We start from the raw sequence: 57,671 nt of genomic DNA on the forward strand, positions 1-57,671 counted from the left end.
TTTTATAAGACTACGCAATATTGAATTGGGCTATAGCTTACCATCAAAAATTCTTGATCATCTCGCTATCCGTAATTTTAGAATATTTCTGCGTGGTAATAACCTGCTAACAGTGAGTGATTTTAAGCTTTGGGATCCAGAGCTTGGGGTTAATAATGGTATGCGCTATCCGATCATGAAATCTGTTTCTATGGGATTGGAATTGAATTTTAAATAGAAATAACCTATACAATGAAGACTATAAAATATAATGTTACCCGTATATTACTACTTGTTGCGCTGGGTTCCACAGTGACCTCTTGTTCGAAATATTTGGACAAGAGCCCTGATGATCAGCTTACTTTAGATATGATTTTTAAAGACAAAACCAGAACAGAGGACTGGCTGGCAGGAATATACAGCAATGTACCAGATCCATATTGGGGAAATACGCGAACACTTGGCTGGGATCCACTTTCGGATGATATGGCACCGTCTACGGGCTGGGAGCAATTTGGCTGGTCAGTTATAGGGATGCAGACCGGCAATTGGAATCCCAGTACCTCATGGGATCCTAATTATTGGGTAGAACTTCCCAAACGTATTCGTTCAGCTTATATTTTTCTGGACAATGTAAAACCAAACCCTGCGCAGTTGGTGACCGAGGAGGAGGTAAATCTTATGAAAGCTGAGGCTCGCTTTATGATCGCTTATTATTATACACTTCTGCTGGAAACCTATGGTGCTATACCGTTCCATCTTGGATTGACCGATCCGAATGCATCGGCCGAAGAATTGATGATTGGACAGACACCATTTGATCAGGTCGTGCAATGGGCAGAAAAGGAGCTATTGGATTTGTCTGCTATTTTACCCGTTAAATATAGTGCCGCTCAGAAATATGGTCGGGCGACGTCTATTATGTGCTTGGCAGTCAGAGCTCGTCTTCTACTATTTGCTGCAAGCCCATTAGTCAATGGTAATACCGCATACACCGGTTTTGTAAATAATAAGGGAGAAACCATATTCAATGGGAACTATAGTGTAGATAAATGGAAAACTGCGGCAGCGGCCTCAAAATTACTATTGGAAAAAGCTGAATCAGCTGGTCATAAATTATATATTGAATATAATGCTGATGGGTCTATAGATCCGTTTCTCTCGTATCAAAATATGTTGTTTAGACGACCTCAAGATGGGAATGATGAGATTCTTTTTGCTCGCCCTGATTGCAATATCTGGGAATATGATAGGCACGCACAACCAAGAGGTACTGGAGGAAACGGAGGACTGGGAATTACACAATCTTTAGTGGATGCCTTTTTCATGGAGAATGGCCGGAGGATTGATGACCCGTTATCTGGATATCAGGAAAAAGGATTCTCAAAGACGGCAGAAGTGCGAAATACACGCTGGACAGAATCTCAGGGAAATGGAAAGGTGACTTTGGAAGGTACCTATAATATGTATACCCATCGTGAACCACGATTTTATATTTCGGTTTTGTATAATGGTGCTTGGTATAGAAGAGAAAATCGGACAACCGAATTTTATAGTGGTAACTGGGATGGGGGACCTACACATGACGCCCCGCAAAATGGGTATCTTGTACGTAAGAAAGTCCATCCAGATCACGACCCCCGCAATGGAACAAATCCCTATAGACCAGGAATACTTTATCGGCTTGGCGAAGTGTATCTGAACTACGCCGAAGCACTAAATGAGTCCGACGCTAATCATCCTGATATATTAAAGTATGTCAATTTGATAAGGGTACGCGCAGGTGTACCACAATATGGTGTGGGAAAAGATGCTTTACCTGTGCCATCTTCGCAGGAGGGGATGCGCAAAGCAATCCGAGACGAGCGTCGGGTAGAACTAAATAATGAGGGTATCCGGTATCGTGATGTGCGACGCTGGAAAATTGGTGAAGCTGTGTTAAATGGGAATTTCTATGGAATGAATTTTTCTGGTACAGAAAAGGATGACAATGAATCTAACCCCAAAGCATTTTTCAAACGCTCAGTTTATCAAAAGCGTATATTTACAGCAAAGAATTACTGGTTTCCAATTCCACAAACGGAGATAGATAAGAATCCAAATTTGGTCCAAAATCCGGGCTGGAAATAAGTATTAAAAACCAATCCAGTTTCAATACTTATTGAATATGCTGCTTAGTTTTTTTGCTACGCGGCATATTCTTTTATAAAGAATATGTTGAATTTCTATTTCAGGTTCTAATTTAAAATTTTACCCCTCTTTATTTGTGATTTTACCCCTTGTGGTTGATAAGTTATTTATAATTTAATGTTATTAATCAAATTATAAAATTCGTATTCGTCGGAATTAGAATATGTCTGTAAAAATTATAACAAATTATAAAACTAAAAACAACATTATGAGAAAATTTATGATGGTGATTTCTATTGGAGTCATTGGGCTACTGAGCTGCCAAAAGTCTGTTCAACTAGATTCTCCGACATCCCTAAAAACAAAAGCGAAGGCGAATCTGGCAAGTGTGGGCAATACTTACTACATAGATCCCAGCGGAAACGATGATAGCACAGGAATGAGCACAACTACAGCATGGAGAACGTTGGCCAAAATTAATACATCGGTTTTTGGCCCCGGCGACCGTATCTTATTCAAGAGCGGTGGCGTATGGAATGACACTTTGCATATGAAAAATTCGGGAACGGCTGAAGCTCCCATTATCATAGATAAATATGGCGGTGATGTTCGTCCGATTATCAACGGCGGTGGAAAGAGGAATGGATCAAATGCGCTATACCTTAATAAAGTATCTTATTTTGAAGTAAATAACCTCGAACTGACGAATACAATCCCAAGCGGGACAAGTTATGCTGCCACGGGAATCCGCGTGATTGGAGGTAGTTCTGCAGGAACAGCAATCAGCAATGTCTCCATTAGAAATTGTTATGTTCATGACGTCAATGGTGCTATCGATGGACAGACCAATTATAACAAAAGCTCTGGCGGGATTATCTTAGACGGTAAAATATACGGGGCTTTGGTACAAAGTTGTCATGTCGCCAACTGTTCCGTTGAAGGGATAAGGACCACTGGCGATAGGGCTATGGCAGCAAGATCAAAAGATATTATTATCGATAACAATTTGATTGAATATATCTACGGCGACGGTATCGTTATGTCTGGCGTGACGGGAGGAAGTAAAATTACACACAATACGGTCTATAAGGCATGTATGAACACAGGCTCTGAAAATTATGCGGGTATTTGGACAATTGGCAGTTTGAATACGCTGGTGGCTTATAATGAGGTTTACGGTATGACAGGCGGAGGGGCCAACGATGGAGTCGCGTTCGATGCCGATGGTTATGATACCAATTCAGTAACCGATGGAGATATCTTCGAATACAATTATTCGCATGATAATAACGGCGGATTTATGCTTTTTATGAACCAGTCTAAGAATATTAAAGTCCGCTACAACGTTTCTGTCAACGATATCGGTACAACAAGGTTAAAGAAGCTCTTTTTGATCGAAAAAACAACATACGATTCCCGTGAGATTTATAATAATGTATTCTACATCAAAAATCCAACCGCCAGCCTGTTTAACGTCATGAATGGCGTGAGTTCAGGAAAGCCTTATGCAACATTTTCAAATAATATTTTTTACACAACCTCGACCATTAGTAGTCTGTCTACTCAGGCCGATAACGGACTGAAGTTTAACAATAATTGTTTATTTCCGTCAAGTACATTTACGTCATTGAACTGGGGAACTACCGTGCGGAATAACAATTTCTATGAAGATCCGGTATTTGTCAATCCAATTGGTGGAAACGGCCTTGACGCTGCAAAAGGTTATGATGTCGGTTCCGGTTCGGCTGCCCTTAATGCTGGTATATTTATAAGTAACAATGGGGGTGTGGATTTCGCTGGAAATGCGTTGCCATTGGGTAATCCAGACGTTGGAGCGTTTCAGCATGCTGTTGTAGCCAATGCCGGAAGTTCTCTTGCCGATGCCTATGTCCGTAACGGTATCTATGCGAGTACAAATTATGGAACTACAGCTGATCTTGTCATCAAATCCGACGCTACATCTTACGCGCGTAAAGCATACGCTAAATTTGATATTGCGATGATTACTACACCTAAAGTGAGTTCGGCAAAATTAAAAATGTATGTTGCAGGAGTGAATACAGCACCACAACGGACTATTAATATTTATACAACCTCCACGACATCTTGGTTGGAAAATAGCATTAATTGGAACAATGCACCAATGGATACTGTACTTGTCGGTAAGATTTCTGTTTCAGGGATAGGTTTACAGACCGTCGACGTCACTTCGGCCATTAACAGATTGCTTACCGGTACTGATCGTAAAGTATCCTTTCTATTTTTAAATACAGCTGTGGCTTCTTCTACAAATGATATGTCTTTTAGTAGCAGGGAAGCAACCGCCAATAAGCCAACGTTGGAACTGCTTTATTAACGGGTACTTATTTCAGGGGTAATTCTCTTGTATTTAGAATAACTGGATTAAAAAGCCGCAAGGAATACCAATTCTTTGCGGCTTTTGACTGGGAGAGCGTAAAAGTCTGAAACTAATTCCTAATTGAAAGTTGTCGCTCGTGCGTCATACTATAGCCAGTTTTTAAAGTTAAATGGACATACGGTGCTCACAAAAATTATTATTTCGTAAATTCATACTATGAAGTATCCGATACACTATTTGGATAGCTTCCTCATACTAATAAAAGGAATGCATGAAAAGCACGAAACGAAGTAAAGGTTTTCTCTTCAAACAATATGAAGAGCCGTTTCAAACGCCTTTTGATAAATTATTTGACATTTTCAAAGAACTGATTACCCATACCTCTGGTGATTTTGATGAAGCCATTGACTGGCTTAGGCAATTGGATAAAGAGTTTAAACTGACGACTCCAGCCTATACGATAGACGATTTCATTGCGGATCTGAAAGATAAAGGTTATATCAGAGAAAAAGTGGAGTTTGGTGGTGAAGGCGGCGTAGATATTACCTCAAAGCTGGAGAAAGCCTTACGTCAGCATGCCTTGGACCAGATTTTTGGGAAAATGAGGAAAGGGAAATCAGGCAATCATAAAACCAATCACCAGGGACGGAGTGACGAAAATATGGGCGATTTCAGAAACTATCAGTACGGAGATGGCTTGGAGAAAATAGTTTTGACAGAGAGCTTGAAAAACGCACAGATCAATCATGGGATAGGCGAGTTTGCCTTATCAGAAAATGATCTCGTCGTAGAAGATACACAGTTTAAGTCGCAGATGAGTACAGTGTTGATGATCGATATCAGCCACAGTATGATTTTATACGGCGAGGATCGAATCACTCCTGCAAAAAAAGTAGCGATGGCTTTATCAGAACTTATTTTGACCCGATATCCGAAAGATTCACTTGACGTCATTGTTTTCGGAAACGATGCATGGCCTATCGCGATAAAAGACTTGCCTTATTTGCAAGTTGGACCATTTCATACCAATACGGTCGCAGGCTTAAAGCTAGCGATGGACTTGCTAAGGCGAAAACGGCATGCGAATAAGCAAATATTTATGATAACCGATGGAAAACCGAGCTGTTTAAATATGCCAGACGGTACCTATTATAAAAATCCTATAGGTTTGGATCCTTTTATCACTAGCAAGTGCTATAGTATGGCTGCGCAAGCCCGAAAGCTGGGAATACCAATTACAACCTTTATGATTGCTTCAGATCCTTATCTACAGCAATTTGTCGACGAGTTTACAGCTTCAAACCAAGGGAAGGCCTATTACACTGGACTTGGGGATCTAGGTGAAATGATTTTTGAGGATTACGAAGAAAATCGAAAAAAAAGAATACGATAAGAATATATGGATTACACGAAGATTACAACATTTGGTGCATTAAAAACTTCGGGTTATAAACCTAAAACAATAAAAGAAGAATTGCGTCAAAATCTGATTACAAAAATAAAGGCGGGTGAAACCGTGTTTAATGGAGTATATGGTTATGAAGATACCGTTATTCCAGAACTTGAGAGAGCAATTCTTTCCAAACACAACATTAATTTCTTGGGCCTTCGCGGTCAGGCGAAAACACGTCTAGCTAGGCTCATGGTCAACTTATTGGATGAATATGTGCCTGTGGTTCAAGGTTCAGAGATTAATGATGATCCGTTTAACCCCATATCGCGTTATGCGCTAGAACTTCTGCAGGAGAAAGGCGATGAAACACCGATAAGCTGGCTTGGTAGAGGTGATCGTTTTGCGGAGAAACTGGCTACGCCAGATGTGACGGTCGCTGATTTGATTGGTGATGTAGATCCCATCAAAGCCGCAAACTTAAAACTGAGCTATGCAGACGATCGCGTGATTCACTTTGGTATGATTCCTCGGGCAAACCGTTCTATATTTGTCATTAATGAGCTGCCTGATCTTCAAGCTAGAATCCAGGTAGCTCTCTTCAATATATTGCAGGAGGGAGATATTCAGATCCGTGGTTTTAAGTTACGCTTACCGTTAGATGTACAATTTATATTTACTGCAAATCCGGAGGATTATACCAATAGAGGAAGTATTGTGACGCCACTGAAAGATCGCATAGGATCGCAGATACTCACACATTACCCTGCATCGGTTGAGATAGCAAAGGCAATTACAGCGCAGGAGGCGAACTTGGAAGCGGCCCAGAAGGAGCAGATATACGTTCCTGAGCTGGCTAGGGAACTGATTGAGCAGATAAGCTTTGAAGCACGAAATAGTGAATATGTTGATGAAAAGAGTGGCGTAAGTGCGCGTATGAGCATTACAGCATTTCAGAACTTATTAAGCACCGCTGAATTGCGCATGCTCAGAAGTGGGGCGCAAGCAACTACAGTACGGCTGAGTGATTTTATGGGTATTGTGCCTGCGATAACCGGTAAAGTTGAGCTCGTTTATGAAGGCGAACAGGAGGGAGCGGGTATCGTCGCATTGCAGCTGATAGAAAACGCGATTAAAAACCTTTTTCCGATTTTATTCCCAAAAATTGAGAAACTGGAAAGAGAAAACGAACGTTATCCCTACGACGATATTGTTCGTTGGTTTTCAGAATCAGAGGGGATCGAATTATCTGATGAACTCAACGATTCAACGTATGAGCAGGTTTTGGATCAAGTGAAACCTATACACGCTTTAATTCAGCAATACCAGCCGGAAACGAAGCCCGAAGATCTCCATTTTCTGACCGAATTTGTATTATGGGGACTTACGCTCAACAATAAATTAAGTAAACATAGGTTGGGGATTGGCCTTCAGTTTCAAGATAACTTTCAGGGATATCTGAGAAATAATCTGTAACAGGCAACTAGTAACATGGTGGGTAAGTTTACAGCGCAAACTTACCCACCTGGTTTTTAATTAGGTCTCACAAGGAAAAAGGGTGGATAACTATCTTTTCATTAAAATTAAGTCAATCGATAGGCCAATAATAACGACGACGACAGTAAATGACAGATACCCTAAAATATAAACTGCGAGCGCTTTTAAATAACTGGGTATTTTGTAGGGATCGAAAAATTGTCCAATAGCCCAGACGCTATATAACATAGCGACGATGCTAGCTTGCACCATAACGCTTGTATGCGTTACACCTTCTACTAATGCAAAAATAGTATAGATCAACATCGTCATTCCTAAAATAAAACACAGCAGGATGACAATTTCAAAAAGATTAAAACCGTATTTATTAAAAAATAGTTTAGCCCAGAAAGCGATAAACAATCCTATCATGATATTAGCGTAACCATAGTGGTCTTGGATCCAGAGATATATCGAACCCGTGGTAGAATGCTGGGATTCGTAATAACTCACATATTTGTCGTTTACATGAAAAAAATGGCTTACTATAGAGTATATCAGTGAGGTGATGATGATAAAAATAATGGGTTTTACCAGGCGGCTTCGGTTTTCGGCAATATATTTTTTTACATTTTTTCCTGGTGTGGTAATAAGTTCACGAATCGTATATAAGATTCCGCGTTCGAAATGAAGGACATGTTCAACTTCGTGGACGATATAATGCGCATCAATTCTTTTAAGGACCGCTGGCTGCCCACATTTCGGACAGAAATTCAGTGTTATATCAGTCCCACAGTTTTTGCAATTTGTCATGTTTATACTATGCTATAGGTAATAAATTTGTTAATATTTGAGGATTCTATCCTTATCATGTTATGTAGATCGTTGGCTCTTGCTTCTTATAGATTAGAATTTGTCCAAAAATATTATAGATTATGTCAATCAATGCTACACCTAAGTGTAGTTTTATACAAACCTCCTTCTCCCGTGAAGAAAATAGAATTAATGAGCTTTAGTGTAACCACCCCGTTCGCAGAATCTTTTGTTTATTTTGTTCAACCATTTAAATAAAACTATTATATTTGCAAAATACTTGAGTAATCAAGTATTTTGCAAATAATAATATGACCGCAATTAATACGATTTTGAACATTATAAAAGTTCAATCTGTCATCACCAAAAAGTTTGATGGGTTGAGCTTGCATGGACTAAGTCTGACAGACTTTATGATCCTACATATTTTAAGTCAGACTTCCGGGAACCGGTTACGGCGAATTGATCTGGCTGAAAGTACCGGTTTAACGGCCTCAGGGATTACACGGATTATTTCACCCATGGAAAAGATGGGGCTAGTTGTAAAAGAGCACAATGATAGAGATGCCCGGGTCAGTTATGTGAAGCTTACGGCGGCTGGTGATCGAATTTTTAAAGAGGCTACTGTTACAGCTGAGCACATCGCCAATAAGCTATTGGACGGAATGGCCGTAACAGATCTCCTTATTTTTGCTGCGCAATTGAAATCATTGGGTGGTGATTTATAATTTTAATTTAAAAGCACATGAACAAAATAGATAAAAAACAATTGAAAGCCGAATTCTTGGAAAGTAAACCATTGATGGGAGTTTTAACAATTTACAACAGGGCCGAAAATAAAATACATATCGCTGATAGCATGAATTTAACGGCTCTTTCTAACAGAATCAGATTTATGTTAAACATGGGGCAATTTGACAACAAAAACTTGCAGGCGGATTGGAACCGATTGGGTGAGGGAAATTTCCTGTTTGAAAATACAGTTATTATTCCATTTGAAAACGACAAAATCATTGATTATAAAAAAGTCGTACTTCACGCCGCAACTGAGTTGAAGAGTAAAGTGAGTGAAACAACAAGTATCTATTGATATGACAAGAAAGACGTATTTGTATCCCGGTTATGAAGCAGGAAGGAATCTGGCATTGAAAAATATCCAAGGCCCTATTGTAAACCTCAATTTAATTCAGTTGAGGAAAATCGCGGACTATACTAATTTTCCGGAGATTGCACCAATCAAAGAAATTTCGGGATACGATGCTTTTATGAATTATATAAAGCTAGCCAAGCCTTTTGTGGAAGAAAGCGGCGGTGAGCTACTTTTTGTTGGGCATGGTGACCGGTTTCTGATAGGGCCCGATCAGGAACAGTGGGATATCTGTATGCTGATTAAACAGAAAAGTGTGTCCGATTTTTTTTCATTTGAACAAAATTCAGCTTATATGAAGATTATAGGGCATCGGATTGCAGCTATCTCGGATTCAAGACTTTTACCCTTGGAAAATGTCCCGTTTTAAACGATACTTGTCATAAAAAATGCCGCCTATTTGAATAATAAATGTATATTTGACATTAATAAAAGTAAGCCTCGTATCGTATTCTTCTACAGCTTCGTGGAAAAGTGTTTTTGAGCAAATTTAAATTCGTGTTGAATATCCTTTCGAGATCAAGATAATTTGGAATTTGTGCATTAAACAATCCATGGTTAAGTTTTAATAAAGAAGGTTTGCTTGACAAATGAACATTTAGAAAAACCTAAAAATTGATCAAACATGAAACTAAAACAAATGGGGGTATTGAGTATTGCATTAATGAGTTTTACCAATGTCATAGCGCAAAAAATATACCATGCAGATAAGGCGGCGGGTTATCTTTTTGCTTATTTTGAGGGTTCGGGGGATAAAAATACACAAGAGCAATTGCGATTTGCAGTGAGTCAGGATGCGCAAAACTGGGTTGCATTAAATAACAATAAACCTATTTTGTCATCCGCAGATATATCCCAAACGGGAGGGATTCGTGATCCGCACATCCTTAGGGGAGAGGACAAAAAGTCATTTTATATGGTCGCAACTGATATGTTTACCGCCAAGAATGGTTGGGGAAGTAATCCTGGTATTATTCTGATGCGATCTGATAACCTGACGGATTGGAAACACAATACTGTTGATCTGGCAAAATTATACCCTAAAAAATTTAAAAACGTAAAATGGGTATGGGCACCACAGACGATCTATGATCCAGTTGCGAAAAAATACCTTGTGTATTTTACGGTGAAATCATATGAGAACGATAAGCTTGATTTTTATGCAGCCTATGCGAATAAAGATTTTAGCGGATTTGAAAGGGAACCTACCTTATTGTTTAGTCCAAAATTTGGCGGTATTGATGGCGACATCGTCTATAAAGATGGCTTATACCATTTTTTCTTTAAGGGCAATACAAAAGATGGTGCGGGCAAAGAAGTGAAAAATGGGATTCAGCAGGCGACAAGTAAATCCCTAAAAGGACCATGGAAAGAAGACTTCCGGTATCTCGATGCCTATGCAGACACTTCTGTTGTTGTCGAAGGATCGAGTCTTTTTAAGCTGAACGGAACAGACGATTATATCTTGATGTATGATCTGTATGCGAATGGAAGATATGAATTCCAGCGCACAGATGATCTCTTTAATTTCTCCTCGAAACCTGAGGCTTTGCGTAAAAATTTTAACCCGCGACATGGAAGTGTGATTTCAATTAGCAAGGAAGAGTCTCGTCTTCTGAATAGTAAATGGGGTGGTGTACCCGGTGAATTACTATCTCCAGAGGATGTGGATGACAGGTATCGTTTTACCGCAAAGGGAAATCCGATTATTAAGCATCATTTTACGGCTGATCCAGCAGCAATGGTCAAGGGGGATACACTTTGGTTGTATGCAGGCCATGATTTTGCAGGTGGTCAGCAAGGCTATAAGATGAAAGACTGGATTGTTTATTCTACAACGGATTTAAAAAATTGGACGGAATATCCAGTGTCTTTGAGAATAAGTAATTTTACCTGGGCAAAAAGCGGCGATGCATTTGCGGGACACGTTACCGAACGTAATGGAAAATATTACTGGTACATCAGCTCTAATTGGTCCGGAATAGGTGTTGCTGTCGCAGATAGACCCGAAGGTCCCTTTAGAGATGCATTGGGGAAACCGTTATTGACCAATAAGGACTGTTTTGCTTCTTCCCATTCTTGGGCCTGTATCGACCCGGCTGTTTTTATTGATGACGATGGCCAAGCCTGGATTTTCTGGGGTAACCGTGAGTGCTACTACGCAAAGCTCAAGGAAAATATGGTTGAGATTGATGGCGAAGTAAAGCAATTGAATTTTGAAGGATTGGCTTTTACGGAAGCACCGTGGGTTCACAAGCACAATGGAAAATATTATTTGAGTTATGCCACGGAATTTCCGGAGAAGATCGCTTATGCCATGGCCGATAAGATCGACGGTCCTTATGTGTATAAAGGGATTCTGAATGAAATAGCAGGCAATAGCAATACGAACCATCAAGCAATTGTCCCTTTTAAAAAACAATGGTATTTCATTTACCATAATGGGGGGATTAACCCAGATGGAGGCAGTTTTAGCCGTTCGATTTGCATAGATACCCTAAATTACCGTGCAGACGGTACAATCCATAAAATTGAAATGACAACGGAAGGAACTACCGGGGACTAAAGTATGAAAAAGACGGCGAGCAAGCTAAAGTTGCTGCCGGAGAAGGTTGGGTGGAGACCGATTTAATAGATTAAAAATGTGGAACGACAGCATCGTTCCACAAAATGTTTTTCAGTGTAGTATTGTAGGATTCTTTTTACAGTATTCTTATCGAATCAATTCAGAAATTTAAAATGATGAGATAGGCATCTCCATTCATTTCAGCAATTACTTCTTTTGAGTCAAGTTTACTTATGAGGCAAATGTAACTTAGAATAGCAGTAGAAAGAATATGAAAAAGATACTTTTTTATGTGAAAATGGGAATATTTGGTTTTTTGCAAAAAAATACCCCCTCTTTCATAATATTTTAGGCTCAAGCCCGGAATATCGAAAAATTTATCCAGGAAAAAATTTACCATTGTCGAATTAATAGATCTGAGTATGGCCAAAAACAATGAACTTCAGGTCGCGATAAAGCGTATTGTTATCTATTTTGAACGATAAAGTATGAGCTCAAATTGGTACAATATGATACATTGTATCAATTTTGCGCCGATTTGTTCCACCATGCTTAATTGTCATAAAAATTCTGTTGATTAGGCCTTTGTTTGTTATAGCTTTGGATTAGATCTTGTGTTTAACTTCATCAAGAATTGCCCTGTAGAAAATTACTGCGATGAAAGCCGATCAATCTCCTGTTGATTCCTTCGGATGGACGTTAATACTAATTTTTAAGTTATAGCAGATCAACTATAAATTCGTTCTATTCCATATAGCCACATGAAAAGACAACATCGCTCCGTTTTTCTAAAATCTATTGTTTTAAGCAGCACAGCCTTTTTGGTTCTAGGTGTTCTTTTTTCCTGTTCGAGTAATCGAGGATTTTCGGGTAAGCAGGAGTCGATATATCGCCATGAACTTGATCGTTTAAAGGAAGTGGCAAAAAATAACCTAACAGACAATATAAAGGAGTTCAATGCTTACGAGCACCGGCCAAAATCGGACGGTGCTTTTGACGAATCCAACAACAAAGAATTCTTGGTCAATAACATTCCGTATTTTGAGAGTTCCAACGATACCCTAAGTCGCGTGTATAATTATCGTTGGTGGATGATCAGCAAGCATCTTCGGGATTATTACGATCCACATGATTCAAAGAAATATTGGGTTATAACAGAATTTTTCGGGTATCCCGCCTGGGGATCCTTGAGTGGAGCGATTACCTGCCCAACAGCGCATCAGTTTTACGATGTACGTTGGCTTCGTGATCCAAAATACCTTCGATCTTATGCCGAATATTTTATGCTTGGATCAGCTTCCAAAATAAATCAACGGGAAAACGGTAATTTTTTGACCCATTTGAGCAGGCCCGAAAGTGTTCATTTTTCCAGCTGGATGGTCGATGGTATTGAATCATTTTTAAAAATTCATCCCGATCAGGCCTGGACGCAAAAGATGCTTCCCGCAATGGAGACCCATCAGCACCTTTTGGATAGCCTATTCACTGTAAAAAATCCAAATGCGAAGACCGACGGCATGTACAAAATTCTGGATCTGTACGATGGTATGGAATTCAGCCTTTCGGCGGTACTTGGCTTAATTGAAAGTAAAGGACCTTATGCTATTTATACCGATAGTACATGGAGAGATCTCTATTTAGGTTGGGGGACGACAGACAAGGCGGCAAATACGACTGCAGCGAGGGACTTTCCATTAGCCTTTACCAAAGGTTATCCTGATTTTTATTTGGTGCGCCCATCCGTTGGAAGTTATTCCTTTGGAAATACCAACGCATTGTACAATCTCTATAGACTGGAACAGCAACAACATCCTTCGATTACGAATAAGGTGAAAGCAGATTACTATAAGGTCAGAAGCCAGGAAATACAGCAGAAATTTCTCAGGACACTTTGGAATTCAGATGATGGTTTTTTTAATACCTTGACTGCCGGTGACAACGCCTATGGTGTACGGGATTACGAAGCGCGGGTGCGGGAATCCGTTGGTTATACCCCCTGGTATTTCAAGATGATACCGCCTGAGGACAATAAAAAGTATGAAGTAGCTTGGGCGATGTTTACTTCTGAAAAAGGTTTCAATAACCACAAAGGAATGACCACGGCCGAAAGGCAACACCCCTATTACAATGAGCAGGCTTATGCCTGGAACGGCAGAGGATGGCCTTTTCAAAACTCGGTCGTCTATAAAGCATACAGCAACTATTTAAGAAATTATAAGAATCAAATCACTGCGCAGGACAAAGAGACACTGTACGAACAAATTATGAAGCTTACCCGACTTCACGGTTATACCCACCCAAATATCGGTGAATGGTATATACCAAGTGATGGCGAGCAATTTGGTGGACAGAATGATTATTTTCATTCAACCTATCCAGACATGATCATAGCAGATCTCATTGGCTTTAAGGCTACCCATCACAACAGCTTTCAGCTTCAGCCGCTGATACCTGCGGGCAAAATGGATTATTTTTACCTCGGAAACTTAGACTATCACGGGAAAACTATCGACATTGTCTGGAAAGAAGACTGGGATCAAAACAAACCAGGAAAACAGCCTATGTTATGCATTTGGGTAGATCATGTTTTAAAGGCAAGCTGCAAGAATCTTGGTGTCAAAATAGACGTAAATTTAGACTAATATCAACAGGTGTTTAACCAATTTAAAATAAATCGATTGGATGAATCTATTTTAACGGAAATTTAGAAAATAAGACTCTATTGCACAACCGTCATTTTAATTATACGGAACTCAATCGTTAAATTTGAGAAATTGAGCGGCACAATGGTAAATGATTACAAAAAATATGAGCTATTTGGAAGACCGATGATGCAAAAAATTGCTTTGAAGGCACCATTTACATTTGAATTTCCAGTAGCGGAACAGGCTTGCTTCCTCTATGTGCTGGAAGGGGAGATGCAATACCAAGCAAATGACGAAGAGCTAACTATTGTGAAGCATTATTCCTTATTGCTGAATTGTATTAATTCTGGAAAGCGAATCCACGATGTGAATCCAACGCAAGATTGTCAGCTGTTAATTGTCACTTTTTATCCAGATACCTTGAAGAAAGTTTACGATAGAGAGTTACCCTCGTTGCTGCTTGAACCCGAAAATATCATTTCAAACCAATCAAAAGAAAAAATTGACAATGATTTCCTGATCCAGAAATATGTGGAAGGCTTGCTGTTCTATTTTGAAAATCCCTCATTGATCAATGAGGATATACTGGTGCTCAAATTAAAAGAAATTATATTGCTCCTGTCCCAAACGAGAAACGCGTCGGTCATACGGGTGATATTATCACAGCTTTTTTCTTCAAGTACCTATTCGTTTAAACAGATCATTGAAGCCAATCTCTTTTCCCAATTGACCATTGAGCAGCTTGCGGAACAGAATAATCTGAGTGTTTCTTCATTTAAAAGAGAGTTTGCCAAATTATATCATGATACACCTGCCAGCTACATCAAAAATAAGAAGCTCGAAAAGGCGGCAGAGCTCCTTTTGGTTTCCAATCAGCGTGTTTCCGAAATTGCCTTTAATTGTGGATTTAACGACCTCGCAACATTTACAAAGAGTTTTAGTGACAAATACCACATATCGCCAACAAATTATCGTCGACAGCTTAAAAGCAACTAAAAACCAATGGTCATTTGTATATGGTATTCCATTTTTATCGAGGGGATCAAGTTTTCTCCAATAAGATTGTAGTCCTGTTATTTGAACTAAAATATCAAATCTTTGAACGAAATCAAAAAACCATTTTTCTTATTCTATTGCAACTTTGTAGTGTTCCATTAAAGGGTTGTTATTCCATGGATTGTGCCGTGAAAGCCTGACAACGACCTTACATTACAGGAACATTTTTTTGAAATTATCAACGTTAAAAATAGAAAAAATGAATTTATCAGGTTTAGGAGTTTTCCACACAGTTATTGGTCTTACAGCACTTTTAGGCGCTTTATTAGGATTTATCAGCTATGGCAAGATCAATCTTAAAGTATTATCGGGGAAGTTATATTTTTATGCGACAGTCATCACTTCTCTTACGGCATTAGGAATTTCGAAACAGGGCGGCTTCAATGCCGGGCATGTTTTTTCACTCTTCATCTTGGTTCTTGTAGCGGTGGCTTATTGGCTGCACGCAACAAAGAAAAGTAGTACGAAGGCTCGGTATTTTGAGAATTTTATATGGTCATTCAGTTTTTTCTTGTCGCTGGTGCCCACCGTTAATGAGACCTTTACCAGAGTTCCAATCGGACACCCCTTGGCAAAGGATATAAATGATCCAATTATTGGACAGACCCTTCTTGTCCTTTTTGTGCTTTTTATTATTGCAGCCGTTTTTCAATACTTCAAACAAAAGAAAATCAACACTAAATTGGGGGCAGAACTAAAAAGTCGTGTCCAGTAGAGCTATTTGATCCAGGCCGTTCCTGAATGCTCATCTTTAGCGTCTTTCGGTTCATGTGATGCTGTACTCTAGTTTGTTGTACATTATTTAAAATATGACAAACTAATCTTTTGCTTTTATTGTTAGAATTTGTAAGAGTTTAACAACATAATCATTTTGAAATATATGCTTAATTACGATTGTTTAAAAAAATTAAAGATGTGCGGCGGAAAAAATAATTCAACGGGATTACTCCTGGCAATGGTGGCGGGAGCGGCACTTGGTACATTGGTAGGGGTATTGGTGGCACCGAATAGTGGAAGAAAAACGCGAAAGAAAATCAAGGCAAAGACAAGGGATCTCAAAGAGCAGGCAAAACATACATACGAAGAAGTAGCCGATAGAGTGAAAGAAGAGTATGATCATGTGTCATCCTCAATTAGCGAGACAGTAGGCCATGTGGCTGATAAGGTCTCTGATGAATTTGATAAGTATAAAGGTCAAATAAGTGCTAAGACTACCGAAGAGACAAAAGCGATTAAGGATGCAGTTAAAGATCAAAAAGAAAAATAACTTTTGATTCAAACAGCAGAACTGGCAATAGACATTGTGCGGTCTGCTGTTTCTTTTTTGATCTTCACCTCTTAAATTATAATGTCCATGACCAGATGGATCATTTCTCCCATATCCAATGGTCATTCGATGGTTTTCGTTAGTGAAATCCGGCTCGAAATTCCAGAGGCGAAAGTTTGGTTTTTGTTTTAAACAATTTGCTGAATGACTGTGAATGTTCAAAGCCTAATTCATAGGCGATTTGACTAACAGAAAGTGCCGTTGTTGACAATTTCTCCTTTGCTTTTTCAATCAGTTTTTCGTGAATATGCTGTTGGGTACTTTGCCCCGTTAATACTTTAAGCAAACTGCTGAGATACTTAGAGGAAATATTTAAGCTATCTGCGATATATTGAACGGATGGAAGACCCTTTGAGACCAAACCATCTGCAGAAAAATAAGCATTCAGCAGTTCTTCCAGGCGATTTAAAACCTGATGATTGGCTTTCTCTCGCGTCAGGAATTGTCGGTTGTAAAAACGCTCCGAATAATTCAGCAATGTTTCGAGGTTTGATACAATAATGTTCTTGCTGAATTTGTCCATATTTGCTCGATATTCCCGTTGGATATTTCCAATAATATCGTTTAGTGTTTTCTCTTCACTTTCTGAAAGAAATAAAGCTTCATTTGCCGAATAATCGAAGAATTCATGCTCTTTAATGGTTTTCGCCAATGTGGTATTCCATAAAAAGTCCGGATGAATAAGCAACATCCACCCGCTTCGGTTTACGTTGGCAACAGCGTCATTTTCTTCCAGTTTCAGCAATTGATTGGGCGACATAAAGCCGAGTACACCGTTGTCAAAATCAAAGAGCTGCTGCCCATAGCGCATTTTGCCTGTGATGCCTCTTTTATTGGAAATGACATAAAAATCAAACAATAAGGCCGAAGCATCATCCAAAGGAGAACGTTTCATCTTTGAATAGTCCACAACACTGAGCAATGGATGCTTAGGCTGTGGTAAACCTCTTAATTGATGAAATTCACTGATCGTTTTTATACGCTGTGTTCGACTTTGTGGCATATAACAAATTTATAAATAATTCTGATGAACATCTTCCAATAAACCGATATGCGTAGGCGACCAATCTAATTGCTGCTGTGTCTCAAAACTTGTCGCCGGGCTATCGAAGGTGATGAAATGGCTCAGCCATTGGAAATGTTTGACAATATCTTCACCCCGTAATGAAGTAACAGGCAAATGTAATTTCGTGCCGATCAGTTCAGCAATTGCACTGATTTTAATGCCAGTTTCACCAATAGCGTTGTACAATGCCCCAATTTCGGCTTTCTCGGCCGCCTTGCAGAAAACTTTTGCAGCGTCTAAGCGATGAACTGCTGGCCAACGGTTGTCCCCATTTAAGGGATAGGTCGAAACACCATGATTGCGCGCAAATTGGATCAGACTTGATGTGAAGCCTGCCATAAAGCCAAGATCACTGCTGCCGTGAACAGAGGGTGGTAAGCGAACCACTGAAGCATGGACACCTTTTGCTGCCAGGGCCATTGCCGAAGGTTCTGAACCTCTCGGTGAATTTAGGAGTGTGCTTTCCTCTGTGACGAACCCGTTGACAAGTGGTAGACCCAAGGTTCCAGCTGTAACGACAAGCGGTTTTTGTGTACCGAGCAGCACTTCGCCCATGGCATTGATCGCATTGATATCAATTTCGGCAGCTTTTGCATATTCATTTGCAAACATCAGATCGTGGGAAAACCCCGTATGGATGACGGCGTCGGTGTTTGAAGCGGCTTGTTTTAATATATCCAAGTGCTGAAGATCGCCACGGATTACCTTAGCACCCAAATTGGCGATTATCTCTGCTGATTTTTCTGAGCGTGCTAAACCAGTTACTTGATGTCCCGCATCGATCATTTCTTGAACGACTGCTGAACCTATGAAGCCCGAAGCTCCAGTTATAAATACTTTCATAATCTTTTTTTTCTTGAGACAAAGTTCTGTGTAAAGTTGCCCGCAGATGTATCCAAATGTCAGAATGTTGTAGCCATCTTTCAGAAAATCGATGAACTTGTATTTCGTAAGCTGCAGTATTTTTCAAAACAAGGCTTCTTTCATGAAAGGAGTATCGTATTAAAACCTCGAAATGATCAGTCAAACTGTCCCATATACAAACGATAATATTTACCTTTTTGCTTTAAGAGTTCTGCATGCGAACCGAACTCGGCGATTCTCCCTTTTTCGATCAGACAGATTACGTCGGCATTCCTTATGGTCGAGAGTCTATGGGCAATGACGAAGCTTGTTTTGTCTTGCATTAAACGGTCAATACCTTCCTGAATAGCTATTTCTGTGCGTGTATCGATTGAGCTGGTCGCCTCATCCAATATTAAGATTGGCGTGTTGGCCACAGTTGCCCGGGCGATGTTAATTAACTGCCGCTGTCCCTGACTCAGATTGGCCCCGTCATTGGTCAATTCGGTTTTATACCCTTGTGGCAGTTGCATGATAAAGCTATCTGCGGCAGCAAGCTTTGCTGCCGCTATCACTTCATCATCCGTTGCGGTGAGCCTGCCATAACGGATGTTTTCCATGACCGTATCGGTAAACAAATGGGTGTCCTGAAATACGATAGACAGTTTTTTACGCAGTTCATTGCGATCCAACTTAAAAATCGATGTCTTGTCTAAAAGAATATCCCCGGATAGCAAAGGGTAAAAGCGAGGTAGCAAATTGATAATTGTCGACTTGCCGGCGCCGGTCTCACCCACGAAAGCGATCTTTTGTCCTGGTTTTACATCGATGTCAATATCAAATAAAACCTGTTTTTCGGGTACATAGCCAAAATTTACATGCGATAGTGTCACTTGGCCCTGAATCGGGACCGGCATTGGCAATGGATCTATCGTTTCACTTTCAGGAGCAGTGTCAATAACGGCAAAAATACGTTCTGCGCCCGCAAGAGCTGCCTGTAAGCTGTTATATTGGCTGGAAATCTCGTTTACAGGTCGTCCAAATTGCCGTGCATACTGTAAAAATGCAGTTAACCCCCCTAAATCAAATCCACGAGTGATCACTAGAATACCACCTGCGATGGTAGTCAGCGCGTAGTTAATGGTGCTCATATTCGCCATCAAAGGCATCATCATTCCGGAATAAAACTGGGCCTTTGTTGCTTTTTCTCGCAGTACCTGATTAAGCTGCTCAAATTGTTCGATGGCGGCGTTTTCGTGTCCAAAAACCTTCACTACCTTTTGTCCGCTGATCATTTCCTCCACATAGCCATTGGCATTACCGAGCGCAGCTTGGTTGGCGGCAAAAAAACTCTTGCTCTTGTTGATGATCAGTTTCGCCAGATATAACATCAGCGGAATCATGATCAATGCAATAATCGATAGGATAGGGCTGATATACAGCATGAGGGCGAGTGTCCCCAACAAAGTAATTGAGCTGATTAAAAGCTGTGTGATACTATTATTCAGGGCATCGCTTACTGTATCCATGTCATTGGTGAAGCGACTCATCAGATCACCATGCTGATGGGTATCGTAAAATTGCAAAGGGAGGTACTGCATGCGGTCGAACAGATCATTTCGGAGGTTAGAAATCGTTTTCTGTGCCACTTTTATGGTCAGTCGGTATTGCAACATGTTGAAAATTCCTGTAGCGATATAAATTCCGATCATGACCAGGGCAATATGTCCTAGACCAACAATATCTTTTTTGAGGACATAATTGTTGATCGCAGGCCGTAAAAGGTAGTTGCCTGCCAGTGTCCCTGCAGTTCCCAGCAAAAGTGAAATTAAAATCAGCAGGAGCATCAGCCGTTGCGAAGAAAGGTAGCGCATCAATCTCCATAAAGCTTTAAATCCCTGTTGAGGCTTTTCATTTTTAATGCGTCTTGAACTACCGGGGCCAGGTAAACTCACGGGAATGGATTTGTTTGAGGTACTCATTAGGCTTCTTCTTTTTGCAGGTGTTGTGACTGATAAATTTCCTGATAGCTGGTATTTGTTTGCAGAAGTACATCGTGTGATCCAGAACCGACAATGCGGCCTTCTTCCATGACCAATATTTGGTCGGCATGCATGACGCTCGAAATACGCTGCGCGATAATCAATAGTGTGGTGTTCTGCAGATAATTTTTTAAACCTTCACGTATTTTTCGATCGGTATCGATGTCCACAGCACTTGTACTGTCGTCCATAATCAAGATTTTAGGTTTCTTCAATAAAGCCCTGGCAATACATATGCGTTGTTTTTGTCCTCCTGAAACATTGACGCCTCCTTGTCCCAGTAGTGTTTGATAGCCGCTGGGAAAGGAGCGTATAAAATCGTCTGCACAGGCAATCCTAGCAGCGGCATAAATATCCTCTTCTGTTGCCTGCTCATTTCCCCATTTGAGATTTTCTAAAATCGTTCCTGAAAAAAGTTGGTTCTGCTGCAACACAATCGCAATCTGGCTGCGCAGTTCCTGTAGTTGGTAATTTCTGACATCGATGCCATCTACTAAAACGGCACCTTCAGACACATCATATAGTCGTGGAATTAATTGTACCAAAGTGCTCTTTCCCGAACCTGTGCCACCTATGATTGCTAGGGTAGTCGCAGGCTTTACTTCGAAGCTAATATTGTCAAGGTTGGGTTTTTCACTTTGTAAGTTATAACGGAAAGTGACTTGCTTAAATGCGATCCGTCCCGCTGTGATGGCATATCTATTTTGGAGGCCTTCCGCAGTATCCGTTAAGGAGGGTTGTTTCTCTAAAACTTCTTCAATTCTATCGCCAGAAGCGATTGCCCTTGAAATCATCATGAAAGTCAATGAAAGCAGCATCAAAGAAATAAGGATTTGCGTGATATAACTTAGAAATGACATCAATCCACCCAGCGCAAGCGTTCCGGTCATTACTTTCTGTCCGCCAAACCAGGTCACGGCAACAAGCGACAAACCCATCACCAATTGCATGACAGGCATGATAAGGACAACGATGCTCGAAGCTTTGGTGGCAACATCCATCAGATCGAAATTCACTTTGTCGAATTTCTTTTTCTCAAAATCCTGTCGTACAAAAGCTTTTACTACCCGCACATTGAGTAGATTTTCCTGCACAACACTATTGACACGGTCAACTGCCTGCTGCATCTTGATAAAAAAGGGGAGTCCTTTGCGTAATAAAATAAAAATACTTAAGGCCAATATAGGCAATGCAATGGCCATCACGATGGACAGATCCTTATTAATAGAAACTGCAAAGATGATAGCAAAAACCATCATAAGGGGTGCTCTTAGAAGCATACGCAAGCACATCATCATGACTTGCTGCATCATATTGGTATCGTTGGTGAGCCGTGTTGTAAGCGAGGCCGAACTGAAATAATCGGTATCCGCAAAAGCAAAGGATTGTATTTTTCGAAACAAGGCCGTCCGGAGATTCGTCGCAAAACCCACCGACGCGTGTGCAGAGTAATAGATGTTGCATAAATTGGCAACGATAGCAACGATCGCTAATCCGATCATGGCCAATCCAATTTTCAAAATGTAGTTGATATCTTTATGCAAGATTCCGTCGTCGACAATGATAGACATCAGACGGGGTTGTACAATCTCGCAAAATACATCGATCACAACGAAAAAAGGAATAATCAAAAAAGCCTTTCTAAATGACTTGGTATAAGGGGTAAACGTGGAAAGCTTCATCTGCCTGTATATCCATTAAATCATCTAGTCCAGTTTGTAAGCCTGAACGCTGTTACTCCTAACGGTAGGCACATACAGCATACCTGAAGATTTGTCGTATCCGATATCGGCAGCGTTTATCTTTTTGTCACGTGTGTCAAGTAATATAGCATTGGAGCCGTCAGGTTTGACATGGTAGATCAGTCCTTGCCAGCCAGAAACTACAAATTCGTTGGGTTTAATTTGTACGACACCGTCCAATCCGCCTTCCATACCTTTCGATATTACGGTAGTTTTTTTATCCTGATCTATTTTAACAAGCGCGCCATCCGATAGCACATACAAGTCTTTGCCGACAGCCAGCAACCCATTTGCACCTTTTAGGTTTTCAGCATACAGCATAGGAGAGTCGTTTTCAATGCGATAGATTTTTCCAAGTCGCGTATCACTTACATAAACGATACCCTTTGAGTCAACAGTAATGTCATTGAGCAGCTCAGCACCATCAATGGTAATTCTTTTGACGATGCTTGCTTTATCTATATCGATGACGGCAATGGATTTAGAGAATGCTTCAGCCGCGTAGAGCCGGTTTTTGTGGATTCCTATACCCAAAACAGCATTGAGTCCTGTAACCCAATCTCTTTTGATAAATTTTCCGTCCATATCCAGTTTACTGATGAATGCCGTAGTATTAGGTTCGAAGGCGATCGTATTTGAAACATAGAGTACTTTGTTTTTTGCATCTACCCAAACGGACTCTGGAGATCTTAGGGTGGTGTCCGATTGCCATTGAGGCGTTAAAGACTTCTGTCCAAATAGGACTTGTACAAACATGATAAGGGTTAATGTTAACGTAATTTTCATAGAAAATCGGATTGAGATTTATATTAGTTTAATTTATTCGAATTAAATAACGATTACCCAAGGGAACTTTGGTCTTCCGCTAAAGAAGAAATAGTTGTAGTCAAGAAAAAAATCGACCATTGAGTTCATTTAATATACAGAATTTAGAACGTATTGTTTTCTTTTTTCGAAAGAAAACTCATCGGATCGCTCAGATCAATTACTTCTTTATAAATAAACTGGTGCAGCATTTGTTTTCAATACACAGCAAAATTACTGTACGCACATTAAACGTATTTATAAATAATTTTTCATTTTATACAGATTTATGGAAGCTATTAATTTCTTGTTAATAGTTCATTAATGGTACATAATAACTTTGATTTCAAGAATAACCCCAGTAAAAATTTAGCCTTCCGGAACAGCGAGGCAGTATGGGAACTAGCATTGAAATAAACCAATATGTATAAACCAGTCTTCAACCATTTATAAAAAAATCACTTAATTATGAGTATTAAACAGCAGAAAAAAGTATGTATAATCTTCTTGTTGATCGCTTTGATGATGTCCTGTTCAAAGAGCGAAAAGAAGATTGAAGAATCTATCCCGAAAGAGGAGGCCAAAAAAGCGAATGGCAACAATGGGCTTTCCGCGACAGGCGATGTCGTTGGGCAGATTACCGTGGGATACCAGGGCTGGTTTTCCTGTGCGGGTGACAATTCACCCATGGGAACACATTGGTGGCACTGGACTGAGGCTTGGCAACAGACGCCGAGCCAGGGTAATTTCCATATTACTTCTTGGCCTGACAACAGCGAATACAAAAAAAAATACAATACCAATTTACCGGCATTGGGCAATGGTTCGCCTGCATCTCTGTTTTCTTCATTTGACGATCAGACAGTCAATGTCCAATTTAAATGGATGAAGGATTACGGTATCCACACGGCGGCATTGCAGCGATTTAATCCCACAGGGATAGAAGGTCCTATTCGTAATGCGATTACGGCTAAAGTTAAAACTGCCGCCGAGCAACATGGTATCAAATTCTATATCATGTATGATGTGTCTGCCTGGGTTAATATGCAGGCTGAGATAAAAAATGATTGGCTAAATCTGATGAAACAATATACCCAGTCTACTGCCTATGCCAAACAGAACGGCAAGCCTGTGGTCGGTATTTGGGGATTCGGTTTTAATGACAACAACCATCCCTGGTCAGCAGCCGTTTGTCTGGAGGTTATTCAGTGGTTTCGCGATCAAGGCTGCTATGTCATGGGCGGTACGCCAACACACTGGAGGTTGGCACAAACAGGAGGAGATTCGAGACAAGGCTATATCGATGTCTACAAATCATTTGATATGTTGTCACCTTGGATGGTAGGCCGCATCGGAACCATTGCAGACGTGGACCATTATGCGCAGCATATCCAAAATGCTGATCTACAGTTTTGCAATTTAAATAACATAGACTATCAGCCCTGTGTATTGCCGGGGTCACTGCAGGAGGGGCAACGAAAACATGGTGATTTTATGTGGCGACAACTCTATAATTTGACCGCGCTTGGTGTCAAGAGCATTTATGTGTCCATGTTTGATGAGTACAACGAATCCAATCAGATAGCGAAGACAGCTGCAACTCAACATGATGTTCCTGTTGGGCTGGGGATTAAATCTATGGATGAAGATGGGACTGTTTGCTCTTCAGATTATTATCTCCGGATCACAATGGATGGTGGAAAGATGCTAAAGGGACAGATAGGGCTAAGCCCAAATAGACCAACATCCCCTCAATAAGTCAACTTTAACGTACACAATTGGTTTATATAGTTTAATAGTGTAGCCGAATCTTTGTCATGAAGATTCGGTTTTTTATACTGTTTATTATCCGATCAGAAAAGCATTTTTCATTTCCAATTCAGACTTTCTTTAGTAACTTTAATCCATTGTAAACGCTGAACTCATCGTTTATAAGACTTTGCAGAATACGTTTTGCCTTGTACAACGTTGATCGGCAAGGTTGTTATGTATCGTCCTTGGTCGCAAGTCCAAGGGTGTTCATCGACCTAAGTAAAGACGATTCTGGGATGGTTTCGTGCATATATCGATTGTCATGTTTCAAAAAAAAATAAAAAAAATGCTCTTTATAATTTTATTCATTGTTGCGGTAGTCGCCGCAGGTGTGGCCTATTATTTATTCACCAATGGTAACGTTAAAGTAGATATGGCTTTGAAATCAGCTACGCTATATGGATTTAAAGTTAAGGGGTTGGACGGCTCGTCCATCGATTTCGCGCAATTTAAAGGTAAAAAGATACTCATTGTAAACACCGCTTCTAAATGCGGGTTTACACCTCAGTACGAGGGGCTTGAACGCTTATATAAAAGATTCAGTGATAAGTTGGTTATTATAGGTTTTCCTTCAAATGATTTTTTAGACCAAGAACCTGGTAAGGATGCCGAAATAGCTGCTTTTTGTCAACGGAATTACGGCGTAACTTTTCCGATGGCAGCAAAAATTGATGTTAAAGGAAAACGGCAGGCGCCTATTTATCAGTGGTTGACCAACAAAAGCTTGAACGGCGTAGAAAGTTCTGCTGTCTTGTGGAATTTTCAGAAATATCTAATCGATGAAAATGGCAGGCTTATGAAGCATTTTCCTCCAAAAATAGATCCCGAGGATCCTGCAATTGTGGCGTTGCTCGATTAGTTAGATAGCGCTCATTCAACTTTCTTTAAACATTTGAAAGTCCGCGGTAGTGGATGGCTGCAGAATGGGAGAAATTCTTTAATAGAACCGCCAGTCAAATTACTAATGAGTTCATCGATTGATTTGCCAGCTTTTCTAAATCCTGTACCCTTAAAATCTGTTATATAAATATCCAGTTCGCCTGCTACATCAATTTCATAGTCCCAAAAGAGATAGTAGCCATTGTCGCTGGAAGCGAAGGGAAACAATCGCTTTACGATTGGCAGCGAGCAGTCAGGACCTATTTCAAACCAAATATCATCATTTTTAACATCATCAATATAGGTACTTCTAATTTCATCGGATCTAACAGTTAATGAATCTCCATAGTTGCCCATCGGAATATAAATATGAAATTCACCTAATGCTAACCCGTATCCATAGTTTTTTACAAAGGATTTGTATGATTTAGGAAAAGCTTTTCCATTTGGGAATCTAAAATTCTCGAGAATTGACTGATCCCCAAATTCAGAAGGTGTACCTTCTATTTGCAGATCAAAGGTATTATTTAGCATAACGTTTTTATAAAAATTCGCATATTACGATTCAAAATTTCCTGCCTGTTGTTGATTTTTTTTTAACTTATTTCTTTACCGCCACTTACTTACCTGCAGTACGTTTTCATCCAGTTGTGCCGCTAATGATTTCGCCCGTGCTTTTAAGATCAATTTTCTGCCAGTAATTGTTCGGGTAAAGATTAAATCACAATTCCCAACGTGTGCTTCCCACTGATTGCTAAAATATTCGGCGAACTCTTTTTTGCGTGCCAACAGTTCCGGAACAGCATGATAATCTTCCTGCTTGACAAAAAAAGCAAATTTGTTTTTCCTGACAATCACATAACGCGGATTATAGATCGGCGCAATAATCTCCTGTAGTGCATTGATGAATATTGATTTGTCGTATGTTGTGCCTCCTTCTAAATGGCAGTAAACGGAACCCGAGCGATCAACTTGCGTTTCTATTCTTACTTCGTTTCGATCAGTCCGTATGATATGAGCTTTTAGCAAGCCATTTAAGAGTGCATAACTCACTTGGTTGAGATCTTTGGAAATATCTCGATATTTCAAATATAGTCTGAGTGACCTGACTGTATTTCTACCAAAAAGTAGCATTCCGACTGCACTCAAGCTGGCCATGTAAATATAAAAATCTTTTAGGCTTTGCATATTTTTTAATGCTCTAAAAAATCCCTGTACATTGTCAAGTCCAAAACTAAGCCAGGCAGCGCCCACTGTCGCGAGTAAGTTTCTAATTGTTTTGTTGAGATACAACGATTTTACACGTTGATAATCTTGTTCTTCCGCAAAAGGTATCTTGATCTCCTCGACGAGATTCACTCCTTTGCTAAGCGCATCATTCCACCGCTGTCTGAGGTTCTCTCGGTCGGCAGCAAATAACAACATTTCCGCATTTTTCCGTGAAATTTCCCCAACGTTGTTTATGTTTTCGGGTAGATCAAAACGGCCTATACCATTTTCAATTTCAGGTTCTTGTCGCAGCGAGACGCCGACAAAACTTTTGAACCGTCGCTTTAATAATTTAAGGTCATCACCGCCCGTTGCGGAAGTGGAGTCGGCACATACCAAATGCCAGATATTTGCCGTTTTGTCCTTATTGCCCTGTTGCGCTCTGATAGCCCGACCCCGCATCTGATTGGAAAGTACAAATGAGCCGACAAAGCTCGCTAAAATCAGGGCATTGATTGCCGGAGCGTCCCAGCCTTCACCTAACAATGACTTGGTCCCCAGTAGGACTTCAATTTCTCCAGTCTGGAATAGCTGTGTGACGATGTGAACGATATCGTGTTTAAGTCCCTCTGTCTGGTTTATTAAAAGGTAATTTGTATCAAAAGGAACAGGGCTCGCAGCGTTGTCATAAATATCATACTTAGCAGCAGTGGTTTGAAATGCAGCGTAAGTGCTAGCCGGAATAATGATCATGGATCCTGTAAGTACAGCGATTTTCTTATTATTCTTATTTTCCCGTCTCAATTTTTCGAAAATAGGGATAACACCTATTTTGTTCAATTCAAGCGTATTATGGTCGGTGCTTACATAGAATTCTTTTCGGATAAAATCCGAAAGGACTACCAGCCGTAGGTTTCTACCCAATCTTTCATATTCAAAATCCACAATCGCTGTAATAGCGTCCATTTTACTGATACTGGATGTCAAATATTGTCGGACACGGCTATTTTGGGAAAAGTTAACCCGTTTTCTTTCCGTGGCACCATGCCTTTGTAATCTATTTTCTAGCATGTTGCGGTGTTCTTCAAACGCATTGAAATGTACCTTTTCCTGGTACAGATAAAATTCAAGTAGAATTTCGAGCCATTCATAATCCAGGCGAGGTATTTTAAAATCTTTGCCACCGATGATCTCCATATGGAGCTCGGGAATTGGAATTTGGTTGGCATGGAGAAAAATTAAGCATGCTGAGTAATATTTTAGGTTATTATAGACCCAGTCGAGATCATCCATCGGGTTTAACCATATCGGATGATTTTGGACCGCCTGCAGTACGATTTTGTCGCTGCTTACTTCCTTAAACAGTTTAAGCATGCTATCCCTATAATCGGCAATAAACTGTCTTTCCTTTTGGCTAGGATTGGTGAAATAGATGTAATCCTGATGCGGACATAGATCACCCTCAATGACAAGTTCGGGGACGGAAATTTCTGCATCTATGGGACCATTGAGATCCATGTAGCGCTGCCATTCTGTTGGAGTGACATCGTAAGGTGGAGTTGCTGTTAGACCAACAACCGTCGGCTTCAGCTTTTTCTTTATATGGGTTAATGTATGCCACCATTCATTTTTAAGATGGTGTGCTTCGTCGACGACAATCGTGCCGATTTTTTGCGATTTCAATCCCTTTAGGATAAGCTCAAGGTTTGACCCGAGCTCCGGTGCATCCTGATCATTGCAGGCCGCATGCAGCGCCTGATAGGTTACTACGGTGAAAAATTTCGGATTCCGGATATCCCTGGAGATCCAGTCCGGCACGGTGTCCGTTTGAAGAAAAAGTTCACTGAACCGTTGTATCCATTGGTTACGGATTGCACGTGTCGGTGCGAGAATTAGTGTTGGTTTATTGATGCGTATAGCGACTTCAAGCCCCAAAACTGTCTTACCTGAACCAGGTGGTGCCACCACATGTAAATGACCATCTTTAAGATGCTCTTGTAATTCTTCAAGTACCCGAAGTTGGTACTTGCGCCATGAATATTTGAATTTAATTGCTTTAGGGTATTCAGTCAATAGATCCGGATAATTTAAAATTTACACTATATTGTAGTGCAATATACCAATTTTGGTTGCAAATACGATTTGCCGTAGAAGACTTGTGTAATTCCTTCGATTGACCTCGAATATAAGTGGTATGTTAAAATTATATTTCTTTTAAGTTAAATATTATGTATGCTTACCGAAGGAAAAAAAATAGCCGTTTTATCCAACATGGAGGTGCCTCCTAAGTACGTTTAAAGCATTTTCAAAGCACTAGTCCCTTGTGCCTGATCAGTGTTATATCCGTGCTTGATCTGTGCTTGATCCGTACACTCTCCAAAAACGGGCTAGTTTCAAGTGATTAATTTTAGCAGTTGGTTAATTTTTGATTAATTCTGGGCGAGCGGGATTTGGCATCGTTTCATCCTCCGTTAGGCTTATTGGACAGCGGAACAATTATTATTCGCGGAGACAGAATTTATATTCGTACATCACTCCCGGAAAATAACTTGATATCTTTGTAAGCGTACTTGAAAGTGTTATCGATGAATAGACAACAGTAATTATAAAAATACGGGTAATATGGGGAAAATTATATTCAGATTTTGGTTGGTTAATGTACTGATAAGTGTCGCGCTATTTATCCTATACCGACTTGTTATCGCAGAGACGAATACGGCTGCTACAGGATTTCTGGAGACGATTATAGTTATACTGGACATTGTTGTCAATTTAGGTTTTTCAACAATTTATCTTTTCGTAGTGATTTTATGTTCTTTACTATTTTTTCTAAATCGCATCGAAAAAATTCGCCGAAATAAAGTATTATCGTTTCTGACATTTTCGGGAATACCTGCTGTTTGTCTGGTCTTACTGATTATTTATATTTTGGTTGGAGTTTATAAATATAATATGGTTCTCGACCCGTTAAAAATGCTGCTCCTGTTTTCTGTTGTTTATCTAGCCAGCACCGTCTTAGAATTTGTCCTGTTCAGAAAAATAATCGAAAAACAGCATACTACTCCGAAAGTTAAGCAATAAAACTGCATCATTGTCGTCTGTATGACTATTTGCTTAATCAAATTAATCAAAATTAGCTGAGTTCAGATATCCTGATGATCTTAATGTTTCTAAGATGTAATTCGCTTCAGCTTGATCCATATCATTCGCGAATTTTATTGTTTTAAAACCATATTCAAATCGAATAGTCCCTCTATTTTTAAACAACGACAAATCATTCCTGCGGCCCCAAAAAACGAATTCAAAGGGCTCCTCTTCGATATGAAAATTCTTTACTTCCCGTAGATCAAATATCTTATTTCTGAAGAATATATCATTTTTTCTGGCGATGCTGATCTGCTCACGATCTATCACGATGATTTCTTTTCCAATTAAGTACCACGATAATGTTTTAATCACAAATAAGCCCCCCAGAGTCCAGCCAATCAACCAGATTACTTGAAACAACCGATCAAATTCTAATCCGCTATTTCCGTTATTAAAAAAGTCCTTTACGAACGAGCCTCCAACAAAATTTAATCCAATAAACCAAGCGACCAGCCACAAACTAAGGAACGCTATGACAGGCATATGTTTTTTTGCTGGGATGGTAATTTGGTATCTATTTGACGTTTGGTCAATATTTGCAATACCATCATAAGGTCTTTCCATGGTGATAATTTGTTACTTGTTCAAAATTGGTTAATTTAACAGGGACTAATATGCGAAAAGTAAAAGAATAAAGAAACAATTTTTTATCATTAAATTATACTAATTTTTCAGGATAAGCCATCTGATTTGTGCGTAATTCGCAGATCAAATTTTTCTATTGCTGTTCTCGATGAATTCTAATGCTTCCTCTAACTGATTTTCATCAAAATATCGCTCTTCTAAAGCCGAGTTAAATAAATGGAGCATCTTGTTTTCAATATTGACTATTGACTTCATGAAATCAGAATGGGATACAACCGCACAGCGTCCGATTTTTCCGAAATGTTTAATTCCCCATAATTCCCCTTCAAAAAATGCTTTTAATTTCATGTCTTTCATCACAAACATGTCTTTAACCTTAATCAATATGTTGACATGCGCATAACCTTCATTCAATTTTTCTTCGAAAAGTTGTTCTATCAAAAGCGCATCAGTTTCTGTAAATGTTCCTATTAATTCCAACGCAAGTGCATTGTCTTTAAATTTTTTTATTTGATTGATCATGTTGGTTTGTTGGTTTTATTGTTTTGCATGTCATCTGTATAGTAAAGTTAAAAAAATATGGAACGTAATTGAAATTCAGTTATTCACATGAATTAAAACTCAATTGCGGGGGGCTGACGAATGAATGGTCACTTTCTGGCATATTTACTTTCCTTTACAAAAAAACGTAGGGGTAGAGCCGCGTGTTCCTGAGCATAAGCGATACCGATTCGTGCTGCTTTTCCGATTTGTGCGGGATTGTATTTTAATCCCTGATCTTCAATCCAAATGCGGTCGTCGGTCAATAGCGCATCATTAAATGACGCGTCAATTCCCAAAGCTTTGGCCGCAGAACCCGGTCCGTTGGAAAATGAGGGTTTTTCTGGCAACACGTGTCTCCGTAAAGCCATCACGTCAATGCCAACGAGCGGTTCAATACTCCTGATTAAAACGCATTGAGGATCCGCTGCACCAGAGGTAACAATATTCAACAGATGGTGAATCCCATAACATAGATATACATAGGCCACACCACCTTCACGATACATCGGCTCAGTCCTGGAGGTTCTCTTTCCGTTAAATGCATGAGATGCTTTATCCATAACGCCAAAGTAAGCTTCAGTTTCGACAATTCTACCCCCTGTTAGCAGGCCGTCTTTTTGCTTATAGAGTACCTTTCCTAACAGATCTTCTGCCAGGAATAAAGTATCGGTATTGTTATAATAAGATTTAGGCAGTTTACTCATCCTTTATACAAAAAATTGACTTATTTATCATTCGTATGGTACTCGTATCAGTAGAGGTATTCAATCCTTCTCTAAGCACAGTTTTGTTTATCCCTATTTCCCAGTTCTTTTTCTCCTAGGTTACATCGTATGTGTTCTCCAAGATTAGCCAATCCAAATCTGAAAGCAATACCATGCCATAACTGGCAACATCAATAACCTTACCCATCATCATCTATGAATCAAATTGTCAACGATTATGTCCGTCGTCTAACGTTGATTAAATATAGGGAAAATCACCATTTTATCGCTAACGAAGAGTAGTTAAGCAAATGATTTTCAAACTCACCTGATAGGGCCGATAAAAAGTCTACTTATGTTAATTTTCGTGAGGCCTAAGTAGCTGACTTTATTTTAAAAATCCATTCAGGAAACCTAAAATGATACTTGTTTGGCTCATCAGGCTGACAAATAGTTAGCAATGTATACGTATGGTCTGCAAAAAAAATATGATGACGGCAATTTTTCAGGTATCCATACCAATATTGCTTTAACGTGGCACGCAGCAAATAAGGTCGTTACACTGGTCAGCAAGGGGATGCCAGATGTCCTTTTTGATCGGGAGGTGGACAACAGTGTGGCGCTGAGCACTGAGCTGACGGAAGCAGAAATACAAAAGGTATTTACACATTACCTTGCCCTGATTGACCGAGCCAAGGTTCGGTTTTTTGTGATGTCAAAAAATTTTGATGAGCTGCTGAACCGCAAAGAAAATAGAAGTGAGATCAAATTGCCAGGCCAGCTCTGGAATATGTAAGCTTCTGGAAATACCTTTACGAACTGGATGAATAGGGGGCGTCGTTTTTTTATTTTATAAGATATGGGTTGCACCACATTGACCAGGCATTAAAGTTGTTGCCGCTTTGATCTTGCGTAAGGAGTTCAAGATCATCGACACCTGTTATATCTAGATCAAAAAGATGCTGTTCATTGGGCTTGACATTATGGGAAGAAAGGATTTTCCCATTACCACGGATGATAAATTGAATGCCCTCTGGTTTTTGAGCGCCGTCACGTAAAGCTGCGATGATTTTTAATTGCCGCCACTTTTTTGCAAGCTTGTACTTATATAGGGATGGTGCATGGGCATATAATCCTTTGCGATATACCTTAGCGCTGTTTTCTAGAAAAAATAAAGCGTTAGATTCTGCTGTGTAATAATTTCTCGCTGGGTTTTCCCAACCTACGTAAGCTTCTTCCCATGCTGCGTCAGAAAGAAAGATACTATCCTTTTTTATGGTTTTAAGGTTGATGGGTTGGTCGTCCTGCAACAATTGATTTAAGACACTCAACTTGGCCTGTTTTTGATTATCCAGGCTGTCATTTTCTACTACTCTAATCAGGTCATTGACGGTAGCCTGACCAAAATTATTAATGGTTAGGAAATCTCCTTCGTTACTATGGCTAACCATTTTTCGGTATTCTTTAACTGATCCGTTGTGAAATAAAAACAGCATTCTAATTTCATACGGTATATTGCCTTCAAAAGGAGCAATATCAATTTCTACAGAATTGCTCTGGTTGACTACAGCGGTAAAGCTGTTGCTCAAATACTCGGAGGTATTATAAGGGTGGATCAACGCTACAACGCCATATGGTACTGTACCTGCACGGTACTGGAGCTTTAATTTTGTCGTATTTTCAGCTTGAAATAGCTTAAATGATTGTAATAGGAATTCGTTTTTTTGTTGGATAGGTTTTGGTCGCTGTGTAAATATGGGATGACTACTTAGTTGAAATACTGAGGCTTTGGAAAATTTAGCTGATTTTAAACCACCCCATTTTTCGTCTTTGTAGTGCCTGCTGCCATATTCTCCCATTAAGGAGATCGTTTTTGAATTGAACTCATTTGGAAAACCATGATCGTGTGGTAATCCAAAAAGGTGGCCCATTTCATGTGCGATCCCACCAAGGTACCAACTGTTGAACTCTCCTACAGTACATGCTTTATTTGTGGCAAACATCTCAGTAAAAGTTATTTTGGTGCTTGCATCCGTGAGTAGTGCCGGATCTAGGAGGTCGCAGTCTGCAACCATGCACAAGCCCGAGGAAGCAGAGCCCCTGCCATAGTATGGCGAATGAAAGATGTAGGTACCATTTTCATCTTTATGGCTTAAAGCATTAATAACAAGGATATGTTCGGTGTTTGGATTGATAGCAGGTGCCAGTTTTTCGAAGATTTCATTTTCTATTTCACGCCCTGAATTTATTGTATAATCATTTGAGGATTTCGCCCCTTGAACCAAGTGGTACCGATAACCCGAATCGTCTGTCTCAAAAGAGATACCATGACTCTTAAATCCCGAATTTCCAAGCTCAGTTTTGTAATAGGAGGAGATATCTTTCAGTGTTCGGTCGAGACGATTTTTCCAATCGGAAGATAGCTTTTTGTCAGCAGGATAAAAATAAACAACCTTAACAGTATGAAGCAGTTTATTTTTATTTTTTGAAATTGCTCCTTGAGCGAATTGGTTGAGTGTTAATAGTAAAATAGACAGCATTATCCAGAGGAAGTTTGGCTGACGTTTCATCCATGGTAATATACAATCGCTATTGATTTCAATTAGGTTTAATCTAGGTTTCATATTATCTAGACACTAAGTTAAATAAAATCAGCATGATTTTCATTAATAATATGCATAAGTTCTTCTTCTATATAGTTTTATATCCTATTTGGCTTGAAACGCTGGTGAAGGGGAAATCAATTTATTCTTCCTTACGATAACCCAAGAGATCAAGTCCAGCTTGATTGGCCCAAATAATAACTCCTCCGTTTTTGGTCTTTTGTGGTTTCTATTTTCATATTTTATTTGGGTGGAGTGCTGTCCATCTATCAAGGTGTTATGCATATGCGGAGCCCGAATTGATGAAAGATCCTTTGTGGAGTTATATCGTCTTAATACTCTCACGTATTTGTTATAGCAGTTGCTTTCGTTTTATAAATGGGAGTATCAGCGGAGGTAGCTTTATGCCAGGATTGCAGAGGTAAAGCGTTGATTATGCCTAGTACGATCAGATGAACCATGGTGATATTTGGGGATGATAACTTAGCGATTGATATTTACCGAAAAATAAGAGAATTGATATAAGAATGACAATGTAAAGATGTAAGTTTGTATATCACCAATATTAAATTTAAGGTTATGCTATATTTAGGAATTCTAGTCTTTTTTGGACTTATTACATTATTTGCTTCATTTTATACGGTAAAACAAGAATCTGCTGCTGTGATAGAAAGGCTGGGTAAATTTTTAAAAGTAAGTCATGCTGGTTTGCATTTAAAAATTCCGTTTTTGGATCAAATATCTAAACGTCTGAATCTTAGAATAAAGCAATTGGATGTCATAATTGATACCAAAACACTGGATAATGTTTTCATCAAGATGAAAGTTTCTGTCCAGTATCAGGTAATCAGAGACAACGTAAAAGATGCTTATTATCGTTTGGAGAATCCCGAAAATCAGATCACATCGTATGTTTTTGATGTTGTGCGTGCTGAAGTTCCAAAAACAAAATTAGATGACGTTTTCGTAAGAAAAGATGATATTGCCATTGCCGTAAAAAGTGAATTGCAGGATGCGATGCAAAGCTACGGTTACGATATTATTAAAGCATTAGTGACAGATATTGATCCTGATGAACAGGTCAAACATGCCATGAACAGAATCAACGCTGCTGAACGCGAAAAAACAGCCGCAGAATATGAGTCTGAGGCTCAAAGAATACGAATTGTTGCTGTAGCAAAAGCTGAGGCAGAATCTAAAAAACTACAGGGACAGGGTATCGCAGATCAGCGAAGAGAGATTGCGAAGGGACTGGAAGAATCTGTAAAAATGCTGAATGCTGCCAATATCAATGCACAGGAAGCCTCTGCGTTAATCGTGGTTACGCAACATTATGATACGCTGAATGCTATCGGCGCCAATAGCAGAAGTAATTTGGTTTTGCTTCCTAACTCGCCGACAGCAGCAAGCTCTATGCTGAATGATTTGGTTGTTTCAATTGCAGCGGCACAGAAGATTGATGGACATAATAGTGCGCAATTGCCTGATCTTCCTAAAGATGGCGGTCTTTAGGGATAGAAATCCAAAGAAGCTCTTCCATAGACGTATTATCTAAATGTTGATGTAACTGAATTCCTCAAAAGCAGGATATGGGATAAGATTACCAAGGGTACCACCAGGTTGGGCAATAAAGCATATGGAAATTGTAACATAGCAATATTTGGCTGATCGTAAGCGATCAATTGTATAGGAATTGGGGATGACAGTATTCCTAGAAGAACAACAATGAGAACTGAGCAAATACCGAATATGTTCCATAATCTGAAAATCTGGAAATTGAAAATTTTACGAAAGAATATGCCCGTTATCAAAAATATTAAGGCAGTAATTCCGAAAACTATATCATAATTGCAGCCAATAAAAGTCATTTCTCGCGGCAGCATTTTAGCTTTGAATAAAGCATAGAGAATAAATTCTACAGGAATACGCGAGATATGGATCGCCAAAAGCAAATACATATTTATTTTTGTATTAACCAATAGTATCGAACAACAGACGATTGTTATAACTGTACCCAATAGCGTTAAGGCGAAAGATGGGGGAAATTGTATAAAGAGCCCTGCAACAGCGGCAAATGATATGAAGAGCGACCAAATGATATAAACTCGCATAGAAAGTTTGTGGCGTACAGCGAACCAAAATAATACAAAACAACTTATTGTAATAGCTATAAATAGATTCTGCATGATTAAAAAGCATATATCTTATAAAACTAAAGCATAAAAGGCCTAAAATACTTGCCTTAAGGCAAGTATTTTAGTGACAGGAATTCCTCGCTATATGCTTTTGACCAAAATGAGAATATTATAACGACAGATGCTCCAAGCATTGGTTATTATCGAGAAAATTTTATTTAGCTTCCCTCAACAGGTATTTAGGAAAGCTTTTTACTTCGTTACCTCAAAACGATTTGCTCCATAATTCGAGTTATTCAGTGATAAGCCCATTGCGAATAGTAACTAATAAGCTACGAATTCTAAGTGACCATTTACAGATATTTAATCATCATTTAAATAATTAAATGTGTCTTTATTTTTACTGCCATATACAAGGGTATGTCTTCAAAACATACCATGGTTTAACAAGTAAATTTAAAGACAATGAAAAGATTAATGATGAGTTTGGTAGCAATGGTGATGCTATCATCTGTTGCTTCGGCCAAGACAGCCGCAACAACAGTCAACGGAAATGCATCTGTGAAAACAACTTCCCAGCGCCTGGCCAACAATACGGTTAGGGTTACCGAGGCAAATACGGAAACGAATGCGGCATTCGTACGCTGTAATTTTAAAGTAAGTATTTATAGCTGTGATGGTGTTTTATTAGGCAGCGCTGTATACACAGATTATGCTTCTTCAGCTGGCGGCTGTGCTAATTTCTTTGCAGCAATGCATGACTGGGTTGCAAACAACTAAACTTTTATTCATTCTTACACAAAAACAAAAGCGGGGCTTTGACCCCGTCTTTCTAAACTAAATTATCATGCGTAAATATTATATATTCTTTTTATTTCTATTCCTTTCCAGATTATCTTTTGCACAGCGGCTTCATGCGATATATGAATACATCCCATCAGCCATGGCTACTTTTAAAGAAGATGTTTATTATGATGGAACAGTGAAGATTGCAGTTCGTGATTCGATGCCAATACGCAAGCAGGAGCTCAACAAAGATGGCGATGATGAAGTAGCTTCCTCATTTTCGATAACAATCGGATCTGGCAAGAGGTATAACAGGGTCGTGATCCATCAAAATAAGGCTGACCAACAGCTAGAAACCCGTTCCATTCAAGGTGTTAACTATTTGGTGACGGACAAATTTCCGGCGTTGGTCTGGAATACCGATTACACCGATGTGGATACGTTAGGCAAACATGTATGCCACAAAGCAACGGCCTCTTATCGTGGAACTACTTTGGTCGCTTATTATACCAATGATATTCCCGTACCTGTGGGACCATCGAAATTTGGTGGCTTGCCGGGCCTTATTGTGATGCTGTATAACGAAAGTGCCAATCCGAACTATTGGTACCTGAAGGAGGTAAATTATCCCTATGCGGGAAATATTCCCGTAAATGATAAATATATCCAGTCTTTACCCAAATTGAGCCTGGAAGAATTTGTCAAGAAAGACGACCAAATCAATGAAGAACAAATGCGTATTATGTACAGCAAAATGCCAATGATGGAAGGTGTAAGCGTTGATAAGCAAAAAGTTAGAGGCAGTGTAGAGCAAGTGTATGAATGGGAACATCAATAAGCGGATAGCGGCCTTATTCAGCTTTTGTCTGTTGTTTATGGTCGTACATGGACAGGTTGCTATCCATGGAAGCGTTAGTACTGAGGGAAAAGCGTTAGGAGGGGTACGTATTGATTTACGGCGTGATGGCGATAACAAAATGTTGGCTTATACGTTTAGCGACGGCCAAGGCAAATATCATGTGCAAACGGCCCAAAGTGGACCATTTACGTTGCTATTCAAGGCGCTTAGCTTTAAGCCAGTTTCCCTTTCGATTACGCCTACGCAGGCCGACACGCTAATTGATGTACAGTTGTCAGCTGGAGGGGTGGAGCAATTGCAGGAAGTGATTGTCCATTCCAAAGGCCCCTACCGCCGGGGCAGAGATACCATTGAGCTTGCTGTGAAATCCTTTTTGCAGGGTGACGAGCGTACGGTAGAGGATCTTCTTCGAAAGATTCCCGGCATTCAGGTGGGGGCCGATGGGAGTATCAAAATAGGCAATAAAGAAGTAGAAAAAGTGATGGTGGAAGGGGACGATTTTTTTGAAAAGGGCTATCGCCTGCTGACACAAAGTATGTCCGTTCGTCCCTTGGAAAAAATTCAGATATTGCAGCGGTATTCTAATAATAAACAGCTGAAAGGTATCGAAAATTCGGACAAAATTGCACTAAATCTGCAACTTAAGGAGGAAAGCAGGGCACAGTGGCTTGGCTCGGTGGATGCGCAGGTGGTTCCCATAGGTTCAAAATATTATCAGGCCAATGCGAACTTGATGAATTTTGGAAAAAAGAACAAATATTACCTATTAGGTGCTGCTAACAATAATGGAGTCGATGCCGTAAGCAGTATTAACCACCTGATCCAGTCTGGTTCTCCTGATGAACCAGGTCAGATTGGTGTCGGAATAACAACACCTACTTTGATAGATAATACGCCAAATTTGCCTAGTTTTGATTATAAAAGAACGAATTTCAATAACGATAAGCTGTTGTCCTTGAATACCATTTTAAATCCGACCCCACAGTTAAAGATCAAATGGCTGGGTTTTGCAAATCCTACTAAAAAATCATTTTATCGAAATACCGTGCAGAACTATCATTTGGAGGATATTCAATTTACCAATACCGAAGATTATCAGTTTACCAGAAACATCGATAACTACTTCACGAAACTGGAACTGCAGTTGGAGCCCAATAAGCGTACACTGTTGAGCTATTCAGGTACACTAGGTTCTCTGAGAAAAAATGATTTGGGTGCATTACTGTTTAGTGGTGTTCAAAGTGAGGAACTGACCAAAAGTAAAGGATATTTGACCAACCATAGTCTGAGTTATAGCTACAAATTTTCGGAGCGGGATGTACTGGTCAGCTCACTACGTTGGATAAAGCAGCAGTCGCCATTGGACTACAGTATCAATCAATACTATTATGAAGACTTATTTGGAGGTAAAGATATCCATGCGGTAAAACAACATATCGAAAATAATCTGCAGTATATGGGCGCTACTACACACTATGTAAGCCGAAAGAAAAATGGTGATTTTTTTGAGTTGGCCTTCAATATGGCCTACCAGCAGCAACAGCTCAACACCGAATTGAAGTTGTTATCAAATCCAGACGAGTTGGTTGGGACAGCAGTATCTCCTTCGGGATTTTCCAATGCGATGGACTTAAACGTGTTTCAGACGAACCTTATTTCCAAGTATACCTTTAAACGAAATAAATGGGAATTGACACCTCGCTTGCAGGCAGGTCTTGTACAGAACAGGTTGACAGATTTTGGGAAACCCAAACATAAAAATAACCTGTTGCTTTCTCCAGGACTATCGGGGAAATGGGTTATCCATCCAAAAGGGCGACTGGAAACAGATCTCTATTTTCAACAACAGAATACCTCACTCACCGAGCTAATTCCCCATTATTATACGACAGGGGTTCGAAACTTTATTCGAGGAACGGATAATCTAGCGACCTTAAGTAGTTCTGGTGGCACGCTGATGTACACCTATGGCAGTATGACAGATCGTTTTTTTGCGAACCTTTCGGCCGGACATCAGATTTTGTTTGATTATGTGGGTACAGAAAGCAGTTTAGACCCCAATTTTAGCCTTGTGCAACAAGTATTGCTTAAAAACAAAAAGAGCAGCAATTACAAGGCAGATCTCAATTATTACCTGAAAGTTGTAGGTGGAAATTTCCGTCTGGACTTAGGTGCAAACACGGCAGATTACGAAACATTGGTGGTGGGCGTGGGCAATCGTCAAATTCATACAGAGACATATGATTATGGACTATCGTTTAGAAGTGCATGGAAATCCAGGTTGAATATTTACACAGGTTATGCCCTGCAGTCGGTTACTTATCGCTCAGATAGCAAAACTACACTCAATAATAGCCGCGGATTTCTGAATGTATTTTTGAATATGGGAAAAAATATACAGTGTAATCTAAAGAATGAATCCTATCGCTTTGGCAGTTTCCTTGGGCAGGATTCCAAGACCTATTATTTTTCGGATTTCTCCCTATCTTATGAATTGCGGCAACATAGGACAAGATTTACCATGACAGCAAAAAATATTTTTAATACTCGCTTTTTCAGAAATGCTGAATTGACAGACCTTTATAATACCAGTACCGAATATAAACTTTTGCCGGGTTATATCAGTTTTGGGGTAGATTACAGCTTTTAAGTTTTTATCTTGAAACCAGGACAGAACATATCGTCGAAGATGAAAAATTCTTTCAGGATAGGCCTGCAACCGTTGCTTTTTATTACAAGTTGATTTCATCCGAAATTAGATTGTCAATAAAAACGCTTTGATCAATTCGGCGGTTTCAATAGGTTTTTCCGCAAGAATAAAATGGCCACAGTTTTCAATTTTTTTAAGTGTTAGATTACGGGTGATTTCCGGTAATGAATGAAGCAGTAGGTCATAGCCACTTGCACCAATCGCCAGGACTGGCATTTCTAATTTACTGTAGCTCGCGTAATCTTTAATATCCTGTGGAAAGGCTTGATACCATGCATTGGAACAACGAATAGCATCTTTATTATCATAAGCTTCACTATAAACAGATTTATCAAATTGGCTTATGCTATCTTTATTAATCAGCAGGTTGTCAAATAACCAAGAGATGACGATTGACATGCGTCCCTCAAGTAACCTTTCTGGTAATTCTTTTACTTGATTAAAAGCTAGCCACCATGGATATAGATAAGTTCCCCCCAAAACAGGTAACATAGGAAGCTGATACATGCTTGGGTCTGGATGTGGTGTATCCAGCAGTATCAATTTGCTAGTTGCTTGAGGATAATTACAAGCAAAACTAAAAGCAACATGTGCACCGATATCGTGACCTGCAATAAAAACGTTGTCCAAGCCTAAATGCTTTACTAATTTGTAGATATCCTTGGCGATGTTCTTTTTGTCGTAACCATTTTCCGGTTTATCCGAGCTACCCATTCCTCTAATTTCAACTACAAATACTTGGTTGCTTTCTGCTAATATAGGCATTACATGATGATACGCCCACCATGTTTCTGGATAACCCGGAATAAGAATTATGGGGTCTCCTTTGCCTCCGTGAACATAATGGATTGAAATGTCATTTATTACGATAAAATTGCTTGTGAAGCCGGGTACAAGTTTAATAAGTTCTTTGTCGGAATATGCTGTTTTCATGATAAAAAGATATTTATAGCGACCATTGATTTTCTATAGACAAATTTAAACTGTATTTTTACAACCAACAAGTATGAAGTATACTTTATACTTGTGATATTTTTTTAAACTATTGATTATCAAGTGAAATTAATTAGTCAACTAGCGAGGGAAGCGAACATTCCTATCGGAACTATACGTTTTTATGAAAAGAGTGGACTCATTTCTGGCAAGACAAAAAAGGATATAACTTCCAATAACTACGTTTATTACGATGATGAAGTAACCGAAAAACTGAGGTTCATAAAGATGGCAAAAGCTGTAGGTTTTACGTTAGCTGAAATTAAGCAGGTTATTGATGCATGGTATCAAAAAGAGCTAACTCAGACAAGTAAAATGGAAGTGCTCGATCTTAAATTGGAACAGATAGATGCTAAGATAAGGGAACTTAAAGTAATGAAAAAGCAAATCGAACAATGTAAAAGCAATATCCAAAATGGTTTAAGTCGATAACCTATGTTTCCGGCTTTACCTACTCCTAGCTCATTGAAATGAAAAAGATGAAAGAATACAAAATTGCTATTGGATTGTCAACCGTATTGTGTCTAATTGCCTTTTTTATTAGAGATCGGTTTTTAATGTTTTTTACAACCGAAATTATAGGTGAAAGCCCCTTGTTTAAGGATAGCTGGCGTCTACCTGGCCAGGTTTTACCAACACTGATTTTTATTTTCTCTTTTGGAATTCTCCCTTTTCTGTATCTGTCAGTCAAAAATTATTGTAAAGTATCTTCGTTAAGAAATCAACGGCTTTCCCTTCTAATTATCAGTACTTCGGGACTTATATTGTGTTGGGTGCGCTTGGTTTATTTAAAATTTAAAGTTGCTCAGATACGAGACCTGTTAAGAAGGGCCGAGTTTACTTCGGATGGTGATATACCCAGCGTTCGGTTTCAAGATATGCATCTAGAGTCTTATCTCTTAGTAGGCTTACTTGTTGGCTGGCTACTAAGTATTATTATTTTTAGAAAATCTACAAATCCTAAACTTTAATTCCCCCCCTGAATGCGTAACGAGAGGGGGATCTCGTACTATGAACTGCATGAGAGTGTAGAACATCCTGCGGTGTTGTCATAGCTAGAAGGACGTTTGACGGAAAATTCCGGAAATAATTCTTGGTATGGATTTTCTAATGCTTGCGTTAGTTTCATTAACATTGCTGTTTTTCCAGCATTAATTTCTTCAATGCATTGGTAAAGCAGATAGTTCCGCAGTATAAATTTGGGGTTTGTTTTTTTCATTAAATCCAGGGACTCAGCTTTTGAAATTGAATTTGAATGCAAGCGGGATTGATAATGTTCCATGAAGTCTTTAAGTCGGCTAAGCTTTTCTTCATTTAACACAGCGTAAGCTACTGGGCTAAAATGTTCATGTAAATCAGTTTCTGGAGTTATTTTTTCCAATTTATTGAAGAATAAGGTATGATCCAATGCGAGTTCTTGCATTAAACCTTGCCAGTTGTTAAAAAACACCTCATCTTCCTTTTTTAGCCCATCAAATCCGAATTTTTTGCAAAGCATTTTGTCATGAGCTTCCCAAAAATAAACGCCAAAATTATTTAGGGTGTTTTCAAGGAATTTTTCATCGTTGATGATAGGTTGGAGGGCATTCGCAAGTTTCCATAAATTCCAGTTTGCAATCTGTGCCTGCTTTCCAAATGCATATCTCCTTCCTGGTAGATCCGTCGTATTGGGCGTGAAATTTAAATTATATTCATCCATCATTGAATAGGGACCATAATCGATCGTTAGGCCTAAGATCGACATATTGTCTGTGTTCATTACCCCATGCACAAAACCTACTCTAAACCACTCTACCATTAAGTCTGCCGTGCGGTTACATACATTTTCAAAAAAATCTTTATATTTCTGCTGATCGGATGAAACAATTTCAGGGAAGTAATTTTCAATCGTAAAATCAAGCAGATCCTGTAATAAGCTGTGCTCCCCCTGAGCAAACATCAGTTCAAAATGTCCAAAGCGAAGGAAGCTTTCGGCGGTTCTGATTACCACGGCTCCTTTTTCGTATTGTGGGTTGCCGTTGTACATGATATCCCGAAGAACATCTTCTCCCGTAAAGGCCAGGCTTAAGGCTCTGGTAGTAGGTATGCCCAAGTGATACATGGCTTCACTCATCAGGTATTCACGTACAGAAGACCGCAATACGGCTCTTCCGTCCGCACGTCTTGAATAGGGCGTTGCACCAGCTCCTTTCCATTGAATTTCGGTCTTCTTACCCGCGGCATTGGTAATTTCTCCTGCAAGAATAGCCCTACCATCGCCCAGTTGTCCGGCCCAGTTACCAAATTGATGTCCCGCATAAGCTGTAGCGTAGGTCTGAATATTGTCGGGTAGGTGAGATCCTACCAAAAAGTTAAGATCCTTTTCTTCAAATTTACCCAGCCCTATTTCCTCAGAAAGAGCCTCGTTGAAAGCAATCAGTTGAGGCTGTTCAAACCCAGCAGGTTCGATCGTAGCAAATAACACTTTTGGCGTGCCTCGCTGTGTAGGATTATTGGAAAAATCTCCAGGGAATTTTTTGAGGAAAGGTTGTTTGATCTGTTCAATATTCATACGGCAAAGATATTAATTATAAAAGATATAGACTTTCCAAATTATGGAAAGTTCCTGCATATGGTCAAAGCGTTTTCAGAATGACCATGTTGAGAGAAAAATCAGTTGCTGTCGGACTAGGCTCGCTAATTATTGCAGTGACTGAACAATTCATGAAGATCAAAGCCTGTCTAACAGAATACAGAATTCTGTTTTTCTCTAGCACGGTCGTAAGCCTTTTGCAAGAGGTAACAGGCATAGGCAACATCTTGCTTATTGTGAAGGTAAAAACTGATCCATCCTGAATTTTTAAATAGATGATGGTCCTTGATTTTTCCGTCTATCATTAATGATTTTTTTAGCTCTTTATTTAATAAAATATCCACTAAACCATTGCTATGTACATGTGCGAATTCCTTTCCCGAATAATTGAACGCAGTCCCGCCATATTTATGTATCCCAACCGTCGTCCCGGGCATACCTTCGACATTTTCTTCCAGGTCATCGATCCAATGTAGCAGTTCGGGCTTCGCAATGAACATCCAAAGTCTCATAAGACTATCAAATAGGATGGCTAATAAAGGGATATCCTTTAAAAAGCCAAGTTTTCTTACCACAAAAGAAAACATAGGTTATCGCTCGCTTAATAGTTTAATATGCTCCATTACTCGGAAATGGACATTCCTAGTGATACTTTCTGCCCAAAGGTCATAATACCAAGTAGGGAAGACATGGAGATTATACCAACTGTTCCCGATAAGGGTGGTGGTACCATTTCCATTGTCTTTCAACATAAATTGACCTCTTTTGATATCTATATGTCCCATAATTTCAGGGTCTTTGGGTTGATCAATGATATCAAAAACTAAGTTTTCATTGACGTCAAATTTTACAATCTTCTCATCGAAAATATATCCGTTGCTGAAAATGCATTTTCGGTTTGCGCCCAGTTTATGCTCACTTACCGTTGTGGCCATTGGGCTCAGCATTCCTATATTAAAGAGCCAATAGCTTTCCTTCTGAGATATCGGATCGAAGGCGACCACGTGCTCCCATACTTGTGCTGGACTCGCATGAATCAAGATCTCATCGGAGACCATATTTTCGTGATGATGATCACTCAGGGAGTCAACAATAAAAATTCCAAGTAACAGGCTAACAATGCTTATATTCAATTTTTGATTACTCTTTTTAAACATTGACCTTCCAATAAAGGCGCCTGCGATAACAAAACCAAAAATAAGAGGGGAAACAATTAAGAGGCAAATAATGCCTTCACCTAAGAATATAAAGCTCAGTAAGATAGCCATGAGACTACCCAAGATAGAGCATGCCGTTATTTGTGTTCCTCTCATGTTGGTATCTTTCCAACACCAAGCCATAATAATACCCATCAACAGTGGAATAATCACAAACTCAGAAAAGACAAGTACACACACATCCTTGGGCAGCAATGAAGATTGCATACCAATAATTAGAAATGCAAAAATGTTGGCTATTAGAATGCCCTGAACTATTTTAGAACTTCGTACTTTATAAAACGTTTGTTTCAAACTCATCGTATTTGATTGTTAGGCTTCCCGACTCAGGCTGATCTGATTTTAGCCGCATATTCACACACTGCTTAAAGGCGTTTAAGTGAAAAAGCGATATCGAAGCTAATGCTTTTTTAATTGTTAATGACCAGTGGTGTCTGAATATTTATTTCGGTATTTTGTGCCTTTACTCAGGGACCAGCATAATAGTTCCATTCATCATTCGGGCGACAATTTATGAATATGCCACCCACTTTTGGCTTGCCATCCGTTATGCTAAAACTTTGTATGGCTAAGATATTAAATAATTCGCTATTTAATAAATTTTGGAATGTTGCTAAATATAATGCTATTCAATTGAAGCTGATCAAAATGTTACAAATACGGAAATGCCTTTGCGTTGGATGTATCCTACTTCTGAATTCGATACAAATCGGGAAAAAGTTGATGAAGCAAGTCTACGACAATGGGGTGGAGTTGATAATGTGGATAAAATTATTTGGTTATTACAGAAATAAGTAAGAAACTCGCTTATAAGATAATGGTAGAAACCGCATTTCGATAAGAACGTTGTGGTAATACTTGTTCATAGAAATAGACAACTCCAATGAAATTAAGAAAAATTATATTGCTTTTGGTGATAACCCTTTTAGGGCATATGCTCTTCGCTCAGGCAAAAAATGAGGTAAAGGTACTGCAAATCAATATCTGGCAGGAGGGGACTGTCGTGCCGAATGGGTTTCCTGCGATTGCAGACGAAATTATTGCCAAGCATGCAGATGTCGTTCTCTTTAGTGAAGTCCGCAATTACAAGGGAACAGACTTTATTCAGCGTATACTAACGGAACTCAAAGCTAAGGGGGCTATATATTTTGGCCAGTCCAGTGACGCAAAACTGGATGTCGGTTTTATTTCCAAATATCCGATTGAATCACAGCATAGGCTTTATGAAAAAGATAGTACTATGGGCGGTGTTTTAAAAAGTAAGATCAAGATTGGAAAGCGTTCTTTTGTATGTTATTCTTTACACTTGGACTACACGAATTATGCCTGCTATTTACCACGTGGTTATGATGGTGTGACCTGGAAAAAGTTAGATCGTCCTGTATCAGACGTAGGTACCATTATTGAGGCTAATCGTAAAAGCAAACGTGATGAAGCTATCCAGGATATCCTGAGCGATGTAGAGAAAGAGGATCAATCACAAACGTTTATTATTGCAGGTGATTTTAATGAGCCTTCGCATTTGGATTGGACATTGGCAACAAAAGATCTTTTTGACCATCGTGGGGCAGTGGTTCCCTGGGACTGTTCGGTTTTATTAGAAAAAGCCGGATTTATAGATAGCTTCCGTCAATTATATCCCAATCCGGTCAGTCATCCTGGTTTTACTTACCCTGCTTTTAACAAAGATGTTCCTATTGAGAAATTGGCATGGGCACCCACAGCGGATGATCGGGATCGGATCGATTACGTTTATTACCGCAGCAAAAAGCCGTTGAAGGCAGTAAAAGCTAACATTGTCGGTCCTGTGGAAACCGTAAAGTATGGGCAGAAGCAGGAAAAAGATAGTAAAGATAATTTCCTGCTACCCGAAGGCGTGTGGCCAACCGATCATAAAGCGATGTTGGTTATGTTTGAATTCTAGTGCATCAATAGCCATATGAAATATACCGAAAAGCCCGTAAGTGCCTACGAATGATAATTTATCTTCAGCGAATTATAATTGGTTCGATTTTTAATAGGTTGTACTGTTAAATTTGTGTTTAAAATGATAAGTTTATCATGAACAAATCAAGCTAATGAAAAAGATTAAAAGGTTCGTTTTAGTGGTCGTCGCTCTATGTGTAGTAGCCCTGGTTGTTGTGGTGATAACCAATAGCAATGTAAGGGCTAAAACAGATTCGGTGATTTTCACTGAACTTAAAGATGTGCCAAGAACCAAGGTCGCCATCATTTTTGGCGCTGGTATCAATGGTGATCAGCCAAGTAGATATTTGAAAGATAGACTCGATGCTGGGATTTCATTGTACAAAAACCACAAAGTGGATAAAATATTGCTGTCGGGAGACAACGGAAGAGACGAGTACGATGAGCTTAGCGTAATGAAGTTGTACTGTCAGAAAAATGGCATCGATACCGCAAAAATTTATATTGACTATGCTGGGTTCGATAGCTACTCGACCATGTACCGGGCAAAATATATATTTAATGTTGATACGGCAATCTTGGTATCTCAGAAATATCATCTAAATAGATGTGTTTATCTGGGCGATAAATTGGGTATAAAATCATTCGGCTATAGTGCAGATCGAGGCGCTTACCCGGGGTATAAATATTATGCATTTAGAGAAAAACTATCGGTTACGAAAGCTGTTTTGGATGTAATGAGAAATAGAAAACCAAAGCATTTAGGTAAGCAGGTGGATGTAAACGGAAAGTCGAATTATACTAAAGAATAGGTTATTAGATTTTGTAGACGGACAGACCATTTATTATACCATAGTTGTTTGATAATGTAGATGTTCGTTTAATAGTGTGCCACAGACAAATGAGAGTTATTCTAAACATATTTTTATTTTTATTCGGGATTGGATTTTTAATTCTTTTTGTTGGTATCGGTTTGTTTATGGCTGGTTTTGGCGGTGTTGACAAAGATTATTCCGTAACGGAACTTAAAGAAAACTTTGAGGAAAAAAGAGCCGAGATTTATGAAGTCAAAAATTATATAAACAAAATAATTCTACCTAACAAATTAGTTCATATAGAATTTGAGAATAACAATATGGTAGGTATCTTTCATTTGGAGGTGGACGGCAAGTTTGAAAGTAACTGGGATGTGAAAATTAATTCGAATAAAGCAGACTCTTTATTGCAAAAACTTGGTTGGACAAGAGGGACTTTAAAGACTCTCAAAGAGAAGTTAGATAATGCAAATTGTATCGGTATTACAAGCGGAGAACCTTGTAATATTAGCTTTCAACGAAGCGGAATGGGAATGTATTCTTTTAATGTGTTTGATAAACCAATTGCCGATAGCTTAAAAACGGCTTATAATGACGGTTGTACTTACATTATGGTAAATGACAGGCTTGTGCTGGAATATGGTGGTGGCGCGATTGGAAGTCAATGCTTTTATAATTTAGAATAGGTAGAAAGCTTAGTCGCTAAAAAGAACACACCGTATGAAATTGACTATTAAACAATCTTATCATCAACCGAAGAGTTACTCTTGGGTACCTTAACCATTTATAATTCCTTCAATAAACAAAAATCGTCATGCAGAAGTTTAAAATCATTTTAAAACTTCTGAATTGTTTGACTGGTAAGATCGCGGGATAAGAGTGAGCGCTAGAATAAACGAAGTTTAATCTTCTGCAGCGCCAGTATTCTTCTTTCTTTTACTAGGAGCATCCGGGGATAAAATAGCTAAAGCTAATGTCTTCAGGAGTTTGCGGGAATCAAGTTGAATAAGTATTTTCGTATAAATTCCAACTTGATATGAAATTCCTCTTAACCTTTATTTTTTGTTCCTGGTTTTCTTTTTCACTATTTTCTCAGGTTGGAAAAGTAGGCAGGCAGAAAGATCAATTTGAAGTAATTGATTCTGTTCTCGGCCAAGTTTTAAAAGATCATCATGTGGCGGGTTTTGCCGTTGCTGTTGTGAAAGGCAATAAAATAATTTATAATAAGGGATTTGGTTATCGTGATTTCGCGAATAAAAAACCCGTCACACCCAATACGCTTTTTGCAATTGGTTCAAGCTCCAAAGCTTTTACTGCTTCATTGTTAGGTTTATTGAGAGCAGATGGCAAACTAACATTTGAGGACAGAGCGGTATCTTTACTGCCAACGTTGCGGTTTTACAATGATGAGATGGATAATCAAATCGTTGTTAAAGACCTAATGGCGCATAGGACAGGCTTGTCCCGCTATGATTTATCTTGGTTTCTGTTCAATAGCAAAAATAGAGATAGTCTGATTTCACGGGTCAGATTTATGAAACCCAGCTCAGGCCTGCGAATGAAATGGTTCTATAATAACTTCATGTACCTTGCTCAAGGAATGATTGTGGAGCGAATGAGTGGTAAGACATGGGAACAAAATATACAAGAAAAGTTTTTTACCCCCCTACAAATGACCCGTTCTAATACCGATCTTTTAGCATTTCAACGGGACAGCGATGCTTCTTTGCCCTATACACTTTCCAAAGATAACACGATAAAACTGATTGATTATTATAATATTAGTGGTATGGGGCCAGCAGGAAGCATAAATAGCAGTGCTAATGACATGTCCAATTGGCTCAAGGTTTGGCTCAACCGAGGTTATTTCAATGGGAAAGAAATAATTCCTGCAAATTATATAAATGAGGCTGCGAGCTCCCAAATGGTGATGGATGCAGCTTTACCAGACAAACATAAAGATGTCTTCCTTTCCAATTATGGTTTAGGCTGGATGATTGGCTCCTATAGAGGACATTATCAAGTAGAACATGGTGGAAATATTAACGGATTTTCTGCGAATGTAGCATTTTTTCCAACAGATACACTCGGAATTGTCGTATTAACCAATCAAAACGTATCTAAAGTTCCTACAGTGGTCAGAAATTCCATAGCGGATATACTTCTTGGTTTGAATCCAATCGACTGGAATGGTGAAAAAAAGGCTGAAATCGACTCAATGCGCCATATTAAAAAAGAAGAAGAAGAAAAGTTGCCCGTTACAGCGACGAAACCTTCCCATTCCTTAAAACAGTACACTGGTTCTTTTGAAAACCCTGCATATGGAATTATTGAGGTAAGGCTTAAGAATAACAAGTTATACAGTGAACTCGGTTATGAGAAGGTTGTTCTTATTCATCGACATTATGATGTTTTTGACCCACGGTCTGTCGATAAAAATGGGGTAGCGGATACTGAACCAAGTAATCTTCTCTTTAACTTCTTTAGCGATGTGGACGGTCAGATTCAAGGTATAGGAATTCTGTTGGACGGTAGTGAAAAACCGGTTATTTTTGATCGTAAGCCCAGTCCTGTTGCTACATCGCGGTAACCGACCAATCGTATGGACCAATAAGATGAAAAGGAAGGTTCCGATGACACGCTTAAGCCAGTTGCCAGAGAAAGGATGAGGTGTCAAACTGTAATTGAACATACGAAAGCAGAAGATTGGATGGATTTTAGAATTGGCAACTTTAATGCATCTTTTAAGTATTAAAGATTTTGTTATTGTTAATTTATAGACGCATTATGAGATATTCATCTGCAAAAATAATTGATTACAATTGGCATTTTGAAATAAAATAGCTTTTTTAAAGCATATTAGTTGGAGAATATGAACATCCATTTTAGGTCACAGGATATGGTCTCGTTAATCCAAGTGAAAAAACCGATTTTATTATAAACCGAATGACTTTTTTACCAAAACTCTTATTAATTGGGATATTCTTCTTATGGAGCGGAGCCCTTTATGGGCAAGCTACGGAAAATATCGTGCAGGGTAAGGTCGTCAATCCTGATCACGTACCTGTTTTCCTGGCTACAATAAGCTTATATAGTATTGATAGCAAACTGATAGCTAGTTCAATGACAGATAGCACGGGCTGTTTTCAGATTGCGTATAAACTAACGGGTAACTATTATTTGTTGATTAAGCACATTGGTTATAAAGAGTTGAGAAGCAGCTCGTTTAATCCGTCCAATGGCAACGTTGGGACACTACATCTTCTCCGACAGGAAAATACATTGGAAGCGGCAGAAGTAGAAGGTAAAAAGAAGTTGTTTTCTGTAGATGGAGGTACAGTCGTCTATCATGTAGAGAATAGCATAGGCTCACAGGATATATCAGCTTTCGATGCTTTGAAGAGATCCCCTGGTGTGCAGATAGAAAACGATACAGACATTACACTCAATGGGAAAAGTGGTGTACAGATCCTCCTGGACGGAAAACAAACTTTTCTTTCAGGAAAAGAACTTAGTGATCTATTGAAATCGATGTCATCAAATAACCTCAAATCCATCGAAATTATCAATAATCCAAGTGCCAAATATGATGCCACTGGAGCTGCAGGTATAATCAATATCAAAACCAAAAAAAATCAGACAAAAGGATTAAATGGAAACATTTCCACGGCCTTTGCCTATGGTGTCAGTCCCAAACAATTGGAAAACCTTGCATTTAACTATCGGGTTAATAGGATTAATGTCTATGGAACTTACAATCATACATTGGGGTATTACAATTACCTTTATGGTACGGATCGCCAGCAAAACGGAAAGTCGTATGACAGCCATACGATCGACGTCGACAAACGTCAGAAAATGGCGGCTCAAGTCGGGGTCGACTATTTTATTGACGAAAAGAATACGGTCGGTTTTTTGGCAAATAGCAATTTTATCTTTGGAGGAGGTCTAACCAATACCGCTACAGCCATTACGACACCGCCTTCCACCACGGTTGAGGAAACGCTGGATGCCATTAACGATTATTACGGGCAGAATACGAAACGCTACAATTTTAACCTGAACTACAAATACGAAGATACAATAGGGCATATTCTAAATATTGATGCCGATTACGGTCTCTTCGGTAAATGGAACAAAAACTTGCAGTCAAATATTTACCGTGACAATCAGTATGTCGTTACTGACGAAAACTTTTACCGTACTCTTAATGATATCGATATTGATCTAAAAGGATTAAAAATAGACTATGCGACGCGGTTATGGGGTGGGAAGTTGGAAACAGGTGCCAAATACTCCGCAGTAGGCTCAAAAAATAACGCAAACTTTTATCATGTTAAACAATCGGAAGATAGCCTAGACAATAGACGTTCAAATGATTTTCACTTCGATGAGCATATCAGCAGTGCGTATGTTGACTACAAACGGTCCATTGGTGCCTGGTCCCTACAGGGCGGACTGCGACTAGAATATGCTAGCTCCAATGGTACCCTACTTTATCAGGGGTATGGGGCAGATCTCAACGAACATATCAATAGAAAGTTTACTAACTTTTTCCCCTTTTTTTCCATTGCCACACAATTGACTGCTAAACAGACACTGTCTTTGTCTTATGCCAAACGTATAGAAAGACCAGCATATCAGGATCTCAATCCTTTTGTATATATGCTTGACGAGCTTTCATTCTGGAAAGGGAACCCCTTCCTGGTACCTTCATTGACCCAAAGGTTTTCGTTACTTTATTCCGGGAAAAATTCGACAATAATAGGCATAAACTATGCCTATACAGACCAATTGAATGCAAAAGTAACAGATACACTGGAACAGGATAAAATCATGATGATCAGTAAAAATGTGGGGACACAGCAACATTGGTCCCTGTCCCTGACGCAGACTTATTCGCCTAGGCCCTGGTGGGACATGACTTTCAATGGCCTGTTGTATTATATCCATAATGACGTTTCCTTTGACCAGTACCAAAATCTCAACTTGAGGCAAACTGCGGGACGTGCCGGTCTCCTTCAGACCTTCAAACTCCCCTTTCAGATGAGGGCAGAAGTTTCGGTGGTCTACAATTCAAAACGACTCGGTGGGGCCAATACCATCAGTAGACCGGTTAGTCAAGCGGACATTGCGTTCCAAAAATCTGTATTAAAAGACAAAGCAACAATACGACTGGCTATCACCGACATCTATAAAGGTAACCAAGTTAAATACACGCAAAATTTACCAGGACTGCTTTCATCAAGCTATGGCTACTACGAATCAAGACAGGTACGTCTGAGTTTCAACTATAGGTTCAGCAGTGGAGCGACTAAGGATCAACGTAATCGCAAATCGGCTCTCGAAAGCGAAAGCGGCCGGATACAATAAGATATCGGCACCGTTTGTATATATTTATTTTTTAATATTGGCCCTGCAATACATTGATGAATCTTCTAAATTTGAAATCTATAAATTAATAAAGACACGACATGAAGTTTACTATTTTCTTTTTAACATTAACATTTCTTTGCTTTAACTGCGAAGCCCAAAAGCAAGCTGAAATCTTCAAGGTGATGTCATGGAATATATTGCACGGAGCAAATGATAGTGAGGATGGCAAAGCCCATGCGGTACAGATTATAAGAGAAATAAATCCGGACGTCATATTGATGGTGGAAACTTACGGTTCCGGCAAAGAAATAGCCGATTCCTTAGGTTATATATAAACTAAGTTCTTTTATTTTTCGAAAAAAAAGATTGACATGATCAAGAATTTCGCTAAGCTAAAGTCACCCAATTAGTTTTCAAGGATTAGAAGTCGACTGTAGGTAACCATGAGCCTATCGATATCGAGCTATGGCGGAGTTCTGACAATAAAGCGCTGTTCAAAACAAGTACAGGCTTTATTATTTATTGGCCAAACTGAATTCTTCTTCTGTTACGGGATTTAGCCAAGTAACCTGAACATTTTCTTTAAAATTAGTGATGGCAACATGTACCATTTTCGTAGTAGCAGTTGCGCCGTGCCAGTGTTCTATATTCTCAGGAATATTGACAACATCACCTTTTTTGATTGCTTGTGCCGGCTTCCCTTTCTCCTGATAGAGTCCATTTCCTTCGATTACCAGTAAAACCTGGCCTTTAGGATGTGTATGCCAGTTTGTTCTCGCACCAGGTGCAAAAGTTACGCTACCTGCCGAGAAATCATTGTTTTTATCCTTTGCTACCAAAGGGGTTAAAAATGCATTTCCAGTAAACCATTCCTTAGGCAATGGTTCCCCTTTGGGAAATATTTCTGCTGTGTTCATTGTATGATCTGTTTTAGTGTTGCAGGCGAATAAACTTATCGCCATAATTGGGATAACGAATAACCCGTTCATATAGTTTGCAATTTGGTCTTCATAAAGACCATCCGATATAAAGATGATCTGAATTCTTTATTATATGTTTTTAATGATTTTTGCCGGAATTCCACCGACAACTGTATTATCCGGTACGTCCTTGCTGACAACGGAGCCAGCTGCTACCACAGCATTTTCTCCGATTGTAACACCGGGCAGGATTGTTGCATTTGCCCCGATCCAGGCATTCTTTTTGATATGGATCGTAGCCACATTTAACGATTGTCTGTTTTCAGCCTCAATTGGATGGCCTTCTGTTAATAAACTCACTTTGGGAGCGATTAACACATCATCTTCTATAATTATACCACCTAAATCCAAAAAAACACAGTCAAAGTTGATGAAGACATTTTTTCCTATCTTTGTATTCTTGCCATAGTTGATATATAATGGTGTAAATACAGTTGTACTTTCATCTATAGCTGAACCGGTAATCTGACTTAATAGATTTCTTATCTCATTGGGATCAGCCGAATTGTTCATAGGCACCAAGAATGCTTTTGTAGCAAAAGAAGCTTGCTTCAAACGGTATCCTTGGGGATCATCGGAAGAAATATTTTTATTCTTTTTCAATCGTTCAAAAATATCTTCCTGATAACTGTTATCTGATGTTTTCATGGAATAGCTAGTTAAATTTTATATGTAATTTAATGAAATAAGTACGTTATTTTAAATTAGCAATAAAGAATGCTGTCAGTTTATCGAATGGAATTTTGTCGAATTGATCATATAAGTCAACATGAACTGCATTGGGGATAATCATTAGCTCCTTTGGTTCGGTAGCAGCTTTATAAGCGTCTTCACTGAAATATCTTGAATGAGCATTTTCACCTGCAATGATTAGCATGGGGCGAGGTGCAATTTCCTTGATATAAGAGAGAATCGGCATATTCATAAACGACAGGGGGGAAGTTGCCGTCCATGAAGCATTTGAATTGATAGAACGAGGATGAAATCCACGAGCTGTTTTATAATAATCAAAATATTCCCTGACAAACTGAGGCTCACTGCCAGTCAATTTTTCCGGTAAATTGTTTGTTGAAGATGCGTAAGATCCGCTTTCGGCATCTTTCCAGCGCTGCAGGCCTAATTGTTCCAATGTTTGTGTACGTTGCGCTGCAGTTACCACATCGTTATAGCCTTTTGACATGACGCGCGTCATATCGTACATACTGGTCGTTGCTACTGCTTTTATACGTTTGTCTACTGCCGTTGCATTTAATGCAAAGCCAGCAAATCGACAGATGCCAATGATTCCGATTTTGTTCCTGTCAATGTTTTTCTGCAGCCCTAGAAAGTCTACAGCTGCGCTGAAATCTTCGGTGTTGATATCTGGCGATGCTACGTTACGAGGTGAACCGCTGCTTTCACCAGTGTAGGAAGGGTCGAACGCCAAGGCAATAAATCCTCTTTCCGCCATTTGGTTGGCATACAATCCAGAAGATTGCTCTTTCACTGCACCAAAAGGGCCACTGATGGCAAGTGCAGATAACACTTTGTTGTCTGTGTTTTTAGGGATGTATAAATCGCCAAAAAGTGTGATGCCATAACGGTTTTTAAAACTTACTTTTTTGCGGGTTACCTTATCGCTTAATTGAAAAGTATAATGATCTGACGAACTATTCATCGGTTTTAAATTTTGGTTTGATTGTACATGCTGCGCGGAAGTCCTATCAGAAAACAGGAAAGACAAGACCAATAATGTTAATGCTATTTTCATATCTGTATTACATTAATTATTACAGATACAAAGGTAGATCAGTATAAAGGGGAGGTGTTAACGATTATCAAACTAAAACTTAAGAATTTCAAATCTCAGATTCCCGGAGCGATTTCGGGTTTGTTCCCGTCAGTTTTTTAAAGAAGTTATTGAAATAAGTAGGATATTCAAATCCCAGTGCGCTGGCTATTTCTGAAATATTCCAGTCTGTGTGCAACAGCAGGGCTTTAGCTTCTGTTAGGATTCTTTCTGAAATCAGCGTCGTTGTAGATTTGCCCGTAATTTCTTTTACAGCACGATTCAGATAGTTGACATGGATGTTGAGGTTTTGTGCATAATCTTGCGCTGTTCTCATTTTGAGCGGACTTGTAGGTGTTTCGATTGGAAATTGACGTTCTAATAGTTCCAAAAACACCGATGCGATACGTGCTGTACCATTCTTGGTAGGGGTATACACTTCTGACGGTTGAAGTTTAAGGGCTTCGTGAATGATTAGGTTGATATAATTGCGTATGAGTTCATCTTTAAACGTATAATCACTTTTTTGCTCTTCGATCATCTTCTCGAAAAGTGTGTTAAGGAACAAGCGTTGATCCTCCGTGATTTTTAAGACCGGCGTACCTCCGATTTTAAAGAACGGCGATTGCTGCAAGCTTTCCGCGCGGTCGGCCTGTCTTAAAAAGTC

At 39.3% G+C, this 57,671-nt stretch carries 49 protein-coding genes (2 of these 49 cut by a window edge); 29 read left to right on the forward strand and 20 right to left on the reverse strand.

Annotated elements, in window-relative coordinates; genetic code table 11:
* From K2F45_RS10420 to K2F45_RS10440, 5 genes are all read left to right on the forward strand, one after another.
* Nucleotides 1-217, forward strand: partial view of a SusC/RagA family TonB-linked outer membrane protein gene (locus K2F45_RS10420; RefSeq protein ID WP_248933499.1) — the 3' end only. The gene continues 3,134 nt to the left of window position 1, outside the view; 217 of the gene's 3,351 nt are visible here — the last part of the coding sequence; the start codon falls outside the window, past its left edge; it ends in the stop codon at nt 215-217.
* A gap of 14 nt (nt 218-231) precedes the next feature.
* On the forward strand, nt 232-2,109 hold the full coding sequence (locus K2F45_RS10425; protein WP_075992090.1) for a RagB/SusD family nutrient uptake outer membrane protein: 1,878 nt from the start codon (nt 232-234) through the stop codon (nt 2,107-2,109).
* 268 nt (nt 2,110-2,377) lie between these two features.
* On the forward strand, nt 2,378-4,465 hold the full coding sequence (locus tag K2F45_RS10430) for a CBM96 family carbohydrate-binding protein (protein ID WP_075992091.1): 2,088 nt from the start codon (nt 2,378-2,380) through the stop codon (nt 4,463-4,465).
* 274 nt (nt 4,466-4,739) lie between these two features.
* A complete protein-coding gene (locus K2F45_RS10435) occupies nt 4,740-5,861 on the forward strand; it encodes a vWA domain-containing protein (RefSeq protein ID WP_075992092.1) in 1,122 nt (373 codons plus the stop codon).
* A 6-nt stretch (nt 5,862-5,867) separates the two neighbouring features.
* Nucleotides 5,868-7,334, forward strand: coding sequence for a sigma 54-interacting transcriptional regulator (locus K2F45_RS10440; RefSeq protein WP_248933500.1), 1,467 nt, complete (start codon nt 5,868-5,870; stop codon nt 7,332-7,334).
* A gap of 90 nt (nt 7,335-7,424) precedes the next feature.
* On the opposite strand, the gene K2F45_RS10445 is transcribed toward K2F45_RS10440, so the two are convergent.
* Nucleotides 7,425-8,147 (reverse strand): DUF3667 domain-containing protein, encoded by a 723-nt coding sequence (locus K2F45_RS10445; RefSeq protein WP_075992093.1) that lies wholly within the window; start codon nt 8,145-8,147, stop codon nt 7,425-7,427.
* 311 nt (nt 8,148-8,458) lie between these two features.
* Here K2F45_RS10445 and K2F45_RS10450 point away from each other — a divergent pair, with 311 nt between their 5' ends.
* The 8 genes from K2F45_RS10450 (at nt 8,459) to K2F45_RS10485 (ending at nt 16,828) form a co-directional block, all read left to right on the forward strand.
* Entirely contained in the window at nt 8,459-8,875 is a 417-nt protein-coding gene (locus tag K2F45_RS10450) for a MarR family winged helix-turn-helix transcriptional regulator (RefSeq protein WP_075992094.1), read from the forward strand.
* Between the two features lie 17 nt (nt 8,876-8,892).
* On the forward strand, nt 8,893-9,237 hold the full coding sequence (locus K2F45_RS10455; RefSeq protein ID WP_075992095.1) for a GIY-YIG nuclease family protein: 345 nt from the start codon (nt 8,893-8,895) through the stop codon (nt 9,235-9,237).
* Between the two features lies 1 nt (nt 9,238).
* Nucleotides 9,239-9,664, forward strand: a complete 426-nt coding sequence (locus K2F45_RS10460) for a DUF1330 domain-containing protein (RefSeq protein WP_075992096.1) — start codon at nt 9,239-9,241, stop codon at nt 9,662-9,664.
* A gap of 255 nt (nt 9,665-9,919) precedes the next feature.
* The gene (locus K2F45_RS10465) at nt 9,920-11,860 is read left to right on the forward strand and encodes a family 43 glycosylhydrolase (RefSeq protein WP_248933501.1); all 1,941 of its coding nucleotides are present in this window, start codon (nt 9,920-9,922) and stop codon (nt 11,858-11,860) included.
* A 761-nt stretch (nt 11,861-12,621) separates the two neighbouring features.
* Nucleotides 12,622-14,502: an MGH1-like glycoside hydrolase domain-containing protein gene (locus K2F45_RS10470; RefSeq protein WP_248933502.1), complete on the forward strand. Its 1,881-nt coding sequence runs from the start codon at nt 12,622-12,624 to the stop codon at nt 14,500-14,502.
* A 186-nt stretch (nt 14,503-14,688) separates the two neighbouring features.
* Nucleotides 14,689-15,501, forward strand: coding sequence for a helix-turn-helix domain-containing protein (locus K2F45_RS10475; RefSeq protein WP_248933503.1), 813 nt, complete (start codon nt 14,689-14,691; stop codon nt 15,499-15,501).
* Between the two features lie 229 nt (nt 15,502-15,730).
* Nucleotides 15,731-16,276 (forward strand): hypothetical protein, encoded by a 546-nt coding sequence (locus K2F45_RS10480; protein WP_248933504.1) that lies wholly within the window; start codon nt 15,731-15,733, stop codon nt 16,274-16,276.
* 198 nt (nt 16,277-16,474) lie between these two features.
* Complete coding sequence (locus K2F45_RS10485; protein ID WP_248933505.1) at nt 16,475-16,828, forward strand: YtxH domain-containing protein; 354 nt, start codon at nt 16,475-16,477, stop codon at nt 16,826-16,828.
* 139 nt (nt 16,829-16,967) lie between these two features.
* On the opposite strand, the gene K2F45_RS10490 is transcribed toward K2F45_RS10485, so the two are convergent.
* The 5 genes from K2F45_RS10490 to K2F45_RS10510 form a co-directional block, all read right to left on the reverse strand.
* Nucleotides 16,968-17,891 carry a helix-turn-helix domain-containing protein gene (locus K2F45_RS10490; protein WP_075992108.1) on the reverse strand — a complete coding sequence of 308 codons (924 nt, stop codon included), beginning with the start codon at nt 17,889-17,891 and terminating at the stop codon, nt 16,968-16,970.
* A 9-nt stretch (nt 17,892-17,900) separates the two neighbouring features.
* Entirely contained in the window at nt 17,901-18,797 is an 897-nt protein-coding gene (locus K2F45_RS10495; protein WP_248933506.1) for an SDR family oxidoreductase, read from the reverse strand.
* Between the two features lie 176 nt (nt 18,798-18,973).
* Nucleotides 18,974-20,779, reverse strand: a complete 1,806-nt coding sequence (locus K2F45_RS10500) for an ABC transporter ATP-binding protein (protein ID WP_159728511.1) — start codon at nt 20,777-20,779, stop codon at nt 18,974-18,976.
* The gene (locus K2F45_RS10505; RefSeq protein ID WP_248933507.1) at nt 20,779-22,521 is read right to left on the reverse strand and encodes an ABC transporter ATP-binding protein; all 1,743 of its coding nucleotides are present in this window, start codon (nt 22,519-22,521) and stop codon (nt 20,779-20,781) included. The genes K2F45_RS10500 and K2F45_RS10505 overlap by 1 nt, the downstream gene beginning before the upstream one ends.
* Before the next feature lie 24 nt (nt 22,522-22,545).
* The gene (locus K2F45_RS10510) at nt 22,546-23,367 is read right to left on the reverse strand and encodes an SMP-30/gluconolactonase/LRE family protein (RefSeq protein WP_075992112.1); all 822 of its coding nucleotides are present in this window, start codon (nt 23,365-23,367) and stop codon (nt 22,546-22,548) included.
* Between the two features lie 486 nt (nt 23,368-23,853).
* On the opposite strand from K2F45_RS10510, the gene K2F45_RS10515 reads away from it, so the two are divergent.
* Nucleotides 23,854-25,143: a glycoside hydrolase family 99 protein gene (locus K2F45_RS10515; protein WP_075992113.1), complete on the forward strand. Its 1,290-nt coding sequence runs from the start codon at nt 23,854-23,856 to the stop codon at nt 25,141-25,143.
* Between the two features lie 340 nt (nt 25,144-25,483).
* On the forward strand, nt 25,484-26,056 hold the full coding sequence (locus K2F45_RS10520; RefSeq protein ID WP_145327388.1) for a glutathione peroxidase: 573 nt from the start codon (nt 25,484-25,486) through the stop codon (nt 26,054-26,056).
* Between the two features lie 11 nt (nt 26,057-26,067).
* Here the strand turns inward: K2F45_RS10520 and K2F45_RS10525 are convergent, their stop codons facing one another.
* The gene (locus K2F45_RS10525; RefSeq protein ID WP_145327387.1) at nt 26,068-26,610 is read right to left on the reverse strand and encodes an SMI1/KNR4 family protein; all 543 of its coding nucleotides are present in this window, start codon (nt 26,608-26,610) and stop codon (nt 26,068-26,070) included.
* A 75-nt stretch (nt 26,611-26,685) separates the two neighbouring features.
* A complete protein-coding gene (locus K2F45_RS10530) occupies nt 26,686-29,358 on the reverse strand; it encodes a DEAD/DEAH box helicase family protein (RefSeq protein ID WP_248933508.1) in 2,673 nt (890 codons plus the stop codon).
* Between the two features lie 549 nt (nt 29,359-29,907).
* Between K2F45_RS10530 and K2F45_RS10535 the strand changes: the two genes are divergently transcribed.
* Nucleotides 29,908-30,366 carry a hypothetical protein gene (locus tag K2F45_RS10535; RefSeq protein WP_248933509.1) on the forward strand — a complete coding sequence of 153 codons (459 nt, stop codon included), beginning with the start codon at nt 29,908-29,910 and terminating at the stop codon, nt 30,364-30,366.
* Nucleotides 30,367-30,408: 42 nt separating this feature from the next.
* Here the strand turns inward: K2F45_RS10535 and K2F45_RS10540 are convergent, their stop codons facing one another.
* The 3 genes from K2F45_RS10540 to K2F45_RS10550 form a co-directional block, all read right to left on the reverse strand.
* The gene (locus tag K2F45_RS10540; protein WP_248933510.1) at nt 30,409-30,996 is read right to left on the reverse strand and encodes a hypothetical protein; all 588 of its coding nucleotides are present in this window, start codon (nt 30,994-30,996) and stop codon (nt 30,409-30,411) included.
* A 144-nt stretch (nt 30,997-31,140) separates the two neighbouring features.
* A complete protein-coding gene (locus K2F45_RS10545; RefSeq protein WP_248933511.1) occupies nt 31,141-31,539 on the reverse strand; it encodes a SpoIIAA family protein in 399 nt (132 codons plus the stop codon).
* A gap of 128 nt (nt 31,540-31,667) precedes the next feature.
* Nucleotides 31,668-32,264, reverse strand: coding sequence for a DNA-3-methyladenine glycosylase (locus tag K2F45_RS10550; protein WP_248933512.1), 597 nt, complete (start codon nt 32,262-32,264; stop codon nt 31,668-31,670).
* 460 nt (nt 32,265-32,724) lie between these two features.
* On the opposite strand from K2F45_RS10550, the gene K2F45_RS10555 reads away from it, so the two are divergent.
* The gene (locus K2F45_RS10555; RefSeq protein WP_145327384.1) at nt 32,725-33,060 is read left to right on the forward strand and encodes a hypothetical protein; all 336 of its coding nucleotides are present in this window, start codon (nt 32,725-32,727) and stop codon (nt 33,058-33,060) included.
* 49 nt (nt 33,061-33,109) lie between these two features.
* Here the strand turns inward: K2F45_RS10555 and K2F45_RS10560 are convergent, their stop codons facing one another.
* A complete protein-coding gene (locus tag K2F45_RS10560; RefSeq protein WP_248933513.1) occupies nt 33,110-34,888 on the reverse strand; it encodes an NPCBM/NEW2 domain-containing protein in 1,779 nt (592 codons plus the stop codon).
* A gap of 558 nt (nt 34,889-35,446) precedes the next feature.
* On the opposite strand from K2F45_RS10560, the gene K2F45_RS10565 reads away from it, so the two are divergent.
* The 4 genes from K2F45_RS10565 to K2F45_RS10580 all read left to right on the forward strand — a co-directional run bounded on the left by K2F45_RS10565 (nt 35,447) and on the right by K2F45_RS10580 (nt 41,297).
* Nucleotides 35,447-36,379: an SPFH domain-containing protein gene (locus K2F45_RS10565; protein ID WP_075992121.1), complete on the forward strand. Its 933-nt coding sequence runs from the start codon at nt 35,447-35,449 to the stop codon at nt 36,377-36,379.
* 1,088 nt (nt 36,380-37,467) lie between these two features.
* Nucleotides 37,468-37,782, forward strand: a complete 315-nt coding sequence (locus tag K2F45_RS10570) for a hypothetical protein (RefSeq protein ID WP_145327383.1) — start codon at nt 37,468-37,470, stop codon at nt 37,780-37,782.
* Nucleotides 37,783-37,849: 67 nt separating this feature from the next.
* Nucleotides 37,850-38,626, forward strand: coding sequence for a GLPGLI family protein (locus K2F45_RS10575; RefSeq protein ID WP_088161169.1), 777 nt, complete (start codon nt 37,850-37,852; stop codon nt 38,624-38,626).
* Nucleotides 38,607-41,297, forward strand: a complete 2,691-nt coding sequence (locus K2F45_RS10580; RefSeq protein ID WP_248933514.1) for a carboxypeptidase-like regulatory domain-containing protein — start codon at nt 38,607-38,609, stop codon at nt 41,295-41,297. The genes K2F45_RS10575 and K2F45_RS10580 overlap by 20 nt, the downstream gene beginning before the upstream one ends.
* 105 nt (nt 41,298-41,402) lie before the next feature.
* Here K2F45_RS10580 and K2F45_RS10585 read toward each other — a convergent pair whose 3' ends face one another.
* Nucleotides 41,403-42,290, reverse strand: coding sequence for an alpha/beta fold hydrolase (locus K2F45_RS10585; RefSeq protein WP_248933515.1), 888 nt, complete (start codon nt 42,288-42,290; stop codon nt 41,403-41,405).
* Nucleotides 42,291-42,413: 123 nt separating this feature from the next.
* Here K2F45_RS10585 and K2F45_RS10590 point away from each other — a divergent pair, with 123 nt between their 5' ends.
* Together K2F45_RS10590 and K2F45_RS10595 are read left to right on the forward strand one after the other, a co-directional pair.
* On the forward strand, nt 42,414-42,782 hold the full coding sequence (locus tag K2F45_RS10590) for a MerR family DNA-binding protein (RefSeq protein ID WP_075992126.1): 369 nt from the start codon (nt 42,414-42,416) through the stop codon (nt 42,780-42,782).
* A 47-nt stretch (nt 42,783-42,829) separates the two neighbouring features.
* The gene (locus K2F45_RS10595; protein WP_248933516.1) at nt 42,830-43,321 is read left to right on the forward strand and encodes a hypothetical protein; all 492 of its coding nucleotides are present in this window, start codon (nt 42,830-42,832) and stop codon (nt 43,319-43,321) included.
* A 38-nt stretch (nt 43,322-43,359) separates the two neighbouring features.
* Here K2F45_RS10595 and K2F45_RS10600 read toward each other — a convergent pair whose 3' ends face one another.
* The 3 genes from K2F45_RS10600 to K2F45_RS10610 form a co-directional block, all read right to left on the reverse strand.
* On the reverse strand, nt 43,360-44,901 hold the full coding sequence (locus K2F45_RS10600) for a protein adenylyltransferase SelO (protein WP_075992128.1): 1,542 nt from the start codon (nt 44,899-44,901) through the stop codon (nt 43,360-43,362).
* Nucleotides 44,902-45,071: 170 nt separating this feature from the next.
* Nucleotides 45,072-45,497, reverse strand: coding sequence for a luciferase domain-containing protein (locus tag K2F45_RS10605; protein ID WP_248933517.1), 426 nt, complete (start codon nt 45,495-45,497; stop codon nt 45,072-45,074).
* A gap of 15 nt (nt 45,498-45,512) precedes the next feature.
* Nucleotides 45,513-46,439 (reverse strand): SRPBCC family protein, encoded by a 927-nt coding sequence (locus K2F45_RS10610; protein ID WP_248933518.1) that lies wholly within the window; start codon nt 46,437-46,439, stop codon nt 45,513-45,515.
* A 583-nt stretch (nt 46,440-47,022) separates the two neighbouring features.
* On the opposite strand from K2F45_RS10610, the gene K2F45_RS10615 reads away from it, so the two are divergent.
* The 6 genes from K2F45_RS10615 (at nt 47,023) to K2F45_RS10640 (ending at nt 54,591) form a co-directional block, all read left to right on the forward strand.
* Nucleotides 47,023-48,063: an endonuclease/exonuclease/phosphatase family protein gene (locus K2F45_RS10615; protein WP_248933519.1), complete on the forward strand. Its 1,041-nt coding sequence runs from the start codon at nt 47,023-47,025 to the stop codon at nt 48,061-48,063.
* A 154-nt stretch (nt 48,064-48,217) separates the two neighbouring features.
* Nucleotides 48,218-48,877: a SanA/YdcF family protein gene (locus K2F45_RS10620; RefSeq protein WP_248933520.1), complete on the forward strand. Its 660-nt coding sequence runs from the start codon at nt 48,218-48,220 to the stop codon at nt 48,875-48,877.
* 89 nt (nt 48,878-48,966) lie between these two features.
* Complete coding sequence (locus K2F45_RS10625) at nt 48,967-49,566, forward strand: hypothetical protein (RefSeq protein WP_075992132.1); 600 nt, start codon at nt 48,967-48,969, stop codon at nt 49,564-49,566.
* Nucleotides 49,567-49,916: 350 nt separating this feature from the next.
* Nucleotides 49,917-51,470, forward strand: coding sequence for a serine hydrolase (locus tag K2F45_RS10630; protein ID WP_248933521.1), 1,554 nt, complete (start codon nt 49,917-49,919; stop codon nt 51,468-51,470).
* Nucleotides 51,471-51,826: 356 nt separating this feature from the next.
* Entirely contained in the window at nt 51,827-54,253 is a 2,427-nt protein-coding gene (locus K2F45_RS10635; RefSeq protein WP_248933522.1) for a TonB-dependent receptor, read from the forward strand.
* Between the two features lie 101 nt (nt 54,254-54,354).
* On the forward strand, nt 54,355-54,591 hold the full coding sequence (locus tag K2F45_RS10640; RefSeq protein ID WP_075992136.1) for an endonuclease/exonuclease/phosphatase family protein: 237 nt from the start codon (nt 54,355-54,357) through the stop codon (nt 54,589-54,591).
* A 180-nt stretch (nt 54,592-54,771) separates the two neighbouring features.
* Here K2F45_RS10640 and K2F45_RS10645 read toward each other — a convergent pair whose 3' ends face one another.
* The 4 genes from K2F45_RS10645 to K2F45_RS10660 form a co-directional block, all read right to left on the reverse strand.
* Nucleotides 54,772-55,173 (reverse strand): (R)-mandelonitrile lyase, encoded by a 402-nt coding sequence (locus K2F45_RS10645; RefSeq protein WP_083663811.1) that lies wholly within the window; start codon nt 55,171-55,173, stop codon nt 54,772-54,774.
* Between the two features lie 132 nt (nt 55,174-55,305).
* Nucleotides 55,306-55,884 (reverse strand): sugar O-acetyltransferase, encoded by a 579-nt coding sequence (locus K2F45_RS10650; RefSeq protein ID WP_248933523.1) that lies wholly within the window; start codon nt 55,882-55,884, stop codon nt 55,306-55,308.
* 46 nt (nt 55,885-55,930) lie between these two features.
* Nucleotides 55,931-56,986, reverse strand: coding sequence for an alpha/beta hydrolase (locus K2F45_RS10655; protein WP_248933524.1), 1,056 nt, complete (start codon nt 56,984-56,986; stop codon nt 55,931-55,933).
* Between the two features lie 88 nt (nt 56,987-57,074).
* Nucleotides 57,075-57,671, reverse strand: partial view of a helix-turn-helix domain-containing protein gene (locus K2F45_RS10660; protein ID WP_248933525.1) — the 3' portion only. Its footprint extends 282 nt past the window's final position; only the last 597 of its 879 coding nucleotides appear in the window; its start codon lies off the right edge, out of view; the stop codon is at nt 57,075-57,077.

It is taken from the genome of Sphingobacterium siyangense (assembly GCF_023277505.1).
In the GTDB taxonomy this organism is placed as follows: domain Bacteria; phylum Bacteroidota; class Bacteroidia; order Sphingobacteriales; family Sphingobacteriaceae; genus Sphingobacterium; species Sphingobacterium siyangense.

Coding starts and splice junctions, on each gene's coding strand:
- K2F45_RS10445 (WP_075992093.1), bottom strand. CDS start 8,147: ATGACAAATTGCAAAAACTGTGGGACTGATATAACACTGAATTTCTGT.
- K2F45_RS10570 (WP_145327383.1), top strand. CDS start 37,468: ATGAAAAGATTAATGATGAGTTTGGTAGCAATGGTGATGCTATCATCT.
- K2F45_RS10585 (WP_248933515.1), bottom strand. CDS start 42,290: ATGAAAACAGCATATTCCGACAAAGAACTTATTAAACTTGTACCCGGC.
- K2F45_RS10630 (WP_248933521.1), top strand. CDS start 49,917: ATGAAATTCCTCTTAACCTTTATTTTTTGTTCCTGGTTTTCTTTTTCA.
- K2F45_RS10485 (WP_248933505.1), top strand. CDS start 16,475: ATGTGCGGCGGAAAAAATAATTCAACGGGATTACTCCTGGCAATGGTG.
- K2F45_RS10430 (WP_075992091.1), top strand. CDS start 2,378: ATGAGAAAATTTATGATGGTGATTTCTATTGGAGTCATTGGGCTACTG.
- K2F45_RS10580 (WP_248933514.1), top strand. CDS start 38,607: ATGAATGGGAACATCAATAAGCGGATAGCGGCCTTATTCAGCTTTTGT.
- K2F45_RS10460 (WP_075992096.1), top strand. CDS start 9,239: ATGACAAGAAAGACGTATTTGTATCCCGGTTATGAAGCAGGAAGGAAT.
- K2F45_RS10520 (WP_145327388.1), top strand. CDS start 25,484: ATGCTCTTTATAATTTTATTCATTGTTGCGGTAGTCGCCGCAGGTGTG.
- K2F45_RS10565 (WP_075992121.1), top strand. CDS start 35,447: ATGCTATATTTAGGAATTCTAGTCTTTTTTGGACTTATTACATTATTT.
- K2F45_RS10540 (WP_248933510.1), bottom strand. CDS start 30,996: ATGGAAAGACCTTATGATGGTATTGCAAATATTGACCAAACGTCAAAT.
- K2F45_RS10650 (WP_248933523.1), bottom strand. CDS start 55,884: ATGAAAACATCAGATAACAGTTATCAGGAAGATATTTTTGAACGATTG.
- K2F45_RS10615 (WP_248933519.1), top strand. CDS start 47,023: ATGAAATTAAGAAAAATTATATTGCTTTTGGTGATAACCCTTTTAGGG.
- K2F45_RS10550 (WP_248933512.1), bottom strand. CDS start 32,264: ATGAGTAAACTGCCTAAATCTTATTATAACAATACCGATACTTTATTC.
- K2F45_RS10465 (WP_248933501.1), top strand. CDS start 9,920: ATGAAACTAAAACAAATGGGGGTATTGAGTATTGCATTAATGAGTTTT.
- K2F45_RS10440 (WP_248933500.1), top strand. CDS start 5,868: ATGGATTACACGAAGATTACAACATTTGGTGCATTAAAAACTTCGGGT.
- K2F45_RS10470 (WP_248933502.1), top strand. CDS start 12,622: ATGAAAAGACAACATCGCTCCGTTTTTCTAAAATCTATTGTTTTAAGC.
- K2F45_RS10575 (WP_088161169.1), top strand. CDS start 37,850: ATGCGTAAATATTATATATTCTTTTTATTTCTATTCCTTTCCAGATTA.
- K2F45_RS10495 (WP_248933506.1), bottom strand. CDS start 18,797: ATGAAAGTATTTATAACTGGAGCTTCGGGCTTCATAGGTTCAGCAGTC.
- K2F45_RS10560 (WP_248933513.1), bottom strand. CDS start 34,888: ATGAAACCTAGATTAAACCTAATTGAAATCAATAGCGATTGTATATTA.
- K2F45_RS10625 (WP_075992132.1), top strand. CDS start 48,967: ATGAGAGTTATTCTAAACATATTTTTATTTTTATTCGGGATTGGATTT.
- K2F45_RS10425 (WP_075992090.1), top strand. CDS start 232: ATGAAGACTATAAAATATAATGTTACCCGTATATTACTACTTGTTGCG.
- K2F45_RS10635 (WP_248933522.1), top strand. CDS start 51,827: ATGACTTTTTTACCAAAACTCTTATTAATTGGGATATTCTTCTTATGG.
- K2F45_RS10620 (WP_248933520.1), top strand. CDS start 48,218: ATGAAAAAGATTAAAAGGTTCGTTTTAGTGGTCGTCGCTCTATGTGTA.
- K2F45_RS10510 (WP_075992112.1), bottom strand. CDS start 23,367: ATGAAAATTACGTTAACATTAACCCTTATCATGTTTGTACAAGTCCTA.
- K2F45_RS10435 (WP_075992092.1), top strand. CDS start 4,740: ATGAAAAGCACGAAACGAAGTAAAGGTTTTCTCTTCAAACAATATGAA.
- K2F45_RS10545 (WP_248933511.1), bottom strand. CDS start 31,539: ATGATCAATCAAATAAAAAAATTTAAAGACAATGCACTTGCGTTGGAA.
- K2F45_RS10535 (WP_248933509.1), top strand. CDS start 29,908: ATGGGGAAAATTATATTCAGATTTTGGTTGGTTAATGTACTGATAAGT.
- K2F45_RS10555 (WP_145327384.1), top strand. CDS start 32,725: ATGTATACGTATGGTCTGCAAAAAAAATATGATGACGGCAATTTTTCA.
- K2F45_RS10475 (WP_248933503.1), top strand. CDS start 14,689: ATGATGCAAAAAATTGCTTTGAAGGCACCATTTACATTTGAATTTCCA.
- K2F45_RS10655 (WP_248933524.1), bottom strand. CDS start 56,986: ATGAAAATAGCATTAACATTATTGGTCTTGTCTTTCCTGTTTTCTGAT.
- K2F45_RS10515 (WP_075992113.1), top strand. CDS start 23,854: ATGAGTATTAAACAGCAGAAAAAAGTATGTATAATCTTCTTGTTGATC.
- K2F45_RS10645 (WP_083663811.1), bottom strand. CDS start 55,173: ATGAACACAGCAGAAATATTTCCCAAAGGGGAACCATTGCCTAAGGAA.
- K2F45_RS10450 (WP_075992094.1), top strand. CDS start 8,459: ATGACCGCAATTAATACGATTTTGAACATTATAAAAGTTCAATCTGTC.
- K2F45_RS10490 (WP_075992108.1), bottom strand. CDS start 17,891: ATGCCACAAAGTCGAACACAGCGTATAAAAACGATCAGTGAATTTCAT.
- K2F45_RS10640 (WP_075992136.1), top strand. CDS start 54,355: ATGAAGTTTACTATTTTCTTTTTAACATTAACATTTCTTTGCTTTAAC.
- K2F45_RS10595 (WP_248933516.1), top strand. CDS start 42,830: ATGAAAGAATACAAAATTGCTATTGGATTGTCAACCGTATTGTGTCTA.
- K2F45_RS10505 (WP_248933507.1), bottom strand. CDS start 22,521: ATGAAGCTTTCCACGTTTACCCCTTATACCAAGTCATTTAGAAAGGCT.
- K2F45_RS10600 (WP_075992128.1), bottom strand. CDS start 44,901: ATGAATATTGAACAGATCAAACAACCTTTCCTCAAAAAATTCCCTGGA.
- K2F45_RS10500 (WP_159728511.1), bottom strand. CDS start 20,779: ATGAGTACCTCAAACAAATCCATTCCCGTGAGTTTACCTGGCCCCGGT.
- K2F45_RS10525 (WP_145327387.1), bottom strand. CDS start 26,610: ATGCTAAATAATACCTTTGATCTGCAAATAGAAGGTACACCTTCTGAA.
- K2F45_RS10610 (WP_248933518.1), bottom strand. CDS start 46,439: ATGAGTTTGAAACAAACGTTTTATAAAGTACGAAGTTCTAAAATAGTT.
- K2F45_RS10455 (WP_075992095.1), top strand. CDS start 8,893: ATGAACAAAATAGATAAAAAACAATTGAAAGCCGAATTCTTGGAAAGT.